The organism is Mycobacterium sp. pR1184, assembly GCF_041287235.1.
Classification (GTDB): Bacteria; Actinomycetota; Actinomycetes; order Mycobacteriales; family Mycobacteriaceae; genus Mycobacterium.
This window is the reverse complement of record NZ_JBGGKR010000002.1, coordinates 1-55,899: the sequence shown is the minus strand read 5'-3', so window position 1 is coordinate 55,899 and position 55,899 is coordinate 1. Positions and strand designations below refer to the sequence as shown.

The window sequence follows — 55,899 nt, the reverse complement described above, 5'->3', positions numbered from 1 at the left end:
CACTCCGACGCGACCGCCATCCACTTGGTCACGTTGCTCGAAGCGCTGCCGGTGCAGGAGACGATGGAAGCCATCGAGGAGCTTGCCGAGATGCAACTGCCCATCGGCAGCGTGATCGTGAACCGCAACATTCCGGCATACCTGGAGCCCCGCGACCTGGCCAAGGCCGCGGAGGGCGACGTCGACGCAGACGCGGTGCGCGCCGGGTTGAAGACGGCAGGAATCGAGCTGGGCGACAATGACTTTGCCGGCCTACTGACCGAAACCATTCAGCACGCGACCCGAATCACGGCGCGGGCCGAGACCGCACAACAGCTCGATGCGTTGAAAGTGCCGCGGCTGGAGTTGCCCGCGATCTCCGACGGTGTCGACCTCGGCAGTCTGTATGAGCTGTCGGAATCGCTTGCACAGCAGGGAGTTCGATGAGTACCGCACCGAAAACCCTTGACATGGCCGAAATTCTGGCCGACCGCGCGAACCGCGTTGTCGTATGCTGCGGCGCCGGCGGCGTAGGCAAGACGACCACCGCGGCGGCGATGGCTTTACGTGCTGCCGAATATGGCCGCACAGTATGCGTTTTGACGATCGACCCGGCCAAACGGTTGGCGCAGGCGTTGGGCGTCAACGACCTTGGTAATACGCCACAGCGGGTGCCGCTGGCGCCCGAGGTCACCGGCGAGCTGCACGCGATGATGCTCGACATGCGCCGCACGTTCGACGAGATGGTGATCCAATACTCCGGAGACGCTCGGGCGCAAACGATTTTGGACAACCAGTTCTACCAGACGGTCGCCACCTCGCTCGCCGGCACGCAGGAGTACATGGCGATGGAGAAGCTTGGTCAGCTGCTGGGTGAGGACCGCTGGGACCTCGTGGTGGTGGACACTCCCCCGTCTCGCAATGCACTCGACTTCCTGGACGCGCCGAAACGCCTTGGCAGCTTCATGGACAGCCGGCTGTGGCGACTACTGCTGGCCCCGGGCCGCGGCATCGGCAAATTGGTCACCGGCGCAATGGGTTTAGCGATGAAGGCCCTCTCGACCGTGCTCGGTTCGCAGATGCTGGGCGACGCGGCGGCTTTCGTGCAGTCGCTGGATGCCACCTTCGGCGGCTTCCGCGAGAAGGCGGACCGCACCTACGCGCTGCTGAAGCGGCGCGGCACCCAGTTCGTGGTGGTGTCGGCGGCCGAACCCGACGCGCTGCGTGAGGCGTCCTTCTTCGTCGACCGGCTGTCGCAAGAGAGCATGCCGCTGGCGGGCCTGATCTTGAACCGCACCCATCCCCTGCTGTGCGCACTGCCGGTGGAGCGGGCCATCGACGGGATCGAGTCGCTGAAGTCGGATGCGGACTCCGATGCCGCGTCGCTGGCCACGGCGGTGCTCAAGATCCATGCCGACCGGGGTCAGACCGCCAAACGCGAGATCCGGCTGCTGTCCCGATTCACCGGGGCCAACCCAAACGTGCCGGTCGTGGGAGTTCCGTCGCTGCCGTTCGACGTGTCGGATCTGGAAGCCCTGCGTGCGCTCGCCGATCAGATCACCGCCGTCGGTGACGATGCGGCCCGCGCGGCGGGCCGCTGAGGAACCGGCGAATCCGAACCCCGTCGGTGACGATGCGGCCCGCGCGGCGGGCCGCTGAGCCTCGCCAACGGAACGCTCGTTTAGGGCGATCCGTCCTGCACAGGGCCGCGATACGGCCAGTTCAATAAGCCGCTGAGCGGCCGCCAAAAATTGGGGAGGGCGACAACTATTGGAGTCAGACCCAGCTGAAACGGCGAATTGCCATCTGGGACAAGCTAGTTCGCGCTGAAGTCGCTATTGAACATGCGCTGAATCCACCGAGCGCTGTAACGGTTTCGTAATAATAAGTTCTGGCCTACCTGTGCGCCGCGACGCTGCGGCGCACCCGCGTCCAAGCGTCAGCTGACGCCGCGGTTCCGGCGCTTGTCGAAGAAATCGGACCACGAAACGACCTCGGGGTGCTGCTTGAGCAGTGCCCGGCGCTGCCGCTCGGTCATGCCACCCCAGACGCCGAACTCGACCTTGTTGTCCAGCGCGTCGGCGCCGCATTCCTGCATCACCGGGCAGTGCCGGCAAATCACCGCGGCCTTACGCTGGGCGGCGCCCCGAACAAACAGTTCGTCGGGGTCAGTGGTCCGGCATAATGCTTGTGACACCCAGGCAATTCGTTCTTCAGCATCAACACTGCGAAGCACCCCCTGCGCCGCGGCAATGTTGGTTCGGCGTGCTGCCGGTCGTGTTCCTGACACGAGCTGTTCCCTTCCTCCCGGTCGCATTACGACCGCCCTCCTCGGGTAGCAGATCAACGTTGCGATCTACACCACACTGTGCTGATCGGTGTTACCTGAATCTCACCGTCTGTATAAGTTAGGTGGTCAGGAGCCAATTGCGCAACAGTCTGATAACGCTTTTTTTGGGACGGGCGTGCCGTCTTGTCCTTGAGCGTAAGCGGGAACATGAGATTGGGTACCCGTTTTGGGTAGCTGATATGTAACGCGATGGAGAACATCGCTTCCCGATTGACAGCAAAGCTGCAGGTCACACCTTCTGGATCCGCTGTGCGGATCAGCGGCGCGTCGCGCGACAAACGGCGGTTACTGTAGTACGCATGTCAGACCGCCCCCCGGCAGCTCTCACGATTCTTAAGCTGGCTGGCTGCTGTCTGCTGGCGAGCGTGCTCGCCACGGCGCTGTTGTTTCCGATGGCCGGCGGGCTGGGACTGATGTCCAACCGGGCCTCCGAAGTGGTCGCCAACGGGTCGGCCCAGCTGCTCGAGGGGCAGGTGCCCGCCGTCTCGACGATGGTCGACGCAAAGGGCAACACCATCGCCTGGCTGTACGAGCAACGCCGGTTTGAGGTGCCCACCGACAAGATCGCCAACACGATGAAGCTGGCGATCGTCTCGATCGAGGACAAGCGATTCGCCGAACACAACGGGGTGGACTGGAAGGGCACGCTGACCGGGCTGGCGGGCTATGCGTCCGGCGACGTCGACACCCGAGGCGGTTCGACGATCGAGCAGCAGTACATCAAGAACTACCAACTGTTGGTGACCGCGAAGACCGACGCCGAAAAGCGCGCTGCCGTCGAAACCACCCCGGCCCGCAAGCTGCGCGAGATCCGGATGGCGCTCACGCTTGACAAGACCTTCACCAAGCCGGAGATCCTGACCCGCTACCTGAACCTCGTCTCCTTCGGTAACGGCTCGTTCGGGGTGCAGGACGCGGCGCAGACCTATTTCGGGATCAATGCGTCGGATCTGAACTGGCAGCAGGCGGCGCTGCTGGCCGGCATGGTCCAGTCGACCAGCACGCTGAACCCCTACACCAACCCCGACGGTGCCCTGGCCCGGCGGAACCTGGTGCTCGACACGATGATCGAGAACCTGCCGCAGGAGACCGACGCGCTGCGCGCCGCCAAGGCGACGCCGCTGGGCATCTTGCCGCAGCCCAACGAGCTGCCGCGCGGTTGCATCGCCGCCGGCGACCGTGCCTTCTTCTGTGACTACGTCCAGGAATACCTGTCGCGAGCCGGCATCAGTAAGGAACAGGTGGCCAGGGGCGGCTACCTGATCCGCACGACGCTGGATCCCGACGTGCAGATCCCGGTCAAGAGCGCCATCGACAAGTTCGCCAGCCCGACCCTGCCCGGCATCTCGAGCGTGATGAGCGTGATCAGGCCGGGTAAGGATTCGCACAAGGTGATGGCCATGGCCAGCAACCGCACCTACGGTCTCGACGTCGACGCCGGCCAGACGATGCGCCCGCAGCCGTTCTCGCTCGTCGGCGACGGCGCGGGATCGGTGTTCAAGATCTTCACCACCGCCGCCGCGCTGGACATGGGCATGGGCATTAACGCCACGCTCGACGTGCCGCCGCGGTTCCAGCAGAAGGGCCTGGGTAGCGGTGGTGCCAAGGGCTGCCCCAAGGACACCTGGTGTGTGGTCAACGCCGGTAACTACCGGGGCTCGATGAACGTCACCGAGGCGCTGGCCACCTCGCCCAACACCGCATTCGCCAAGCTGATCTCGCAGGTGGGGGTGACGCGCACGGTCGACATGGCGGTCAAGCTCGGGCTGCGGTCCTACGCCGACCCCGGCACGGCCCGCGACTACAACCCCGACAGCAACGAAAGCCTGGCCGATTTCGTCAAACGACAGAACATCGGATCGTTCACCCTCGGTCCGATCGAAGTGAACGCCCTGGAGCTGTCGAACGTCGCCGCCACGCTGGCCTCCGGCGGCGTGTGGTGCCCGCCCAACCCGATCGACAAGCTGATCGACCGCAACGGCAATGAAGTCGCCGTGACGACCCAGACCTGCGACCAGGTGGTGCCCGAAGGGCTGGCCAACACCCTGGCCAATGCCATGAGCAAGGATGCGACGGGCGGCGGTACCGCGGCCGGTTCGGCCGGCGCCGCGGGCTGGGACCTGCCGGTGTCGGGTAAGACCGGCACCACCGAGGCCCACCGCTCCTCCGGGTTCGTCGGGTTCACCAGCCGCTACGCCGCGGCCAACTACATCTACGACGACTCCACCTCGCCGACGGATCTGTGCTCGGCGCCGTTGCGCCACTGCGGCGAGGGCGACCTGTACGGCGGTAACGAGCCCGCGCGCACCTGGTTCACCGCGATGAAGCCGATCGCGCTGAGCTTCGGCGACATCAAGTTGCCGCCGACGGATCCGCGCTACGTCGAGGGCTCCCCCGGCTCCCGGGTGCCGAGCGTGGCCGGCATGGACGTCGACGCCGCGCGCTCGCGCCTCAAGGAGGCCGGCTTCCAGGTCGCCGATCAGACCAATTCGGTCAACAGCACCGCGAAGCTGGGCGAGGTGGTCGGGACGTCGCCGTCGGGCAACACGATCCCCGGCTCGGTCGTCACCATTCAGGTCAGTAACGGCATCCCGCCGGCTCCGCCTCCGCCGCCGGACGGAGCGCCGCTGCCGGTCGGCTCGCAGGTCGTGGAGATCCCGGGTCTGCCGCCGATCACCATTCCGCTGCTGGCGCCGCCGCCACCGCCCGGACAGCCGCCTCCATAGCCGCGCAAGACGCTCCTGAGTCCGCAACCGGCAGTAGGCTGCGTGCATGGCTGATGTTTTGCCCGCTCTGATCCGCACCGGCGCCGTCGCGCTCGGTTCGACGGTCGCCGGCATCGGTTACGCCGCGGTCGTCGAACGCAACGCCTTCGTCCTGCGCGAGATAACCATGCCCGTCTTGTCGCCGGGTTCCACACCGCTACGCGTCCTGCATATCAGCGACCTGCACATGATGCCCAACCAGCGCCGCAAGCAGGCGTGGCTGCGCGAGCTGTCCGGCTGGGAGCCCGACTTGGTCGTCAACACCGGCGATAACCTGGCCCACCCCAAAGCGGTCCCCGCGGTCATCCAGGCGCTGGGCGACCTGCTGTCGCGCCCGGGTGTCTTCGTTTTCGGCAGCAACGACTACTTCGGGCCGCGGCTGAAGAACCCGCTGAACTACCTGACCAACCCGGCCCACCGGATCAAGGGCGAACCGCTGCCCTGGCAGGATCTGCGGGCGGCGTTCACCGAGCGCGGCTGGCTTGACCTCACCCACACGCGCCGCGAGTTCGAGGTGGCCGGCCTGCACCTGGCCGCGGCGGGCGTGGACGACCCGCACATCGACCGCGACCGCTACGAGACGATCGCGGGCCCGGCCAGCCCGGCCGCGAATCTGCGGCTGGGCCTGGTGCACTCCCCCGAGCCGCGCGTACTGGATCGCTTCGCGGCCGACGGCTACCAGCTGGTGATGGCCGGACACACCCACGGCGGTCAGTTGTGCCTGCCGTTCTACGGCGCGCTGGTGACCAACTGCGGCCTGGACCGCACCCGGGCCAAGGGGCCGTCGCGCTGGGGCGCCAACATGCAGCTGCATGTCTCCGCGGGACTGGGGACCTCCCCGTTCGCGCCGGTGCGGTTCTGCTGCCGTCCCGAAGCGACCTTGCTGACATTGATCGCCGCCCCGATGGGTGGACGGGATTCCAGCAGCAACTTGGGCCGCTCGCAGCCCGCGGCATCGCTGCGTTGAACGATCGGACCCAGATCGCGGTCCGCAGTATGTCCCGCGGCTGGACGGACAATGCGATCCGGCTGATCGAGGCCGACGCCCGCCGTAGCGCCGACACCCACCTGTTGCGCTACCCGCTGCCGTCGGCCTGGGGCACGGACGCCGACATCGCGCTGTACCTCAAGGACGAATCGACGCATATCACCGGCAGCCTCAAACACCGGCTGGCGCGCTCGTTGTTTCTGTACGCGCTGTGCAACGGCTGGATCGGCGAGGGCACCACGGTGGTCGAGGCGTCGTCGGGTTCCACAGCGATCTCCGAGGCGTACTTCGCGTCGCTGCTGGGCCTGCCGTTCGTCGCCGTGATGACGGAGAACACCAGCCCCTCCAAGGTGGCTTTGATCGAATCACAAGGCGGCCGTTGCCATTTCGTGCAGCACTCCAGCGAGGTGTACGCCGAGGCGCAACGGGTCGCCCGGGAGACCGGCGGCCATTACATGGACCAGTTCACCCACGCCGAGCGGGCCACCGACTGGCGCGGCAACAACAACATCGCCGAGTCGATTTTCGCGCAGATGCGCGACGAGAAGTACCCGATCCCGGAGTGGATCGTCGTCGGCGCGGGCACCGGCGGAACCAGCGCGACGATCGGGCGCTACCTGCGCTACCGCCGGCACGCCACCGGGCTGTGTGTCGTCGACCCGGAGAACTCCGCGTTCTTCCCCGCCTACGCCGAACAGCGCTACGACCTCGTGACGGAGACGTCGTCGCGGATCGAGGGGATCGGGCGGCCGCGGGTCGAGCCATCGTTTCTGCCCGACGTGGTGGACCGGATGGTCGCCGTGCCCGACGCGGGGTCGATCGCCGCCGCCCGTCACGTCAGCGCCGTGCTGGGACGGCGGGTGGGGCCGTCGACGGGGACCAACCTGTGGGGCGCCTTCGGGCTGCTGGCCGAGATGTTCGCTGCGGGCCGCAGCGGCTCGGTGGTGACGCTGATCGCCGACAGCGGCGACCGCTACGCCGACACGTATTTCAGCGACGAATGGGTCGCCGCGCAGGGGCTCGATCTTGTTGGGCCCGCCGCGGCGCTGGTCGAATTCGAACGCAACAGCAGCTGGACGTAGCTCTCGCGGGGGGCCTGCTGCCAGCGGTTTGGGCAGTCGGCGGGCCGGTGCGATAGGCTGTCGTGGCTTCAAGCGGGGTGTGGCGCAGCTTGGTAGCGCGCTTCGTTCGGGACGAAGAGGCCGTGGGTTCAAATCCCGCCACCCCGACCAGTTTTGCGGCTGGCAATTCCTAAGCGTTAACTCAGCGACTCCTCTGTACCTTCGGGCGCCATGAGCCAGATGCTGCGTTCCCTGACCCTCCGCACACCCCGCCGGATGCTCAGCAAGGTCCCTGAGGTCACCGTGTGGTTCTGGATCATCAAGATCCTGTGCACCACCGTCGGCGAGAGTTTCGCCGACTGGATCAGCACCACGGTCGGCATGGGCCTGAGCGTGACGGCGCTGATCTTCACCGTCGCCCTGGGCATCGTCTTGAGTTTCCAGTTGATCCTCGACCGCTACGTGCCAATCGTGTACTGGCTGGCGGTGGTGGTGCTGAGCATCGCGGGCACTCTCTACACCGACCTGCTGACCGACAAGCTGCACGTGCCGCTGGCGGTCAGCACGGCGGTGTTCGCGGCGACATTGGCCGTCGTTTTCGGGGTTTGGTATGCCCGGGAGCGCACGCTGTCGATCCACAGCATCGTCACGACGCCGCGCGAGCTGTTCTATTGGCTGGCCGTGCTGGTTACCTTCGCCCTGGGTACTGCCGTCGGCGACTGGACGCTGCAGCTCACCGGCTGGGGGCCGGGCACCTCAGTGCTGCTGCCGGCCGCGCTGATCGCCTCGATAGCGCTCGGCTGGCGGATGGGCGCCAACCCGGTGCTGTCCTTCTGGCTGGCCTACATCCTGACCCGCCCGCTGGGCGCTAACCTCGGCGACTGGCTGGCCTCCTCGCCGGCCAACCACGGTCTGGGATGGGGGACCGCGATCACCAGCGCGATCTTCCTGGCCACGATCCTGGCCACAGTCGGGTACCTCATGGTCAGCCGCAGCGACGTCATCGATCACGAAACCCCCACCCGCGCAACGACTGTCACGACCACCGCGACGCGGGAGCGGCTGATGCTGGGTTACTACACAGCCGCGGCGGTCGCTACCGGCGCACTGTTGCTCTGGAGCAGCCATGGCCACGAAGGCGCTGAAACCGAGGAGGAATCGGACTCGGTCACCACTTCCACGATCACCGCCCCCGCGCAGCCCGGGCAGCCAGCCTCGGCCTTCCCGGCGGCCGAGGTCGCCAAATTCCGATCCATCACGCAGGACACGCTGTCGAAGTTGCAGGCCGGCGATCAGGCCGGCGCCAAGGCCCGGATCAAAGACCTGGAAACCGCATGGGATGACGACGAGTCCAAGCTCAAGCCGATCGACCAAAACGCGTGGCACACCCTCGATAAGCAGATCGATGGCGCACTGGCCGCCGTCCGGGCCCCGATGCCCAACCCGGCCACCGAGAAGCAGCGCGTGACCGCATTGTTGGGCGCGCTGCAGTAGTACGGTCCGTGCTGATGGCACATTCAGGCCGAACGCCGACACTGCTACACCCGCGCGCGTGGAGCATCTCGGCGCGCTCGGCGTTGGTGTCGGCGACGGTCATCCTGGTGGCGCTCATCATGGCCGGCGCGATCCTGCTGTTGGTGTTGTACTTCGCGCTGATCTCGGCCGCTGACGACGCGGCGGCGAGTCGGCTGCGCGACATCGTCAAGACCCTGCAATCCGAAACCACCCCCGACCTCGATCCACCCCTGCTGGCCACCGACCAACGCATCGTCGCCGTCCAAATCTTCAACGGCGCAGAGCATTCGGTGGCTTCGTCGAGTTCCACCCCCGAGCCGCCGATGATGACGCTCAACGCGATCGGAAGCACCCCGCGGATCGGAATCACCGGCGCGGCAGTGCGGATGCACGACGTCCGGGTGGCCGCGCAGTCACTCGAGACGCCCACGGGACGTTACGTCGTACTCGTCGGGGCCGGCACCGACGACGTGGAAGCCACCGTCTCCACCGTGGCGATCGGGCTGGCCGCGGCCGCGCCGTTGGTCATCGCGGCGGCGAGCGTAGCCACCTACGTTCTGGTGCGACGGTCGCTGCGTTCGGTGGAAGCGATTCGCTCCCGGGTTGCCGATATCAGCGCCTCCGACCTCTCCGAGCGGGTGCCGGTACCACCGCAACGCGACGAGATCTTCACGCTGGCAACGACAATGAATCAGATGCTGTCCCGACTTGAATCCAGCCAAGCCGTCCAGCGCCGGTTCATCGCCGATGCCTCCCATGAACTGCGCAGCCCGCTGTCCACGGTGATCTCGGCACTCGAGGTCGGCGTCGCCCACCCCGAGCTGCTCGACGATCGGCTCGCCGCAGACACGCTGCTGCCGGAAGCGCATCGGATGCAGGCGCTGGTGGAGGACCTGCTGCTGCTGGCCCGCGCCGACGAACGCGGGCTGGCGCTGCGCCGCACCGACACCGACCTCGACGACCTGGCCCTCGCCGAGGTCACCCGGCTGCGGCGCGAGACGACGCTGCACGTGCATGCCGAACTCGCTCCGACTCGGCTGGTCGGCGACGCGAGCGCCCTGGCGCGCGTGCTGCGCAACCTGTTCGACAACGCGGCGCGCCATGCGACTTCGCGCGTGGAGGTGACGGTGCGCCCCGATGACGGTCGAGCCTGGCTGACCGTGGCCGATGACGGTCCCGGGATCGCACCGGCCGATCGGCGACGGGTGTTCGAGCGGTTCGTCCGCCTGGACAACGATCGCTCCCGCAGTGGCGGCGGCACCGGACTGGGACTGGCCATCGTGTTCGAAATCGTTGCCGCGCACGGCGGTAGCGTGCGTATCGACGACCGCGCCGGTGGCGGCACCGCGGTGGTCGTTCAGCTCCCGCTGGTCGCCGCGACGCCGGCGTCCTCGCCGGCCTCCAGCCGGTAGCCGACCCCACGCACCGTCGCAATTGTGTTGGTGCCGAACGGGAAATCGATCTTGCGCCGCACATAGAAGACATAGACCTCGACGAGGTTGTCGTCACCGGAGAAGTGCGGATCCCAGACGTTGTGCAGGATGTCGGTCTTGCTCACCACGGTGCCCTTGTTGCGCATCAGGTAGTGCAGCAGCCCGTACTCGCGCGGTGTCAGCGCGATCGTGTCTTCGTTGCGGCGCACGATGCGCCGCGCCGGGTCCAGCGACAACGTGCCCGCGGTCAACACCACCGGGCGGTGCGGGGCGCCGCGACGAACCAATGCTCGCAGCCGCGCGACCAGCACGATGAATGAGAACGGTTTGGTCAGATAGTCATCGGCACCCAGGTCGAACGCGTCCGCCTGCTCGTAGTCGCCGTCTTTAGCGGACAGCATCAACACCGGTGTCCACACCTGGGCGGCGCGCATGCGGCGCACCACCTCGTAGCCGCTGAGCCCGGGCAGCATGATGTCCAAAATGATGGCGTCGAAACGGTGCTCGGTGGCTTCCCACAACCCGTCGTTACCGTTGTCGGCGGTCGTCACCACACATCCCTCGGCGCGCAAGCCCATCGTCAGCGTCGCCGCCAGCCGTGGCTCGTCCTCGACGACCAGCACCTTCACCCGCACGACTCCTTCTTTAGCGGCGCGATCCGTCAGACCCCTGGCAATCATCTTGCGCCTGTTCGTCAAGGCCACGGTGGCACGGGAACGCTGAGAGAGCGCTTAGTACGTTCTGATCGTCCGGCGCACAGCTGACCCATACACAGTCTCAGCGTCCTCTCAACTCGGCTCGGCAAGTATGAAGACAGACGGTCCGCACATCGACAGGTGATCACCCATGAGCGAGATGACGAAGGATGCGTTGAGCAAGGTACCGGCGGTGACCCTTGGCTTTTGGGTCATCAAGGTGCTGGCGACGACGCTGGGCGAGACGGGCGGCGATACCGTCACGATGACGCTGGATTGGGGATATCTGGCGGGCGTAGCCCTGTTCGGCGGCACGCTGATCGCGCTGGTCGTCGCACAGATTCTGGCCAAGCGCTTCCACGCGGTCCTGTACTGGCTCACGATCGTGGCCTCGACGACCTTCGGCACCGTGCTGGCCGACTTCGCCGACCGCTCGCTCGGGATCGGTTACGCGGGCGGCTCGCTCCTGCTGCTTATTCTCTTGCTGGCCACCCTGGGGCTCTGGCACTGGTCGCAGGGAACGGTGTCGGTGAACACCGTCTCGACGCCGAAAGTCGAAGCCTTCTACTGGGCCACCATCACCTTTTCCCAGACCCTGGGCACCGCCCTCGGCGATTGGCTTGCCGACGACGGGGGCCTCGGGTACGAGGGCGGTGCGCTGGTGTTCGGCGTCGCGTTGCTCGTGGTCGCGGGCCTGTATTTCTGGACGAGCATCTCGCGCGTCACCTTGTTCTGGGTCGCTTTCATCCTGACTCGGCCGCTCGGCGCGACGGTCGGCGATTTCCTCGACAAGCCCGTCGACCACGGCGGCCTGAACCTGAGCCGCCCGCTGGCTTCCGCGGTTCTGGCGGTCGTCATCATCGTCCTGATCATCGTGCTGCCGCAGCGGCCGGGCCGGCATCCCGGCGTGGAATCGGTGCAGGCGGAGCCGGACCTCACGGCTGATTAGTTCCCGCCGCCGCTGCCGAGGAGTTCCGGGCAGTAAGCACTAGCCGCGGCGTGGGCGAACCGAGCGGCTTTGGCCATGGTGAAGGCTGGGTTGAGATCTTTGATGTCGCGGACGATATCGAGCTGCGAGGTCCCGGAATTGGCCAAGTCGCAGACCTTTTGGCCCGCCTTGATCGCGCGGTCCGGGCTCGGATAGGTGATGCCCGCGTTAGTGAGCGCGGCGAGAAACGCGTCGTCGGTGGCATCGGCGTGGGCCGGTGCGGCCAGGCCGACCACGGCGACGACGCTTGCCAGGAGCGGGATGGCTTTCATCGATCCCCTAACCCGCGGCCGGTGGGCGCCCGATGACGCGGGGGCGGAACCCGTAGATGGGGTCGGCGAATTCGTCTTCGTGTGGACCGGGAATGCCGGCCAGCGGCACCCCCGGCATACCCACTGCCCCAACCTCTTCCATCACCATCGGGGTGGCGGCGCCGAAGCCGTGGTAGGCCCCGGCCCCGATCCGGGTCGTGGTGGCAACCGTGCTGACCGTCGCCCCGGTGCCGGCCCAACTCAGTGGGGTCGACAGGGCTCCCACCAGGTTGGCCTCGCCGAGGGCCGCCGATGCCGCCGCGCCGGGCAGGCTCGTCGTTGCCGACATAGCGGCGGCGCCGCCCAGGCCGGCCGCCAGATCCTCCAGCCCCGACGTAGTTGCGCCCACCGCACCCAGGCCGCCGATCGTCACCGCCGAATCGATGAATGATGTCGGGTTCAGGATCCCGTTGGTGGTGAAGGCGTTCGACAGGCCCGACACGGAGGGATTGTTGAGGAAAGCCCCAATCAGGTTCTGGTTGGAGTTGCTGAAGAGGTTCATGATGCCGGCCAGGCCCTCGGTGGACGTATTCGAATTAGGCGAAAGGCCAAGCCAATCCCAGATATTGGTTGCCTGAGCCACCGCCGGGGCCGCCAGGGCATTGTTGACCGCGTCGGCCTGCAGGGCCGTCGCGCCCGCGGTGGTGTCGGACTGCGGTTGGCTGAACGGCGTCAGCTCGCTGGCCGCGCGCGACGCGCTGGTGTAGCTGGTCATGGCCGAGGCATCCTGTGCCCACATCTGGCCGTACTGGGCTTCGGTGGCCGCGATCGCCCCCGTGTTCTGGCCGAAGATGTTGCCTGCCACCAGATTTGCTTGGAGTGTGCGATTGGACGCGACGACCGGCGGTGGCACCGTCGCGGCAAACGCCGCCTCATAGGCGGCGGCGGCCGCGTTGGCCTGAGCGCCGGCCTGCTCGGCGGCCGCTGCGGTGGCGCTCATCCACTCCAGATACGGCTGCAGGGCGGCCGCCATCTTCTCCGAAGCCGGGCCCAGCCAGCCCTCACTGACCAATGAGCCGACGATCGCATCGTAACTGGTTGCTGCCGAACGCAATTCAGCGGCTATCGCGTTCCATGCCGCCGCGGCGGCCAACAGTGATCCGGCCCCGGGGCCGGCGTACATCTTCGCCGAGTTGACTTCCGGCGGTAGCGCCCCGAAATTCAGCATGACATTTCTCCTGAAGTCTCTTAGCCGGCCGCCGGCGGACGCGGGATGACCACGGGGCGAATCCCGTACCTGGGAATGGAGCGGCGTAACCTGCGGCCGTTACCGGCCAGCGGTCCCGCGACGCCGCCCGGCCCGCCCGCCGCGGACGACCCGGTGTCACTCACCCCCGTGACCGGCGCCGCCGCTTGAGCGGGGGTGATGTTGGCGGCGGAGACCCAGCTCTGTGGCACCGACATCGACCCGACCAGATGTGCGTTGCCAACCCCGGCCGATGCGCCGGACAAGCCGCCCAACGGGACAGTGTTGGATGCCAAGGCGGCAGTTCCGGCGCCTTCCGCGCCGAAGCCGAACTCCTCCAGACCCGACATGATCGTGGCGCTCGACCCCATGGCACCCACACCCACCGCCGATGCCAGGATGGTTTGCGGGTTGAACGGACCGCCGCCAAGTGAACCGGTGACGACCGAGTTGCTGAAAAAGGTGCTCCCCAGAAAGCTTCCGAGCGCGCTGTTGTTCGACCCGTCCAACAGACCGGTCAGGTAATCGGTCAAGGATCCTTGGGGTGCTGCGGCAGCGGCCGCCGCGTTGACCGCTTGGGAGACGGCCTCATTTTGTCCCGCCCCCGCGTCGGGGGCGGTGTTCGCCTGCGGCAAGGTGAACGGCGTCAGCTGTACCGCGGAGATCGTCGCCATGGCGTAGCCATTCATCGCTGCGGCATCCTGGGCCCACATCTCGACGTACTGGGCTTCGGTCGCCGCGATCGCCGGTGTGTTTTGACCGACGATGTTGCTGGCCACCAGGTTTGCCAGCAGCGTGCGGTTGGCCGCCACGACCGGCGGAGGCACGGTCATCGCGAACGCGGCCTCGAATGCGGTCGCGGCCGCGTTCGCGTGCATGCCGGTCTGCTCGGCCTGCGCGGCGGTGCTGTTGAGCCACGCTATGTAGGGCGCGGCCGCGGCGAACATCGACGTCGATGACGGGCCGTGCCAGCCTGCACTGGTCAGGTCTCCGATCACCGAACCGTAACCGGTTGCCGCCAAACGCATTTCGGCTGCCAGCGCGTACCAGGCAGCGGCGGCTGACAGCAACGGTCCCGATCCTGGTCCGGAATACATTCTTGACGAATTGACTTCGGGCGGTAACGCCGCAAAATCCAGCATCTTTGCCCTCGGCCCCTAATGCGCCGCGGCGGCGTAGGACGGGCCCGGGAAAGACCGCACACCGGTCACGGCGCGCTGGTCGGATTGGATATTGGGTTTCATCAGCGGTCTCCGTACTAGGTGTGGTGGCGCGGGCGGCTTCGCCGACGACTGCTTCACGTGGTGTTCTTGCCGGGAGCCGGGCAGATCTTGGCAAATCGATCCGATCCCGCAGCGAGCGAAATCGTTGTCGACGAGCAGCACTCCCCGAAGTTGCTCACAGCGCTCGACGCTACAAGTTCGTCGCTGAGTCATCGCTGAGGAATTATTGGAATATGGCCTGTATCAGCTGTCGAATCTCGCCTGATCTTCTCCCGCCGTCCATACCGCGATATTTTCGGCATTTGCTCTGCCCACTGCGCGGCAGCCATGGCACCCATCGGTCCGGCTAACGCTGCCGACCCCGTCAGCAGTCGTCACCTCGCCTAGGCCGCAACCCCGCATTAAACTTGGCGCGCATGGCGGCGGTCAGGTCTATCCCCGAGCTGCGCGAGACGAGCGCGCGCGGGACCAACCTGCGCGCTTGCGAGTCGAAGGACCAATCTTCTTACCACCCAACTCTTTTAGAGATCGCACAACGGCAACAGGAGCTCGACGTCTGGGAGGCGCTGCAGGTCGGCGGCTACCGATTCGCCAAACCGGGCACGATCATCAGCTTTCTGATCTCCGCCGTCATGCTGGTTCTCGCGCTCACGCCGATCCCGCCGAATTGGCCATGGAACATCCCGCTGGTCATCGTCGCCATCTTCGGTGCCGTGGCCATGGTGGTCTGTGGCCTGTTGTGGTTCGACACTCCGAAAGCCGGCCCGCGCCCGGAGCCGCTGGCGATCGTGCCGTTCTCACGGGCGGAGAACCTGCACCTGATGAGCACGCAACCCGTCGAGCCGTACCTCGCGACCTGCACCTGCCCCGGGTGTGGCGGCGAGTCCACCCATCTGGTTCGCCAGCCCGTCGAGGACGAGCCGGACTGGTCGACGGCTATTCGGCAGTGCCGCGCCTGCGGGCGCGAGTGGGCGCAGCGTTAGGTTACTCGGCGTAGCTGGTCGAAAAGCTCACGCGCAGAATACGATTCGCGCAGTAATCGCGACTATGCGCAACGTTCCGGCTCGGCCTCACACAGCGGCGTCGCACCGCGGAACCGGTAGCGGTGCGACGAAACCCACCGATAGATGAAGTTCTGCGACGCCCCAACACCGGGGATCCGATAGATCCATAGCGGGATGCGCGTACCCAGCGCCGCCGACAGGGCCGCGTTCATCGCGTGCGCCCCGGCCAAGACCGCTCCGGAAGAATCCACCCACCAAGCGGATTCGAGCATTCGGTCGTCGGTGACGCCGAGTCGGTCGGCCATCCCGGGCGTCTGCATCGGTTCGACGCGCAACATGCCGGTCCGGTCCCACCGAACCAACGCGTTGACCGCCCGGGTGCACACCCCGCACCGGCCGTCAAAAACTAGAACGCCGTGCATCCTTCGAGTGTAGTTCCCGACGCACTAGGCACAATCGGTGCAAATGGCCCGGCCCGAGATTGACAGGACCATCCGGTGCCGGTGCTGGACCAGGAAGCAACTCGTGCAGGTGAATTCGTCGGACCGCTGCGGAATAACCGTCACGGCCAATTCCTCGCCGGACAGATCCGCGCCGGGCAGCTCGAAGAAATGCACATCGTTGGGGTCCTCGTCGACAACCGCCGTGGACGATCCCGACAAGTTCGGATCCAGTTGGCTCAGCTCGGATTCCTGGCTGTCGGCGTCGGTCACGCGACGTGCGTCGTAATCGCTTGCGGTCTTCATGGGCATACCCTTTCCTGCAAAGTGGCGGGATGACGCACGTCCGATGTACTCCCCCGTGGCACAGTCGTTACCCCATTCCGCAGCACCCCACACTGTGGCAAATCTAAGAAAATTGCCCGAACGGCAATTCGGTGTGTGCAGACTGCCGAGCGAACGCGATCAGCTGCTCGGCGGGGGCGCGTGGTGCGGGCATGGTCAACCGGGTGGTCCATCCCCACTCCTTGCGAATCGTGTTGCGGATTACCGCTATTCACGTCGAGTGGACGCATATGGTTCACAGTCGGACGCCCAGAGCGCCGCGCCTACACGTTCCGGGCGGTTAAAAGACCGTGTCAGGCGACCCCCAGGCGGGTATGCCGCAGCGATGAATGCTCCCGCTGTCCTGTTCGACGTGGACGGAACCCTGGTCGATTCCACCTATCTGCACGTCTATGCCTGGCAACGCGCCTTCGACGCCGAGGACCTCGCGGTCGCAGCGTGGAAGATCCACCGAGGCATCGGCATGGACGGCTCGACGCTGGTGCGCACCCTGTCCGACGATGCCCCGGCGGACGTGCAAGAACGGCTCAGCGATGGGCACAGCCGCTACTACCGGGAGATATCGGGGCTGCTCGCACCATTGCCCGGTGCGCGAGAATTGCTGCACCGGGTCGCCGATCTGGGCCTGCAGGTCGTACTGGCCAGCTCGGCGCCCGAGGACGAACTCGAGACGCTGCGCAAGGTGCTCGACTGCGACGACGTGATCTCAGCATCGACGTCGTCCCGCGACGTCGACACTGCCAAACCCGAGCCGGGCATCGTGCAGGTGGCGCTGGACCGGGCTGGGGTCACCGCCGAACAGGCGGTGTTCGTCGGCGACGCCGTCTGGGACGCCCACGCCGCCAAGGCAGCCGGAGTTCCATGTATCGGCGTGCTCAGCGGCGGCGTCTCCGCTGCCGAACTGCAGGCGGCCGGCGCATCACCGATCTTCGACGACCCGCGGGACCTGCTCGATCACTTGGACTCCACCCGCGTCGCGGCGCTCGCGCGCAGCCGCTGAGCTACAGACTGCGGGTGCGCAGCGACAGCGGCAGCGCCCACCAGAAGAAGGTGAACAGCGTGAGCGCACACGCTCCCGCGATCACTCCCGCGGCGGTCCCCGCGACCGCCACAAAGATAATGACCGTCACCCCGGTCAGCGCCAGTCCCAGCAGGGCCAGCCCGGCGAACGCGCACCGGTGCGCGGCCGACACCAGCACCTGCAGGCGATGCCGCCGGAACAGCAGCCGGTGGATGCCGACCGGGGCGATCAGCAGCACCGTCGCCCCCACCGAACATCCCACTGTCACCAGATAGGCGATCCGCATTCGTTGATCGAGCACGTCGAATCGCTGCTGAAACGGGAGGGTCAGGAGGAACCCGGTGAGCAACTGCACGCCGGTCTGAACCACCCGCAGTTCTTGCAACAGGCTGTTCCAGTTGCGGTCCAGCCGCTCGATTTCGGTCTCACCGCGCTTATTGCGGTCCCACCGCTGGTCGTCTTCCGGGTGGTCGACATCCATGGAGGCGAACGTCAGCGGTTGAGTTTGCCGTCTCGCACGCCGGTCAACGCGTCGTCGAGCGTCGGATACAGGGGGAACGTCTTGTCCAGACCAGTCAGGTGGATCGGACGCCGGGTCGCCGGACCGCGCGCGACCACGCCGAACTCGGCCGACTTGCCGAGTTTCTCGTAGGTCGCCGCCAGGATCTTCAGCCCGACCGAACCGAGGAACTCCACCGCGGACAGGTCGATGACCAGCGCCGTCGGCCCTTCAGCAACGACCGCACCGATGGCTTGCTCCAGGGCCGGAGCGGTGACCAAATCGATTTCACCGCTGACACTGACCACGGACACCCCATCGTGGTCCGCAACCAACGTGGTAATCGAATCAGGAGCTGACAATGGCGATCCTTCGTCTGGGCCTTAAGTGTGGTGCAAGCCTAACCTGCCGTGCGAACTGCGAGAAGAAGAAGACCTCAACACCTGCCCCGCGTCAAACCAGGCTAGTCTCCCCATAGAACCTGCGCACTGCGGAGCGCGACGCGGCACACGGGAGGCCAGATGTCAGATTCCAGCAGCACCGGCACCACCGCAAGTGTCTCCAGCGAAGGTCTGCTTCCCCAGCTAGTGCAGCACCTGCGGCAAAATCGCACGGTTCTGCGCGAGGAGTGGGCCCGACGAATCACCGAGGCCGAACTGCTCACCGCGATGACGCCGGAGGAACTCTTCTCCGAAGCGACCGCCGTCTACGACAACTACGTCGAGGTGCTCGAAACCGGTAGCGTCGAGGCGCTGCAGGCCTACGCCCGCGACCTGTCCGAGCGCATCATCCCCCGAGGGGTGGAAACCGACGAGGTTCTCGGCATCGTGCTGCTGCTGCGTGACGTGCTGGCGCGCTCGCTGTTCGAGAAGTATCAAACCGAGTTCGAGATGCTCAACCGAGTGCTCGACGCCTATGAACCGGCCGCCAACCGCATCGCCAACACCGTGGGCGTGTCCTTCGTGCAGGAGCGCGAGCGCATCATCCGCCAGCAGCAGGAGGCGATCCGCGAGCTCTCCACGCCGGTGCTGCAGGTGCGCGAGCAGCTGCTGATTCTGCCGATCATCGGTGTGCTGGACAGCCAGCGCGCCCGCCAGGTCACCGAGCAGCTGCTGCGAGCCATCCGCGCCAACCGCGCGAAAGTCGTCGTCATCGACATCACCGGTGTGCCGACCATCGACTCCACGGTGGCCAACCACCTGGTGCAGACGGTCGACGCGTCCGGTCTGATGGGTGCCAGCGTGATCATCACCGGCTTGTCCTCGGAGATCGCCCTGACGCTGGTGACGATCGGCCTGGATCTGTCGAAGATGAACGCCGTCGGTGACCTGCAGGGTGGTATCGAAGAAGCCGAGCGGTTGCTCGGTTACGAAGTCACGCGCACCGGCGAGCTGACCGGGTGAGCACAACTGACACGGGCCCCGGATGCCAGTACCCATCCTGAAGCAGGGCTCGATCCTGATCGCCTCCGTGCAGGCCGCACTGACCGATTCCGACGCTGAACGACTGCGGTACGACCTGATGGAGCGGGTCAGCCAATTCCGCGCCCAGGGCATCATCGTCGATGTCACGGCGATCGACGTGATGGATTCCTTTGCGGCACGTTCACTGCGGACGATCGCCCACATGACCCGGCTGCGCGGCGCCGATACCGTGATCGTGGGTTTGCAGCCCGAGGTGGCCTTTGCGATGGTCCAGCTGGGACTTGCGTTCGACGACATGAACACCGCGTTGGATCTCGAAGAAGGCCTCGCGCTGCTGAATCGCCAACGGGGAGTAGGGAAACCGACGATCGGGCGCGACGGTGGCGGGTGACATTGTCGTCGCTATCAACAATCCCGACGACATCGTCGCAGCCCGCAAAGCCGGTCATCAGCTCGCGCTAGAACTCGGGTTCTCGCTGACCGACGTCACGATGATCGCCACGGCAATCTCCGAAATCGCGCGAAACATCACCAGCTACGCGGGACGCGGCGCGGTGCGAGTCTGGGTGGCCCAGCGCGACGGTCGCCAGGCACTGGTCGTTCGCGCCGAGGACGACGGTCCGGGCATCGCCGACATCGAGCGGGCCATGGAAGACGGTTACTCGACGGGTCGCGGGCTGGGCATGGGCCTGCCCGGGTCGCGCCGTTTGATGGACCGGCTGATCGTCGAATCCGCACTCGGCAAGGGAACGGTCGTCGAAATGTGGAAGTGGGTTCCCGACCGTGCGTGAAAACGGCCGGCTAGGACCTATCGAGTGGGCGAACGCGGGGCGCCCGCTACCCGGCGAGCACACCAGCGGCGACCGAAAAATCGCGGTCGCCATCGACGACGACGCCGCTCTGTTCGGTGTGGTCGACGGCCTGGGCCACGGCCCTGCCGCCGCCAGCGCCGCGATGCGCGCCGTCGACGCGGTCCAGCGGGCGGCCGGCGAACGACTCGAGGTCTTGATCCAGCTGTGCCACCGCGTGTTGGGTGGCACCAGAGGAGTCGCGATGACGTTGGCGCGGGTGGATTTCGAAGCGAAAACGCTCACCTGGACCGGGGTGGGAAATGTCAGCGCCCACCTGGTCTCCAAGGATGTGACCGGCGCACACATCCGGTCCAGTGCACGCCTGGCCGCTGGCATCGTCGGCTATCGCATCCCGGAAATCCGGCCCGCTCAGGTGGTACCACTGCGCGTCGGCGACTTGATCGTGCTGGCCAGCGATGGCATCACCGAAGATCACCTGGACCACATCGACTTCGCCGCGTCGGCCATGGTGATCGCCGACCACATTTTGGGTAAGTACGCCAAGGAGACCGACGACGCCATGGTGCTTGCCGCGCGTCACCGGGGAGCCTCATCATGACCGATACAGCCGATTTTCACACCCAATATCTCGCCGCGCTGCGCAGCTATGTGGACGAGCGCGACGACAACATCCTGGCCATCGCCCACGAGCTCGGACGCCGGGCGTTGCAGGAACAGATCAGCATGCTCGACATCATCGAGAACCACGTCCGGCTGGTCCTGGAGATGTCCGAGGACATCCACGTCGATGCACCGGTCGCGCTGGAATTCCTGCTGCAGACCCTGGCGCCGCTCGACGTCGCGACGCGCGGATTCCTGGACGGCACCAGGCGCTACGCGGAGCAGCGGGCCCGTGCCGACGGGCTCGCCGACCGGGACAAATTCCGTACCGCCCTGGTGAATTCGTTGCAGGAAGGCTTCTTCGTCGCCGATCATGAGGGCTCGATCATCGAGATCAACAACGCCTTCATCGAGATCCTCGGCTATCCCACCGAGGGCTTGCCCTACCGCTGGCCGCACCCATGGCTGGTCGACAAGAAGACGGCGCGAGAACACCAGTCCCGGGTCCGCAGCGAAGGCGGCACCCAGTACGAGACACCGATTCGGCATCGGGACGGGCACCTGGCCTGGGTGATGGTGAGCATCAATGCCGTCAAAGAATCCGAAACCGCTGAAGCGGTCTACGTGGGCACGATTCGCGACGTCACCGCCGAACGGGCCTTCGCGGCCCGTGAGAGTGCGGTCCTGCGCTTGGCCACCGCCGTGGCAATAGCGAAAAGCGTGGCCGAACTGCTGGAGATCACCCTCGACGAATGCCGCACGGCGATCGGCGTCCAGCGGGTGATCGCCGTGACCTGGCCGGGCGGCGACGGCGAACCGACGGTGCAGGTGGCCGGCGAACCCGCCGTGACAACGTGGCGCGGACTGGATCCCTGGTTGCGTGACACCTTTCAGGATGCCCGCCAGCAGCTGCCGCTGACGGCCAAAACCGTTGAGCGGACCAATAAGCCCGGGAAAGCTCAGGGATTGGTCGCGGTGCTCTCCGGCACCGGAGACCTTGCCTTGTGGCTGGAGCTGGGTGCACCGCGCTGGCTCAGCGCGGAGGATCGGCTGTTGGTCACGGTGCTGATCGGTCATCTCAGTCTGGCCATGCAGCATGTGCGCCAATTCGAAAGTGCCCGTGAGACATCGCTGACGCTGCAGCGCGCGATGTTGCCGCCCATCGAGTCGCCGCCGGGATTCGCGATGCGCTACGAGCCCGCCGTCCCGCCGTTGGAGATCGGCGGCGACTGGTACGACGTACTCTCGATCGGCGATCACCGCATCGGCATCGTCGTCGGCGACTGCGTGGGGCGGGGCCTGCCCGCCGCAGCGATCATGGGCCAGTTGCGCAGTTCGGCGCGCGCGCTGTTGATCAACGGCGCCGGCCCCGCAGTGGTGCTCGAGCAACTCGACCTGGCCGCCTCGCTCATTCCGAATGCGTACTGCACCACCGTTTTTCTGGCGATCCTGGACACCGAATCCGGCATCTTGGAGTACAGCAACGCCGGACATATGCCCGCGGTGCTCGCCGGACCGTCAGGCAACACGGTGCTCACCGATGCCCGGTCGGTGCCACTGGCGGTCCTTCGAGACGAACCTCGCCCGCAAGTCTCCCGGCGGCTACCGTCCGGCTCGACGCTGATGGTGTTCACCGACGGATTGGTGGAACGCAAACACGAGGCGCTCGATGACGGAATAACCCGCGCCGCAGACGTTTTGGTGGAGACAAGGACGCTGCCGTTGGACACCGTCGCCGATGCGGTGCTGCGCGAACTGGCGCCGGCGGGCGGATACGACGACGATGTGGCGATGGTGATCTACCGGCACCAGCAAGCACCGCTACGGATAGAAACACACGCTATCGCTGACGAACTGGCCACCATCCGGCATCGGCTGGCCGACTGGCTCAGGGCCGCCGATGTCCCGGACGAACTCATCGACGACATCGTGCTGGTCGTCAACGAGGGATGCACCAACTGCGTCGAGCACGCCTACCGCGGACACGGCCTCGGGACGACGCTGCTCGAGGTCGAGACGGTGGACGGCCAGGTCCGTACCCGCATCACCGACCGCGGTTCCTGGAAACCGCCGGCGATCAACCCGGGCAACAGCGGACGCGGCCTGATCCTGATGCGCGCCATCAGCGACATGATGCAGATCGACAGCAGCCCAACCGGAACCGTCGTCGACATCACCTTCCGGCTACCGGCAGCACCCGCCGGCGACGACGACTGGTCCGGCGGCCGTTAGAAAGGACACCGTTTGCCATGACCCCATCCGTGGTATGTCCCACGACGTGACCCGCGCGACGATCAGCATCGAACCCGCCCTGCCGGCGGCACACGGCCCACTGTCGACGGCCGTGCATCGGGCGCTGGCCGGGCCGTCATCCGCAGACCACCTCGCGCGGATCGGTTCGTCGGTGGGTGATTCGGATCCCTACGGCCTCGACCTGCAGCTGGCCCTGTGCATGTGCTACGAGCTGCACTACCGGGGTTTTGCGGGCGTGGATCCGGGCTGGGAGTGGAATCCCGACCTGCTGCGGCTGCGCGCCGAACTCGAGCGGGCCTTCCTGTCGGGTGTGCGCCGCGATGTCGGCCCGATCGAACCCGACCGGACCGCGACGGCGGAGATGGACGCGATTTCCGTCGAACCCGTCAACGGCACCGGTCCGTCCTACTACCTGCGCGACACCGGGACCTGGCAGCAGATGCGCGAGTACTTCGTGCACCGATCGATGTATCACCTCAAGGAGGGCGATCCGCATGCCTGGGCCATCCCGCGGCTGACGGGCGGCGCCAAGGCGGCATTCGTGGCGATCGAATTCGACGAGTACGGCGCCGGGCAGGGCCACCGACTACACCAACAGCTGTTCGCGGACCTGATGGCGGCGGCGGATCTGGACTCCACCTACCTGGGATACCTGGACGCCGTGCCCGCCGAAGCGCTGACGGTGGTCAACCTGATGTCACTGTTCGGCCTGCACCGCCGGCTGCGCGGCGCGGCGATCGGACATTTCGCCGCCACGGAGATCACGTCGTCGCCGGGATCGCGGCGGATGGCTCAAGCGCTCGAGCGGATGGACGCACCACCGGCGTGCGTCGCGTTCTACCGCGAGCACGTCGAGGCTGACGCCGTGCATGAACAGGTGGTGCGCTTCGACGTGGTGGGTGATCTGGTCGCCCGCGAACCGGAGCTGGACCGCGACATCGTCTTTGGGATGCGGGCCCTCGTGGTGGTCGAGGATCGCCTCGCCGACACCATCCTGACGTCCTGGAAGCAGGACCAGACGTCGTTGCGGCGACCGCTTAATTAGGCCTCAATCAGGCTTGGTGCCAACGCCTTCGACGTGCCGGCAGCGGCGGTGGCTGGTGTCGCACAACGGATATTCGCGGCTGCGCCCACAGGTGCAGATGGCCACCATGAACCGGTCGGATTCGACGACCCGTCCGTCGTCGACTTCGATACGCACCGGCCCCGGTAGCAGGATTGGCCCCTTGGGGACCACACGTACCCGGGTGCCGGTCATCGCTTGTCCGCCCTGATCACCACCAGGTCCTCTTCCCGGCAGCCCCGCGGCACCAGACCGATCTGCTCCAACCAGCGCGCGCGCTGGGTTAGCACGGGCCCGAATGGAATTCGTTCGGCGGCAACCACATCGGCGTTCAGCCCGGTAGAGCGCAAGTAGTCCAGCGAACGGTGCAGGCCGGCTAGGGCCGACTGGACCAAGAGCAGGGATCCGCCGTCGCACAACAAGTCTGATGCCGCCGCGCAAAGCGGGTCCAGCACCCGTCGGCCGTCTTGGCCGGCGTTCCACGCCCATGACGGCCCTACTCCCGGCGAGACCATGTCGATGTCGTCCTCCGGCGGGGTCGGCACGTAGGGCGGGTTGGCCACCACCACCTCGAACGGTGCGCATCGCAGGGCGGCGATCCACGAGCCTTCCCGGACATCGACATCGACACCCGCGCCGACCGCATTGCCCTGGGTGGAACTCACCGCGTGCGGGCAGATATCGAACGCCGTCACACTGGCACAACCCATTTCAGCCGCGGCAATCGCGGCGAACCCACTTCCGGTACACAGGTCCAACACCCGACGACCCGGAATCAGGCCGCTGTATCGCATTGCGCGAACCAGCAATCGGGAATCGGCTTGTGGCTGATACACAGTCGGCTCAACTAGAACGTCAGCGGTAACGGGGTACGTGCTCGTCAACGGCTGGCCTTTCGCAACATCGCCGTGGCGATCACGGCATTTTGTGGGTAATGCCCACAAACAATGTGTTGAAACGCCTGGCCAGACCTAACCCGTTGCCGCGTGAGCGATTTGCTTGATCAGCGTGGAGCAGAACGCCGGCAGGTCCGACGGAGAACGGCTGGTGATCAGGTTGCCGTCGACGACGACCTCCTCGTCGACCACGTCCGCGCCGGCATTGCGCAGGTCGGTGCGGATGCTCGGATACGAGGTGAGTTTGCGCCCGGCGGCCACCCCGGCCTCGACCAACGTCCACGGCCCGTGGCAGATGGCCGCAACCGGCTTTCCCGATCCGACGAAGTCGCGAACGAACGAGACCGCGGTCGCGTCGTTGCGCAGTTTGTCGGGGTTCACGGTGCCGCCCGGCAATACCAGCCCGTCGAACTCCTCCACCGAGGCGTCCGACACCGCCCGGTCGGCCGTGAATCGTCCGGCGGGCTCGAGATCATGTTCGCGCGCCTGGATTTCGCCGGCCTTCAGCGAGAGGACCTCGACGTGCGCGCCGGCTTGTTTGAGGGCCGCGCGTGGCTGCTCGAGTTCGACCTTCTCCACTCCGTCGGCCGCCAGTATTGCGATCGTCTTGCCTTGCAGTTCGTTTGTCATCGTGTTCTCCTTCACGGTTAGACGGCGTAGGTTGCGCCGTTGCGTGTGGTGCGTAACGCCGTGTAGAGGTCGACCGCTCCGATTCCGGTAAGAGCCACACCGGCAATGGTTCCGCGCCGTCGGCGTCCGCGTTCGCGACGCGCCACTCCCACCGCCAGCAGCGCCAGGTCCAGCACATCGCCCGCGACCCGGGTCCATACCAGCCTGTTGGGGCCGCCCAACAGGGCTGCGCCATGGCCACATTCGCGCACGCCCAGCGCTCGGACGACTCGGCGCGTCAGCCTGGTGTCGTCCACCCCCGCGAGGGCGGCGACCTTTCCGGGCGCCACGATTTCGCTTAGCCCGAGGCCGAAACTTGCTCCGCCGAGGCCGTTCACCAACGCCGTGGTTGTCTTGCCGGATGGATCGGTCATGGGTACCTCCCTTGCCTAATGCCGGCCCGAATACCCTTGCCGGAAAACGTCAAACGCGTGTCTACGACGACGACGCCGCGCGCAGTGCGTTCAGCAAGGGTTCGGCCGCTTCTTTGAGAAAGAGATCTTGTGTCTGCCCGCCGATCTGGATCAGGGCGATATCGGTGAAGCCTGCTTCCCAGTACGGCCGCACGGCGTCCACGATCGCGTCCAGGTCCGGCCCGCACGGAATGGAATCGGCGACGTCTTCGGGTCGCACAAACTGGGTCGCGCCGGCGAAACCGGCCGGGGTCGGCAAGTCGGCGTTGACCGCCCAGCCACCGCCGAACCACCGGAACTGGTCGTGCGCCCGTTCGATCGCGGCGTCGCGGTCGGGGTCCCAGCACACCGGGATCTGGCCGACCACCCGACCGCCCTCGGCTCCATTGGCGGCCTGCCGGGTGGCATGCCAGGAGTCCACCAGATCCTTGTCCGGCTGCACCGCGATCAGGTGGTCGGCGAGTTTGGCGAATTTCTCGACACTGTTTTGGCCGCTCATCGCCACACCGATGCCGACCGGAACGTCGGGCAGATCCCACAGCCGCGCGGAGTCCACCTGAAAGTAGTCGCCGCGCCAGCTCACCAGCCGGCCGCCGAACAGCTCACGAATGATTTTGATGGCTTCGCGAAGCATGTCTTGGCGTCGTTCGACGGTTGGCCAGCCGTTACCCACGACGTGCTCGTTGAGGTTCTCCCCGCTTCCCAGCCCGAGGGTGAACCGCCCGTCGGCGAGTATCTGCACGGTGGCGGCCTGCTGGGCGACGACCGCGGGGTGATACCGCATCGTCGGGCACGTCACGTAGGTGTACAGGTCGACTCGCTCGGTCGCGTGCGCCACCGCGCCCAGCACCGCCCAGGCGTTGGGTGCGTGCCCCTGTGAGGTCAGCCATGGCGAGAAGTGGTCGCTGCAGACCTCGAAATCGAACCCGCGCTGTTCAGCCGAAACTGCGTACCGGACAAGCTCTTTGGGTCCGCTCTGCTCGGTCATCAAGGTATAGCCGAACTTGGTCATAACAGACCGGGTACCCCTGGCCCACGGACGCAAACGACGGCTAGAGCCGGTCCTTGACCGCCGCCGACAACCGGGAGCCGTCGGCCTTGCCGGCCGCGATCGCGGTCGCGGCCTTCATGACCTGTCCCATCTGTTTCATGCTGGGGCGCTCACCGATGGCCTCAGCAACCTGGGCGATGGCGGTGTCGACCACGTCGGCTAACTCCGCCTCGGTGAGCGGCGTGGGCAGATACTCGTCGATGATCCGGGCTTCGGCGTGCTCGTTGGCGGCCAGCTCGCCGCGGCCGTTCTGGGTGTAAATCTCGGCAGCCTCACCACGCTTGCGGGATTCCCGGGCGAATACCTTGAGGATTTCGTCATCGGAGAGTTCTCTGGCCTGCTTGCCGGATACTTCCTCGGTCTGGATAGCGGCCAGCAACATGCGCAGGGTCGCGGTCCGCAACTTATCCTGGGTCTTCATCGCCCCGGTGAGGTCCGCCCGAAGCCGGGCTTTGAGTTCCGCCATGCTCAGAGACGCTACGCGCCCAGACTGCGCAGGCCAGCGGGGGCGGGACCGGACAACGGGCAAGATTGAGAAAAGCCCCGACCGCCGACAGGATGGAGCCCATGACGAACGACGACGGCTGCTGGACACGGTGAGCTCGCTACCGCCTGGCTATCCGGCCGGCCCGCCACCTGCAGGGCCCACACCCGACGCCTTTCCACCGGCATACGGCACCCCGCCCGCCCACGGCGGTCCACCGCCCGGATATGGCGCGCAGCCTGCCTACGGGCCACCGCCTGGCTACGGTCCCCCGCCCGGCTACGGAACCCCAGCGGGGTACGGCCCACCGCCTGGTTACGGCCCACCCCCCGGCTACGGTCCACCGCCTGGTTACGGTCCACCGCCTGGTTACGGCCCACCGCCTGGTTACGGCCCACCGCCTGGCTTCGGTCCCCCGTCCGGCTATGGCGCGCTGCCCGGCTACGGGCCGCAGTACGGCTCACCCCAGCTGGTCCCGGGAGCGATCAAACCCGGAATCATCCCGCTGCGACCGCTGACCCTCAGTGACATCTTCAACGGCGCGGTCGGCTACATCCGCACCAACCCGAAGGCCACGCTGGGATTGACCGCCATCGTCGTCGTGGTCATGCAGATCATTTCGCTGATCGCGACCGTGGGGCCGTTCGCCGCGTTCGGCGGGATCAGCAGCGATCGATCGGCAGAAATGAACTGGGGAGTGGTCGGCGCGTGGTTCGGCTCGATGGGTGTCGGCGTGCTGGTCACCTGGCTGGGCAGCATGCTGCTGTCCGGAATGCTCACCGTCATCGTCGGGCGGGCGGTATTCGGATCGTCGATCACGATCGGCGAGACGTGGGCCAAGATCCGTGGGCGGCTGCTCCCGTTGCTCGGCCTGGCGCTGCTGGAATTCGCCGTGGTGGCCGCCCTGTTCGGGCTGGCCGCCGTGATCATCGCGTTGATCGCGGCGATCGGCAACGGGGCCGCGGCCGTGCTGATCGGTATCCCGATGTTCTTCGCCCTGATCGCGTTGATGATGTACCTGTACATGGTCGTGCTGTTCGCGCCGGTGCTGATCGTGCTGGAGCGGCTGCCGGTCCTCAGTGCAATCACCAGATCCTTTGCGCTGCTTCGCAATGGCTTCTGGCGGGTGCTGGGTATCCGGGTGCTGACGTTCATTGTGGCGGGGGTCGTCTCCGGGGCGATCAGCGCGCCTTTCAGCATCGTCGGGCAGGTGATGCTGGCCGGAATGCCGTCCACCGGGATCCTGTTGCTGGGCACCGTAATCACGTCGATCGGATCGGCGATCGGCCAGATCATCACGGCGCCGTTCAACGCCGGCGTCATCGTGCTGCTCTACACCGACCGCCGCATCCGCGCCGAGGCATTCGATCTGGTCCTGCAATCCGGTGCGGCGAGCGGACCGTACGCTGCTGCCTCGACCGACAACCTCTGGCTGACCCGGCCCATGACGGGCTGAGCGAGGACGACAGTGCCTTCTATCGACATCGACCGTGATGCCGCACACCAGGCCGCGGCCGACGAGCTCAGCAAGCCGATCTATACCAAGGCGTCGGCGACCCAGCAGCTCATGGACTGGATCAACGAGTTGCTGTACCGGCTGTTACAGAAGACCTCCTCGCTACCCGGCGGCTGGTTGACCACCGCGGTGCTACTGACCCTGCTGGCCATCGCCATCGTGGTGGCCATCCACACCGCGCGACGGACCATGCGCAGCAGGCGCCGCGGCGACTACCAACTATTCGAAACCGCTCAGCTGACAGCGGCCCAGCATCGTGAGACAGCGCAACGCTATGCAGCGGAAGGGAATTGGACGGCAGCCATTCGCCACCGGTTGCGGGCCATCGCGCGCCAACTCGAAGAGACCGGGGTGCTGAACCCGGCGCCCGGGCGCACCGCCAACGAGCTGGCCCGAGACGCCGGCGAGGCGCTGCCGCATCTGACCGGCGAATTGTCGCAAGCGGCAACGGCGTTCAACGACGTCACGTACGGGGAGGTGCCGGGGACTCAGTCCGCGTATCAGATGATCGCTGACCTCGACGACCATTTGCGGATGCGGGCACCGGCCACCCCAGCCACCGCCGGGCACTACACCCCGGTCGAATCATGGGCTCAGGTGCGGTGATGGCCACCACTGCTTCCCAACCCGCCATCGCGAGCAGCGGCCGATGGCGATCGTGGCGCGGCGTCGTCCTCACATTGGTTGTGCTGGCGGCCATCGCCTGGCTCGGCGCCTACCTGACCGCACCGCGACCGGGTGCCCGTCTGGACGCGGAGTCCACCGGAACCGACGGCGCCCATGCGTTGGTCACCCTGCTGCGCGACGGCGGTGTCGACGTCGTGGTGGCCGACGACCTCGCCGACGTCGAACACGCGGCCCGTCCCGACACGCAAATCCTGTTGGCGCAGAGCCAGTATCTGTCCGAAGACATGCTGGAGCGGCTGGCCAAGACACCCGGCGATCTGCTCCTGGTCGAACCGACGGCGCGAACCCGCGAGGCTCTGCTGCCCGGCGTGCGCATCTCGGGTGCCAGTTCCTTTGACAGCAACCCGGACTGCACGCTGCGCGAGGCCACTCGAGCCGGATCGGTTCGTTTCGGACCGGCCGACACATTCGACGTCAAAGACACCCGGGTGATCACCCGCTGCTACGACGGTGTTCTGATTCGTTTCCGGGACAACGGGCGAACCGTCACCGCGGTCGGAAGCAGCGAATTCATGACCAACCAGGCCCTGACACAGGCGGGCAACGCCGCGCTGGCGATGAATCTCGCGGGCGACCGGCCTCGCTTGATCTGGTACGCGCCTCACCACATCGAAGGTGAAACAAATTCCGCCACATCGATTTTCGACCTGATTCCCGATAACGTCAACTGGATCGTCTGGCAATTGTGGGTCGTCGTGCTGCTGGTCGCACTGTGGAAGGCCCGCCGGCCCGGTCCACTGGTGGCCGAGGACCTGCCCGTCGTGGTGCGCGCCTCGGAGACCGTGGAGGGCCGCGGCCGGCTGTACCGATCCCGTCGGGCACGCGATCGCGCCGCCGCCGCCCTGCGCACCGCGGCACTGCAGCGGCTGCTGCCCCGGCTCGGCCTGGGTACCGGCGCACCGGCGCAGGCGGTGGTGATGACCGTCGCCCAACGCACCGGGATCGACGCGGGATTTGTCTCCTACCACCTGTTCGGCCCGCCGCCGGGCACCGACAACGACTTGCTCCAACTCTCCCGTGCGCTCGACGAAATCGAAAGGCAGGTCACCCACTCGTGACACAGTCCCCCTCGGCCCCACAAGCCGCCACCGCACAATCCCCACTTGCGGACTCGGCGCGCGACGCGCTGCTGGCGTTGCGCGGCGAACTCGCCAAGGCCGTCGTCGGACAGGAGGGAGTGATCAGTGGCCTGGTGATCGCGCTGTTGTGTCGCGGGCACGTGCTGCTGGAAGGTGTTCCGGGAGTGGCGAAGACACTGCTCGTGCGGGCGCTGTCCGCGGCCTTGCAACTGGAGTTCAAGCGAGTGCAGTTCACTCCCGACCTGATGCCCGGCGATGTCACCGGATCTTTGGTGTATGACGCGCGCACCGCCGAGTTCGCGTTCCGGCCCGGCCCGGTGTTCACCAATCTGCTGCTGGCAGATGAGATCAACCGCACCCCGCCCAAGACGCAGGCCGCGCTGCTCGAGGCCATGGAGGAACGGCAGGTCAGCGTGGACGGCGAAGCACGGCCGCTGCCAGACCCTTTCATCGTCGCCGCCACCCAGAACCCGATCGAATACGAGGGCACGTATCAGTTGCCGGAAGCGCAGCTGGACCGTTTCCTGCTCAAGCTGAATGTGGCGCTGCCGTCTCGTGATTCCGAAATCGCCATCCTCGGCCGGCACGCGCACGGCTTCGATCCCCGCGATCTGTCCGCGATCAAGCCTGTCGCAGGTCCCGCCGAGCTGGCGGCGGGACGGCAAGCGGTGCAACAGGTTCTGATCGCCGATGAGGTATTGGGATACATCGTCGACATCGTCGGAGCAACCCGCTCCTCCCCCGCCTTGCAACTCGGGGTGTCACCACGTGGCGGCACCGCCCTGCTGGGCACCGCGCGCTCCTGGGCATGGTTGTCCGGCCGAAACTACGTCACTCCCGACGACGTGAAGGCGATGGCCCGCCCGACGCTGCGGCACCGGGTGATGCTTCGTCCCGAAGCCGAACTCGAGGGCGCAACGCCTGACGGAGTGCTCGACGGCATCCTGGCATCGGTTCCGGTGCCACGCTAGTGATTCTGACCGGGCGCACCGGCCTGGTGGCGCTGATCTGCAGCATTCCGATCGCGCTCTCTCCTTGGCCGGCAAAGGTTTTCGAGGTGCTGCTGACGGCGCTGGCGCTGGCCGTGGTTGTCGACATCGCGCTCGCCGCGAGTACCCGCAAACTGCGTTATGTCCGTTCGCCGAACTGTTCGGTACGGCTTGGTCAACCGGTGGACATGAACCTGGAGATCCACAACGACGGCTCCCGCCGTTTCCGCGGCCAGATCCGCGATGCCTGGCCACCCAGCGCGCGCGCCGAACCGCGCATTCACGCGGTCAAGATCGCCGCCGGGCAATGTCAGCATGTCCAGACACACCTGCGACCGGTCCGCCGGGGCGACCAGCGCGCGGCGGCGGTCACCGCCCGGTCGATCGGGCCGCTGGGATTGGCCGGACGGCAGAGTTCGCAGCCGGTGCCCGGTCAGGTCCGGGTGCTGCCGCCGTTCCTGTCGCGCAAGCACCTGCCGTCGCGGCTGGCCAAACTGCGTGAGATCGACGGACTGCTGCCAACGCTGATCCGTGGCCAGGGAACCGAATTCGACTCGCTACGTGAGTACGTCGTCGGCGACGACGTGCGGTCCATCGACTGGCGCGCCTCGGCACGGCGCGCCGACGTCATGGTCCGCACCTGGCGGCCCGAACGCGACCGGCGGGTGGTGATCGTGCTGGACACCGGGCGCATGGCGGCGGGCCGCGTCGGCGTCGACCCGACCGCGTCCGACCCCGCGGGCTGGCCGCGGCTGGACTGGTCGATGGACGCCGCCCTGTTGCTGGCGGCGCTCGCATCGCGGGCCGGCGATCATGTCGACTTCCTCGCTCATGACCGGTTGACTCGGGCCGGGGTGTTCGGTGCATCGCGCACCGAGTTGCTCGCCCAGCTGGTCGAGGCGATGGCCCCGCTGCAGCCCACACTCGTCGAATCCGATTGGCGTGCAATGGTTGCCGCGATCATACGGCGTACCCGGCGGCGATCGCTGGTGGTGCTGCTGACCGACCTCAACGCCACCGCCCTGGACGAGGGACTGATGCCGGTGCTACCGCAGCTGTCGTCCAAGCACCATCTGCTCATCGCGGCGGTCTCCGATCCCCGGGTGGACCAGATGGCGACCGGGCGTTCGGATGCGGCTGCGGTCTACGATGCTGCGGCCGCCGAACGGTCCCGCAACGACCGGCGTGCGATCGCGACACGACTGCGCCAAAGCGGGGTGGAAGTCGTCGACGCGCCACCCGACGAATTGGCGCCCGCGCTGGCCGACCGTTACTTGGCGATGAAAGCGACCGGGCGGCTGTAAGTTTCAGCGGGTGGGAACCACGTCGGGCGCGTCGTCGATGTCGCCGGTCTCCCCGGCCTGCACCGCGCGGCGCCCGAAGTAGATGACGTAGGTCAAAAACGCCGCCTCGGCGAGGACCCCGATAGCGATACGAATAAACGTCGGCAAGGGTGACGGCGTCACCATGGCTTCGATCAACCCCGACACCAGCAGTACGCCGACGAGCCCAATCGCTACCGACACGACAGCCCGGCCCTGCTCGGCGAGCACCTGTCCGCGGGGCCGATCTCCGGGCGATATCACCGACCACCCCAGGCGCATCCCCGCTGCCCCGGACAGGAACACCGCGGTCAGCTCCAGCAGGCCGTGCGGGAGCAGCAAACCCAACAGGATGCCGCCCTTGCCGGCTTGAAACATCAGCGCTGCGATCAAACCCAGGTTGGCGGCATTTTGGAACAGCACGAACGGAATCGGCAGGCCCAGCAACACCGAAAACGCGATGCACTGGGCAGAGACCCAGGAGTTGTTCACCCAGACATGCAGGGCGAACGCCGCGGCAGGGTGCTCACTGTAATACTCGGCGATGTCGTGGTTGACCAAATGGTCGATGTCGCTGGGTGTTCCGACCGTGGCCTGCACATCGGGATTGTTCGCCACCCAGACCGCGATGATCACCACGACACCGAAAAAGGCGACCGCGGTGGCCAGCCACCACCGCCAGGCGCGGTATGCGGTCACCGGGAAGGACACCGTCCAGAACCTGGTGAACGTGCTGGTCAGTGGCGCATGGGCACCGGTGACGGCGGAACGGGCCCGCGCGATCAGGCTGGACAGTCGGCCGATCATCAACGAATCCGAGGACGCCGAGCGCAGCATCGACAGATGGGTGGACACTCGCTGGTACAACTCGACGAGTTCGTCGACCTCCGCGCCCGTCAGCGACCTGCGCCGCTTGATCAACTGGTCAAGCCGGTCCCAGGTGGGGCGATGGGTCAGCACGAATGCGTCGACGTCCACCTTGGCAGCCTAATCGGTTTCTCGGGGTCACCGACTACGGCAGGTCGCCCCCGGCGGCCTGTACCGTTCGGTGTTATGTCGGAGGTGGTGACCGGGGACGCCGTGGTGCTGGACGTGCAGATCGCCCAGCTGCCGGTGCGAGCCCTGAGCGCGCTGATCGACATCACGGTGATCTTCCTCTTGTACGTCGTCGGGCTGATGCTCTGGGCGGCGACGCTGACGCAATTCGACGGCGCGCTCAGCGGGGCCATCCTGATCATCTTCACGGTGCTGGTGATGGTCGGCTATCCGATGGCATTCGAAACGGCCACCCGGGGGCGCTCGGTAGGCAAGATCATCATGGGCTTGCGCGTGGTGTCCGACGACGGCGGCCCAGAACGCTTCCGGCAGGCCCTTTTTCGCGCGCTGGCATCGGTGGTGGAGATTTGGATGCTCGCCGGGAGCCCGGCCGTGATCTGCAGCATTTTCTCGTCGAAGGCCAAGCGCGTCGGGGACATCTTCGCCGGCACGGTCGTGGTCAGTGAACGCGGGCCACGATTGGGGCCGCCCCCGATGATGCCTCCGTCGCTGGCGTGGTGGGCGTCGTCGCTGCAGTTGTCGAATCTCGATGCCGGCCAGGCCGAAGTCGCACGCCAATTCCTTTCCCGCGCACACCAACTCGATCCCGCGCTACGCATGCAGATGTCGTATCGAGTCGCCGGCGACGTGGTCTCGCGGATCGCGCCGCCGCCGCCGCCCGGCACTGCGCCCGAGCAGATACTGGCCGCCGTCCTGGCCGAACGCCACCGCCGCGAACTGGCACGGTTGCGCACCGCAATGCCCCCGGGGCCCTGGACTGCCGGGCCGCAGTTCCACGCTCCGCCCGGGTGGCCCGCCGCACCGCCGGCAGCGATGCCGCAGCCGGCACCGGTCCCGTGGTCACCGCCGGCAGCACCGCAGCCGAGGCCGCCGCAGCAGGAACAGCAAACGGACGGCTTCGCGCCACCGCGCTAGTCACCTCGCGACGGCGGCCGCCATCAGTGCCACATCGGCGACCAATAACGCCCAGCCGAACAGCGGCACCGCAATGCCGCCGCGGCGTTTGGCCGTGAAAAACGTGATCAGGATGACGACGAAGGCCACCAGCGGCGCCCCGTAAAAGGCCAAGCCGAAATCAATCCCGCCGCCCATGCTCGGGCAGCTGTGCCCGGTGCATCCGTCGGTGCTCATCACGGCGCCGAGCGCGAAGAGCATGACGATCGCGGCGGCGGGCACCGTCGTCAACGCCAAACCCCAGTTCACCCACGGCCACACGGGCCGGTCCTGGCCGCCGTCGTGGCGCTCCGGCGCCGTGTGGTGCGTGTCGCTGAACGTCATGTTGGAGTTCTCTGCGTTCATCCCGCAGTCCGTACCCGTCGCCCACCCGGGGCAAACGAAACCAGGGCGAGCAACCATTGACGCAGCTCAGAGCCACAGAATGCCGATTCGAACAAGGCGCCGCCCAAAAATCGCCGTTGCATCGCGATCGTTTGCGATATATCGTGATATTCCGAGGCGCACAGACAGTGCGCTACCCGAGAACAATGAGGACTACAACCATGAGCAACCCATTTACTCCCCCCCAGGGACCATTCGCCGGTCACCCCGGCACCGGATTCGGCTTCGCCCCCGGACACGGGCACGGCCGCGAACAACGGCGCGCGCTGCACGGCGCCCGCCGTCAGGCCCGACGCGAATTCTTCGAAAGCGTTCGCGACCAAGCCGGCGATCAAGGCTTCGGTCCGGGCTTCGGCCCGGGATTCGGCCCTGGCTTTGGCCCTGGCTTCGGCCCCGGGTTCGGTTTCGGCCCCGGCGGACGACGCGGCGGCTGGCGTCGTGGCGGCCACAACCGCGGCAAACGCGGTGACGTGCGGGCAGCCATCCTGACACTGCTCGCCGAGCGGCCGATGCACGGCTACGAGATGATCCAGCAGATCGCCGAACGCAGCAATGGAATCTGGAAGCCCAGCCCCGGCTCGGTGTACCCGACGCTGCAACTGCTCGACGACGAGGGCCTGATCACCGCGAGCCAAACCGACGGCAGCAAGAAGCTTTTCGAGCTGACCGACGAAGGGCGCACGGCCGCCGAGAAGGTCGAGACCCCGCCGTGGGACGAGATCGCCGAAGGCGCCGACCCCGGCCAGATGAACCTGCGCTCGGCCATCGGCCAGCTGTTCGGGGCGGTCGCGCAATCCGCGCACACCGCCACCGCCGAGCAGCAGCAGCGCATCATCGAGATTCTGAACAATGCGCGCCGCGAGGTGTACGGCATCCTCGGCGAGGACTGACCGCTCTACTGGGAAATGCCCGTCGGCCATGTGCCGGCGGGCATTTCGCTACGAGACGTCTACCCAATCCAGCGTGCGCTGCACCGCTTTACGCCAACCCGCGTACCCCTGCGCGCGCTGGTCGTCGTCCCAGGCCGGCGTCCACCGCTTGTCTTCCTGCCAGTTGGCCCGCAGGTCGGACGGATCGGCCCAGAATCCGACCGCCAACCCGGCCGCATAGGCCGCGCCCAGCGCGGTGGTCTCGGCGACCACCGGGCGCACCACGTCCACGCCCAGCACGTCGGCCTGGATCTGCATGCACAGTTCGTTGCCGGTGATGCCGCCGTCGACCTTGAGCACCTCAAGGCGCACACCGGAATCCGCGGCCATCGCGTCCACCACGTCGCGGCTCTGGTAGCAGATCGCCTCCAGCGTCGCGCGGGCCAGATGGGCATTGGTGTTGTATCGCGACAGCCCGACGATCGCGCCCCGCGCGTCGGATCGCCAGTACGGGGCGAACAACCCGGAAAACGCGGGGACGAAATACACCCCGCCGTTGTCGGGAACCTCGCGGGCCAGCCATTCGCTTTGCGCGGCACCGCTGATGATGCCGAGCTGGTCGCGCAGCCACTGCACCGCCGAGCCGGTGACCGCGATCGAGCCCTCCAGCGCGTAGACGGGTTTGGCGTCCCCGAACTGGTAACAGACCGTGGTCAGCAGCCCGTTGTCGGAGCGCACGATGGTCTCGCCGGTATTGAGCAGCAGGAAATTGCCGGTGCCGTAGGTGTTTTTCGCCTCTCCCGCGGCCAGACACACCTGTCCGACCATCGCGGCATGCTGGTCACCCAGCACGCCGGTGATCGGCACCTCGGCGGCGAGCGGCCCATCTGCGCACGTGAGGCCGTAGGGCTGGGTGGGCGACGACGAGGCGATCGCCGGCAGCATCGCGCGCGGAATCGAGAAGAACGACAACAACTCGTCGTCCCAGTCCAGCGTTTCCAGGTCCATCAGCATGGTCCGGCTGGCATTGGTCACGTCGGTGACGTGCACCCCGCCCCGCACACCGCCGGTCAGATTCCACAACACCCAGGTGTCCGGGGTGCCGAACAGGGCGTCACCGTTTTCTGCCGCCGCGCGCACGCCGTCGACATTCTCCAGGATCCACTGCAGCTTCCCGCCGGAGAAATAGGTGGCCGGCGGCAGGCCGGCCTTGCGGCGGATCACGTCGCCACGCCCGTCACGCTCCAGCGCCGACGCGATCCGGTCGGTTCGGGTGTCCTGCCAGACGATCGCGTTGTAATACGGCCGGCCGGTACGCCGATTCCACACCAGAGTCGTCTCGCGTTGGTTTGTAATTCCCAGCGCGGCAATGTCTTTCGTCGAGAACTTCGAGGTATTGAGCACCGACATCAATACCGAGGAGGTACGCTCCCAGATCTCGATCGGATTGTGCTCGACCCAGCCGGCCTGCGGCAGGATCTGCTCGTGCTCGAGCTGATGACGTGCGACCTCGGCGCCGTCGTGATCGAAAATCATGCAGCGAGTACTGGTGGTGCCTTGATCGATAGCTGCGACGAACTCGGCCACCTGTCTCCTTCGTCGTGAACTGCGACACGTTCCTGCCATCGTCCATGATGGTGGACCCGCCCACCAGATCTGCAGCTAACCGACCCGATTCGCGATGAGCGGGAGCACCCGCGGCGGCGCAATCCGTCGCTGAGGAGTCCGGTGGCCCTTGCGCTACCGCCGGTAACCCTGTTCCATCGGCGATGTGGGCGAAGAGGTCAAGCGCACCACGTACGACCGCGCACATGCGCGGGAGTACCGGCGCAAGGTGCAGCTGTGTCTGGACGTCTTCGAGACGATGCTCGCCCAGTCACGGTTCGACTCCGACCGTCCGCTGACCGGCATGGAGATCGAGTGCAATCTCGTCGATGCCGACTATCAGCCCGCCATGGCGAATCGGCCGGTGCTCGATGCCATCGCAGATCCCGCCTACCAGAAGGAATTAGGCGCCTACAACATCGAATTCAACGTGCCTCCCCGCCCGCTGCCGGGACACACCGGATTGGACCTGGAGGCAGAAGTCCGGGCCAGCCTCAACGACGCGCAGACCAAGGCCGGTGCGGAGGACACCCGCATCGTGATGATCGGCATCCTGCCGACGCTGATGCCCGAGCATCTGTCGCGCGAGGGCTGGATGAGCGATTCGACGCGGTACGCCGCGCTCAACGACTCGATCTTCAATGCGCGCGGTGAGGACATTCCGATACATATCTCCGGTCCGGAGCCGCTGAGTTGGGAATCGGTGACCATCGCGCCCGAATCCGCTTGCACCAGCATGCAATTGCACTTGCAGGTGGCTCCCGAGGACTTCGCCCCGAACTGGAACGCGGCGCAGGTGATGGCCGGCCCGCAGCTGGCGCTCGGCGCCAACTCGCCCTATTTCTTCGGTCATCAGCTGTGGTCGGAGACCCGTATCGAGGTGTTCTCGCAGTCCACCGACACCCGGCCCGAGGAACTCAAGACTCAAGGGGTTCGGCCGCGAGTGTGGTTCGGCGAGCGCTGGATCAGCTCGATCCTCGAGCTGTTCAAAGAGAACATCCGTTACTTTCCGTCCCTGCTGCCCGAGTTGTCCGACGAGGATCCGGCCGCCGAGCTGGCCGCGGGCCGCATCCCCAGGCTTCCCGAACTTCGCCTGCACAACGGCACCGTGTACCGGTGGAACCGGCCGGTGTACGACGTGGTCGACGGGCGCCCACACCTGCGGCTGGAGAATCGGGTGTTGCCGGCCGGGCCCACCGTCATCGACATGCTGGCCAACTCCGCGTTCTTCTACGGCACGCTGCGCACCTTGTCCGAGGAGGAGAACCCGCTCTGGACGAAGATGAGTTTCGCTGCGGCGCATCACAATTTCCTCGAATCGGCCCGCCACGGGATCGACACCGTGCTGCATTGGCCCGGGCTGGGTGAGGTGGCAGCGCCCAAGTTAATACTCGACACGCTGCTACCGATCGCCGACGAAGGACTGCGCCGGTGGGGGGTGGACGCCGAGGTGCGTGATCGTTTCCTTGGTGTCGTCGAGGGCCGGGCCAAGGCCGGCCGCAACGGGGCCAGCTGGCAGGTGGCAACGGTGCGCGCGCTGCAGGACTCCGGCATGACGCGGCGCGCGGCGCTGGCCGAGATGCTGCGCCGGTATTGCGACCACATGCACGCCAACGAACCGGTCCACACCTGGCCCTGCTAGCCGCGGGTAGCTTGGATTCATGGCACGCGACGAGGTAATGGACTGGGACAGCGCCTATCGGGAACAGGGTGAATTCGTGGGGCCGCCGCCATGGAATATCGGCGAGCCACAGCCTGAATTGGCCGCATTGATCGCGGCCGGGAAGTTCCACAGCGACGTGCTGGATGCCGGTTGCGGCGTCGCCGAGCTGTCATTGGCGCTGGCCGCCCAGGGCTACACGGTGGTGGGCATCGACCTCACGCCTACTGCTGTCGCGGCGGCCACCAAGGCCGCCGAGGAACGTGGGTTACGCACCGCCAGCTTCGTCCAGGCCGACATCACCTCGTTCGCCGACTACCCGCCCGGCTCGCAGGGCCGGTTCGCGACGATCGCCGACAGCACGCTGTTTCACTCGCTGCCGGTCGAGGACCGCGACGACTACCTGCGGTCGGTGCACCGCGCGGCCGCTGCGGGCGCCAACTATTACGTGCTGGTGTTCGCCAAGGGGGCCTTCCCTGCCGAGATGAACGAGAAGCCCAACGAGGTGGACGAGCACGAGTTGCGCGCCGCGGTGAGCAAGTATTGGGAAATCGACGAGATTCGGCCCGCCTACATTCACGCGAACATTCACGACATGCCCGACGCGCCGTTCCAGTTCCCGCCGCATGACCGCGACGAAAAGGGACGGATGAAGCTTCCCGCTTATCTGCTAAGGGCGCACAAGGCAGGCTGATTCAGGTCACGGCCCCATAATGGCCAGGCCCCAGTCCAGGTGGCCCTGCCACACGCTGGCGATCCGCCCGCCCTGCACCGCGGGTTCGGATCACCGATCGGACCGCCGGCAGCACGAATCGCCGTGACGGTGGCGTCCAGGTCGGGCGACCAGAGCGCGAGCCCGATCAGCGCCGGCTCCCCGCCCGTCGCAACCACCTCGATGAAGCCTTCGCCGACGCGGTAGAACGCCATCTCGGGACCGTGGGCACCCCGCGGGTGAAACCGTCGACGCGGCGGCGCACCGAGCACCGCGGTGAGAGCGGTGATGGCGGCATCCAATTCGCGCACCGTGTAGACGATGTGGTCAACGTGAGTGACACCGCAGGGGTGCACCGCGCCGGTCACCGGCGGGTGGACCGCCGTCGGCACCCCGAGGGCGTCGGGCGGCGCGCAGATTTCGTCGAACCCCCAGCCTCGCTCGACCGTCAGCGCACAGCCCACCCGTCCGATGCGGATCGTGTTGTCGTCGACAACGAATCCCAATGCAGTCCAAGAATTTTCGTCACCGGGTACGCCGAGCCAGGTCATAGTGGACATCGCCGTCTGCGTTACGTCGCGGTCGCGGCGGTCGCGGCGATCAGCGCTTCGGCGAAGGTTTCCAGATCGTCGGCGGTGGTGTCGGTGTGCGGCGAGATCCGCAACCGCGGCGCGGTCATCTCCAGTGGCGCCCGCTGCACACCGGCATAGGTGGTCAGAATTCGTCGCTCGGCGAGCAGCCATTCCCGCACCGCTTGCGGGTCGGCGCCGTCGACCGGCGCCAAAGTAGTGATGGCGCTTGGCTCTTCGACCTCCTCGACCACCGCCCACCCTGGCACGTCGGCCAGCGTCGCCCGGCTGATGCCGCCGAGTTCGGCCAGGCGCGCGCGCACCGCATCGAGGCCGAACGCCAGATACTCGCCCAGCGCGACCGAAAAGCCGACTCGCGCACCAATATTGGCTTCGCCGAACTCGAGCTGCTGGGCCACCGAGAACGACCCGGACCACTCGGGTGCGGCCAGTCGGGGATGGAGCCGCTGCATCAGGTCGGGCTCCACCGCTAGCAAGCCCACCCCTCGCGGACCCGCGATCCATTTGCGCGACGAGGAGTAGGTGACGTCGGCGCCGACCGCGCAGTCGACCTGGCCCAGCGCCTGGGCGGCGTCGACGACCAGCGGCAGCCCCAACTCGCGGCACAATTTCGCGATCATCGAAATCGGTTGCACGACACCGCTATGGCTGGCGACCGGGGTCAGGTGGACGAAATCGGGCGGGTCGTCGTCGAGGACGTAAGCCGCGTCGTCGAGTGCGAGCCGGCCATCCTCGAGGACCGGCAACAACTGGCGGTCGAATCCATGGGCGGCCATCACGGCGAGGTTGGGACCGTATTCACCCGGCAGACAGGCCAGCCTGCGCCGCTCGGCAGGCCAACTGCCCAGCAGCAGATCCAGCGCGTGTAGCGATCCCGTGGTGTAGACCACGTCGGCGTCGGTCATCCCGGCCAGCGCGGCGAACGCGGCACGCCCGGCGTCCAGCGACGGCGCCGCGGCCTGCGCCGCGACATATCCACCGACCTCCGCCTCGTGGCGGGCATGCTGCGCGGCGGCGTCGATGGCCGCGTAGCTCTGGCGCGAACAGGCGGCACTGTCCAGGTGTAAACCGGCTACCGGCGGGCGGGCCTCCCGCCATCGGTCGGCCAGCGATCCGCCATCGCTCACTTGACTGCTAACGACAACCCGAAATCGCCTGCCGCGTCGGTCCACCACCGGACGCGACGCAGTCCCGCGCCGGCCAATTCGGCGCTCACGCCACCCGGGTGGAACTTGCTCGATACCTCGGTCAGCATCTCCTCGCCGGCGGCGAACTCGACGGTCAGGTCGAGGGCGCCGACCCGGACCGTCTGCGGCCGCTCGGTCCGCAGCCACATTTCGATGCGCTCCTCGTCGGCGTTCCAGCGCGCCACGTGACGGAAGGCCTCGACGTCGAAATCGGCGTCGAGTTCGCGGTTGACGACCGCGAGCACATTGCGATTGAACCGGGCCGTCACTCCGGCGGAGTCGTCATAGGCGCGCAACAACCGACCGATGTCCTTGACCAGGTCGGTGCCCAGCAGCAGGGTGTCGCCGGGTTGCATCACGTCGGCGAGGGACCTGAGGAATTCCGCACGCGGCCCGGGCGTGAGGTTGCCGATCGTCGACCCGAGAAACACGAACAGGCGCCGACCGCCGCTCGGAATCTCGCCGAGGTGCTCCTCGAAATCGCCGCAGACCGCTTTGATTTCGACGCCCGCGTACTCTTGCTGGATGGCGGCCGCCGCGGTCGACAAGATCGTCGAGTCGACGTCGAAGGGTACGAAACGGCGCAGCGATCCGCGGCCGTGCAGCGCGTCCAGCAGCAGGCGAGTCTTCTCCGAGGTGCCGCTGCCGAGTTCGACCAGGGTGTCGGCCGCGCTGGCCGCGGCGATCTCGGCGGCCCGGCCGCGCAGGATCTCCGCCTCGGCCCGAGTCGGGTAGTACTCCGGCAGGCGGGTGATCTGGTCGAAAAGATCACTGCCCACCGCATCGTAGAACCACTTGGGCGGCAAGCTCTTCGGCGTGCGCTGCAGACCGTCGAGTGCGTCGCGGCGCAATGCGTGGTACGCCGAGTCGGCGGCGAGATGGTTGGACAACGTCAGTGTCATCAAAATCCTTTCGGCTCGTCCAGCGGGGTCATCGTTACGCCTTTAGCGCTCACTTCGACAAGGTGGTGGTCGGGTACGTCCTCCCATTCGGAGTCGTCGTCGTAGGGCTCGCTGGCCAGTACCACGCCGTCGGCGCGGCGCAGAATGGACAGGGTGTCGCCCCAGGCGGTAGCCAGCAGGCGAGATCCGTTGCCGGCCAACACGTTAAGGCGAGCGTTGGGATCGAGAGTCCCGATCTGCGCGATCGTCGCGCCTAGCGCCTCGAGCCCCAGCGAGAATATGGTGGCCGCCAACATCGCACTGTCACAAACGGATTCGGCCGTCTTGGTCAGCGGCAGGACATCGCGATCGACGACGCCGTTGTGCGACAGCAGCCACTGTCCGTCGGTGAAGGGTGCCGTCGCGCTGACGTCCAGCGGCATGCCGACGGTCGCCGAGCGCACCGCGGCCACCACGCAACCGCTGCGCAGTGCGGGCGCGACCGACTCCAGCGACGTGTCGCCCCACAGCGGCGCGGTGCTGCGCCAGCGCCGCGGCACACCCCCTTCTGAAGAACGATCGAAAAACCCGACGCCCCAACCGTCGGCGTTCATCAGGCCGTGCTTCTGCCGGCGCGGGGAATACGACTGCACACGCAGGCCGAAAGGCGGATCCAGAATCAGCGAGGAAACGCTGACGTCGGCGCCCAGCCAGCCGAGGTGACGACACATCAGGCGTAGTCCCCCGCGTCGGGCACATCCCATGCCAGCCGTACTCCGGCGAAGATCTGACGACGGATCGGGTGGTCCCAGTTGCGGAAACTGGGCCGCAGGATGGCGGATTCGACGGCCCAGGATCCGCCGCGCAGGATCCGGTAGTCGCCGTCGAAGAACGGCTCGGAGTAGCGGTCGTAGATCATCGGGACGAAACCGGGCCACGGCCGCAACGGTGAACTGGTCCACTCCCAGACGTCACCCAGCATCTGCTCGACGCCGTAGGCCGACGCGCCGGCGGGGTACGCGCCGACCGGGGCCGGCCGCAGCGCGGTGCCGCCCAGGTTGGCGAACTCCGGCGACGGGTCCTGCGCTCCCCAGGGGTAGCGACGCCGGGACTCGGTGACGGGGTCCCACGCGCAGGCCTTCTCCCATTCCATTTCGGTGGGCAGTCGCGCGCCCGCCCAGGCCGCGTATGCCTCGGCCTCGAAGTAGGTGACGTGCTGCACGGGTTCGTCGGCCGGGATGTCTTCGATGTAGCCGAAGCGGGTGCGGCCGTCGGTCCCCCAAAATTGCGGCGCGCTGAGCCCCGCGCCGCAGCGGTGCTGCCAGCCGCGGTCGGACCACCAGCGGCGGTCCCGGTAGCCGCCGTCGTCGATGAACTGTTGCCATTCGCCGTTGGTCACCGGGACCCGGCCGATGCGGAACGTCGGTAAATCGACGGTGTGGGCGGGACGCTCGTTGTCCAACGAGAACGGTTCGCTGGTGGCGTCGACGCCCAGCACGAATGGGCCACCGGGCACCAGCACCGACGTCCCGGCCAGGCCCGCCCTTCCGGCGGGCAAGTTGGCGGGGTCGTCCAGCAGTGCGGCGCCGGTGCGCAGGTTCAACGCCTGCAGCATCGTTTCGTCGTGCTGGTTCTCGTGGCTGACCACCATCGCGTAGACGAAGGCCGCGCGGTCTCCGGCGGGGTCGTCAGGCAGCGCGTCCAGCGCATCCAGAGCTGCGGAACGCACTGTGCGGCAATAAGATCGGGCTTGGTCTGGAGATAGAAGCGGCAAATCGACGCGACTGGCGCGGGAGTGTTCGAAGGCGTCGTAGAGACGTTCGACCGACGGATCCAGCATTCCCGGGCGACTCGGGTCACCGCCGCGCAACAGCCACAGTTCCTCCTGCTGACCGATGTGCGCGAGGTCCCACACCAGCGGGCTCATCAACGGGTCGTACTGACGACGCAATTCGGCGTCGTCGAAATCGACCAGCCGCAACGTACGCGTGCGCGCCCGCTCCAGATCGTCGGCGATCCGTTCCCGGCATGACGATCGCAAGCGCGGCGCTGGGGGCACCTCCCGCTTGCGGGGGACCGGGCGTTGCGGGTCGGAATCATCGGGGAAAGTCACAAGCCCCCTTGCGCCAACTGCGACACGGTGGCCGCGATGCCGTGGTCGATCACTTGGTCGGAGAAGTCGTCGCCGGGACATCGGCCCCGCTCGACGGCGCCGATCAACCGTTCCATCGCGTCGGTGAGCTCGGGCGGCGCCTTGGCGGCCGCGATCGCCACACAGGAGGTGGCGGCCTGGTGCAGACGCCGGTCACTCAGGCCGACCCGAGCCGCGTTGTCCCACGCGGTGGCCACGGGTTCGACCGCCACGGCGGCGGCGTCGGCCGCGACCGGGTCGTCGAGCAGCGCGGCCAGCGTGAACGCGATCGCGGGCCAGTGGGCGTCCGGTGCGCTGTCGAGGTAGCGGATTTCCAGCCATTGCCTGGGACGCACCGGCGGGAACAACGTGGTCAGGTGGTAGTCGAGATCGGCGAGGGTGGGCCGCCGGTCGCAGAGCCGCGCCGAGCCGTCCGCCCAATCGGCGAAGGACACGTAGTGGGTGAGCGGGACGGTCTCCGGGTTGTGCACCATCATCACCGGCGCCTTGAGCGCGTAGCGCGCCCAGTCGGTGCCGGGGTCATCACCGCTGGCGCCCAGGATGGGCCCGCAGCGCGCGGAGTCCATCTGCCCCCACACCCACTGCCGGGTGGACACCCATCCGGAGAAGTCGCCGCCGAGCATCGGGGAGTTGGCGGCGATCGCGATCATCGTGGGCCCCAGCGCATGCGCCAGCCGAACCCGCGCCGCCCAGCCCGCCTGCGGCCCGGCGTCCAGATTGATTTGGACCGAGGCCGTCGACGTCATCATCGCCGCACCCGCCTCGGCCGAGTTACTGGCGGCGAAGAACTCTTCCATCGCCCGATAACGCGCGCCCGGGTTGACGCGCGCGGGTGCCCGCAGCGGATCGGCACCCAGAAAGACCAGTCCCAGCCCGGCATTGGCGAAGGCCTTGCGCAGCACTGCCTGGTCGTTGCTCATCGCTTCGATGGCGCTGACGATGCCGTCCTCGGGCGGTCCGGACAGTTCGACCGCGCCCCCGGGCTCCACGGTCACCGCACTGCCGGCGGGCAGTGGCGGTAGCTGGTCGATGACCTCGGTGATCTCGTCCCAGCCCGGCCGTCGATAGGGATCGACCGGGTCGACGCAATGCGCTTCCAACTCCAGACCGACGCGCCCCAGCGGGCCGTCGATCAAACAACCATCGGCGATGTACTGGGCGGCTTCCTCGGAACTGGTCAACTCGGAGTCGGCCGGGCGGGCGGCATCTAGCTGCGAGGCCGCGGCGGTGACAGCGGCGAGCGTCATATCACGATCCCTCCGGGCCCGACCACGCCGGAACATCACCGGGCCGAGCGCCACGTTGGGCAGCTATCCGAACGATAGCCGCCGTCTCTTCATCTTCCAGATCGCCCCGACATATTCCCGTCCCCGCAGGTTCTCGCCGCACGGCTTACACGCATACCCAAATTCACCGATTATTGCCCCAGCGCGTTTTGCATCGCCCCGGCCAGCACGTTGACCGCGGGTCCCGCGTTGCCAGACTGGCAAACCTTCGCCTGCAGCAACACGTTTTCACGCAGCCGGGTTTGATTGAAGCAGCGACGATCGGTGCCCGCTTCTTGCTTGGTCCAGTTCGCGTCGGTCGCGGTGGCCGGCGCACCGGCAAATGACCACACCTGCGTCTGCCCGTTATCCAGGTGCATCGTGGTGGTCTGGCCCGAGCAGCCCCCGGTGCGGTCCACCAGCCGGTGGAAGGCCCGGTCCGCGGCATCGTTGGTGGCGAAGACGCCGACGGCCTGCTTGACCAGATGGGTTTGATCGGTGGCCGACGTCTGCGACGTGGCCGCGTTGAAGGACGCCAGGTCGGGGTCGTTGTACACGTCGGGCAGTCCGATGTCGGCCCAGTTGTTGCAGTCGGCCAGGTCGACGAAGAAGCCCTGGACCGGCGCGGTGAACACCGCCTCCCACCCCATCGGCCCGCCGACGATGTTGCCCACCGAACCTTTGCCCAGGACCGCATACGACACCACCCCGGGATCGGATGGATGGGCCGCCGCGATGGGCACGCCCGCAGCCGCCCCCCAGCCCAGACCGACGCTTACCGCCACAGCGGAGATCCGCATCATGAATCTCGATCATGCCAGGGCGACGGCCCGTGGCGAACAGGGCGCCTGATCGCGAACGTCGAGTTGTTGCGGCAAACGCGAAAACTCGAAGCCAGAACTATTGCGCCCGAACGCCCTCCTCGACCTTTTTGCCGAGATCGGGGTCGACGTTGCGCCAGTACTCGAAGACCCGGGATAGCACCGGTTCTTTCACACCCTTGGATACGTGCCCAATGATGTTGTGGGCCAAGCGGTCTCGTGCTTCGTCATCGAGGACCTCACGCACCATGGTGCCGGCCTGTCCGAAGTCGTCGTCCTCGGGCCGCAGTGTGTAGGCGGCGCGGATCATCTCGCCGTCCGCCTGCCAGCGCACCTCGGCGGCGCGCTGCGGGTCCGCATGCGGGCCGCCGTAGGAGTTGGGCGCATATACCGGATCCGACACGTTCTTGATCCGCATCGCGCCGTCTTTGGAGTAGCTGTTGACCTCCACCTTCGGTTCGTTGACCGGGATCTGCCGGTAGTTGGCCCCCAACCGGGCGCGATGCGCGTCGGAGTAGGAGAAGCCGCGGGCCTGCAGCATCTTGTCCGGGCTGAGACCGGTGCCGGGCACGGTGTTGTTCGGCTCGAACGCGGCCTGCTCGATCTCGGTGTGGTAGTCGGTGACGTTGCGGTTCAACGTCATCTTGCCGACGTCGATCAGCGGGTAGTCGCCGTGCGGCCATACCTTCGTGAGGTCGAACGGGTTGAACCGGTAGGTCTTGGCCTCCTCGTACGGCATGATCTGCATCTTCAGCGTCCAGCTCGGGAAGTTGCCGCTCTCGATCGATTCGTAGAGGTCCCGCTGGTGGTAATCGCCGTCCTCACCGGCCAATTGGTCGGCGTCCTCTTGGGTCAGGAACTCGATGCCCTGATCGGTGATGAAGTGATACTTCACCCAGAAGATTTCGCCGCCGGCGTTGATCCAGCTGTAGGTGTGGCTGCTGTAACCGTTCATATTGCGCCACGTCTTGGGGATTCCCCGGTCGCCCATCAGCCAGGTCACCTGGTGTGCCGATTCCGGCGACAGGCTCCAAAAGTCCCATTGCATGTTGTGGTCACGCAAATTCGTTGCCTGCATTCGCTTTTGGGAACGAATGAAGTGCTGGAACTTCATCGGGTCGCGCATGAAGAACACGGGCGTGTTGTTGCCGACCATGTCGAAATTGCCCTCGGTCGTGTAGAACTTCAACGCGAAGCCGCGCGGGTCGCGCCAGGTGTCTGGGCTGCCGCGTTCGCCGGCCACGGTCGAAAACCTGGCCAGCATCTCGGTTTTGGTGCCGGGCTGGAACACCGCGGCCCGGGTGTACTGGCTGACGTCGTTGGTCACCTCGAAATGACCGAAGGCGCCGCCACCCTTGGCGTGCGGTTGACGCTCCGGGATGCGTTCCCGATTGAACTGCGCCATCTGCTCGATCAGGTAGTGGTCCTGCAGCAGGATCGGACCGTCGGGACCGACCGTCAACGACTGGTCGTCACTAGGCGCGGCAATGCCCGCATCGGTCGTGGTGAAGCGCTCCGTCATCTCGCCATCTCCTCGCTAACTGGACTAAATCCGAGGGCCGTGCGACGTGTACCCATCCAGTGTGAACCCGAATCGGTGGCAAGCGGGTTCAGGGCATGAAACGGCCCGGCATTCCATCGTGGGACGCCGGGCCGTTTGCGATCGGTGCTAGGGACGCGGTGCTGGTGCGGGCACACTGGTCGCGGGAGCGGGCGCGGCCGGAGCACTTGGGCCGGCGCCGGGGCCGCCGGGAGCACCCGGGCCGTATCCCGGAGGCGGACCGTACTGGTAGGGGGGCATCATCCCCGGGCCACCCGGTCCGCCGTACTGCCACGGTCCCGGGCCGCCGGGCTTCCACATCTGGCCGTGGTGATGGCGGCAGTGGTGGTTGTGATAACCGAAGATCATGGCGCCCGAGAAGAAGACGACCGACAAGATGAAGACGATCCCCGCCACGATCACCACCCACGCCGCGGCCGTATAGACCTTGGGTGGCTTGACTAGATGCGGCGGTGGGGGCGCAGCCGTGTCGACGGCCGCCGGCTGTATCCCGCGTTCAGGTGTTTCACTCATGCCTTGAATACTGCCCCTGAATGCAACTGCTGCAACAGATTCCGTCGACAAAGTTGCTGTGAATTAATCCGAATGCGATCTGGCAGCGGGAGGCGGCGAAACCACTGGTAGCCCGGCGCTCTGGTGAGCGCCGGGCTAGTGCGTGTGAATTAGTGGCCCCCCGGAGTCCTCCTATTACCCCGTGAGCATCTGAATGGTTGAGGTGTGGGCTACGGCGTGCGAGACGGCGCGACCGAGGACGGCACCTGGCTGGGTCCCGGAGCACCCGGAGTCACGGCCGCGGGTCCACCCGGCTGCTGGTTCGCACCGGGCCAACCCGGACCGCCGGGGCCACCCGGACCTCCGAATCGGTGGGGATGCACCATCGCGTGGTGCTTGTGGTGGTGGCCGTGGCCGTGGTGCCCGGTCGACTTACCGAGCAGGAAGCCGGTGAAGAAGATGACCGCGATGATGAACACGGTCCCGGCGGCGATGGCGACGTAAGCCGCTGCCTGGAAGACCCTGGGGGTCCGGTGGACGACGACCGGCTCGGCCGGCGCCGGCGCAGTTGCGGTCGAGGACCGCACGGTGGGGGTTTCAGATGTTTCACTCATGAGACAAATGATGCGGGGGTAAACAATGGTTCTGGCTATGCGCTACTTATGTAGCAGCTGTGAGCCGAAACCCCTGCTCAGCGGGTGAAACGGCCAGCATTGCGCCCCAGCTCGACGCCGAAAAGACGGACCGACTGGGCACGCACAGCCTCGTCGGCACCGACTGGGGGAACGGCCGAGCAAGCAGACTCGCAAAGGTCCCGGAGCTGGGCCACGCGTATTGCCGAAAAGCCGGCGGGGCGTCGGCCGATCGTTAGCCGAGTACCTTCCCGGCAGGCGAGCTGTGACTAGATCTTGAACCCACCGGCCGCAGCGACATTTCGGGCGCACGACGGTTTCGCGCCGCGTAATCACCCGGTCATTGAGTATTTACGCGAGCGTTATTAGACACGCGTTAGGGTCCTAGCAAACCGGCACCCTCGACTCGAGCCACGGGATACGACATGGATTTTGGTTTGCTGCCGCCGGAGATCAACTCGGGGTTGATGTACACCGGTCCGGGCTCCGGGCCGATGCTCGCGGCCGCGGCGAGCTGGGACGCGGTCGCCGCCCAGTTGGAATCCGCCGCCAGCGGCTGCTCGGCGGAGATCTCCAGTCTGACCGTCCGGTGGCTGGGCGCATCCTCGATGCGGATGGTCGCCGCGGCCACCCGTCAGGTGGTGTGGTTGCAAGCCACCGCCGCCCAAGCCGCACAGACGGCCACCCAGGCCTATTCGGCCGCGGCCGCCTACGAGGCGGCCTACGCGCTGACCGTCCCGCCGCCGGTGATCGCGGCCAACCGGATGCAGCTGATGGTGCTGGTTGCGACCAACTTCTTCGGGCAGAACACCCCGGCGATCGCGGCCACCGAAGCCCAGTACACGCAGATGTGGGTCCAAGACGCCACCGCGATGTATGGCTACGCCGTGGATGCCGAGGCCGCCAGCACACTGCACGCGTTCGACGAGCCGTCGCAAACCACCAACCCGAACGGGCAGGCGGATCAGGCCAACGCCGTCGCCCGGTCCGCCGGTGACGCCGGCAGCGCCCGCGCCCAATCCGCCGTGCAGCTCGCCTCGTCGGCGGGCGACACCGACCCGCCATTGCCCGCCGGCAGCAGCGGCCCCGTCGCACCCGGGGGCGCGACCGTAGATGTCGGCGTCACGGTCACCGTCACCAACGGCTACCCCGTCACCGTTACCGCCGGCGGCCGGCTCGACGTACTCCAAACCGTGACCGTCATCGTCGCCAACGGAACAACCCGAACGTTGATCCCGGGCAGCTACCGCTTCGACGGAGCGATTGGCAGCATCTTGAGCGGCACCTTTACCGTCCTGCAGCCCGAAGCCGGATCCACCGGCACGTTCACCGTTTCTGCCGGCGGCGTCACCGCCGTCGGGTCGGGTGTCAACGTCACCCTAAATGCCGCCGGGCTGGTTACCGCGATCAACAGCGGCGCCGTCATCACCGGCCCCGTCACCGTCACGCCAGTGGCCCCGGTCGCCTCCGGCTCGTCCGGCGCGGTGGCGGCAGCACCCGTGGCCGCCGCACCCGGTCTGGCGGGCACCGCGGGAATCCAACCCCAGGTGGATGTTGGTGCGCTGATGCAATGGGGCCCAGGCATTTCCGGTGACCTGGCCGCCGGCCTGGCGGAGGCGGCCGGCTGAGGGCCTAGTCCGGCTTGAACGGGTTCACCGCGAACTGGATCACCCGATACGGCGCGGACACCCGAGCGCGAGTGTCCCACTGGCTGACGAAGATTCGCAGCTCGTCGAGCGTGGAACCGGGCGAAATGTAGCCGCCATACGGTTGGGCGAGCCGGTTGTCGGTCGGCGGCGGCAGGCTCTCCGCCGGCTCGGGCCACTCGTCGTGCTGCACCACCGTGGTCACCGGCGCCTCGCCCAGCGATGTCGGGTCGTTGGCCACCCGGACCTCCATGTTGCCGTTGCTGGCGTTGAAGTAGGACAGCACTGCTTTGCCGTCGATCTGCCGGATGGACATCTCCCCCACTTGGTCGGGCCACAGCGGCGTCGGCGCCTTGTTCCAGCCGCCACCGGACCCGGCCGCCCAGCCCTGCCATCGCGACCGGTCCGTAAAGTTCTGCGGCGCAACCCGATACAGCACCACCGACTGACTGCGGGTAAAGCTGTTGGCCACGATATACACCCAGCCGCTCGGCGAATCACCGGTCGGGATCGGGTCGTAATATCCGCTGATTTGGGTCTGGGAACCACCCTGATAGGAAGCGTCGCGCTTCGACCCGGCTACTGTCTGCCATCCCCCGCGCGCCGCTTCGGCCACCACCAGCCGGGAGTTCTGCGGTTTGAGATCCTTTGTCGTGGTGACCATTAGGTAGTTGCGCCGGTTGATCTGCACGACCCCGGCGGGCAGTTGCGAGTCCCCCGAGGGCGTGGGGTCGGCCAGCAGCGGCTTGGTGGTTCCGGTGACGCCGGTGTAGCGCACCCCGGCGGGGTCGTCGACCGACGACGTGTCGACATGCAGCGCGATCGGCGCGTACCAGCCGCCAAACCCCACACCCTGCCCGGCGAAGCTATCTCCGCAGACCTGCAGCAGTTCGGTCGGGAACTCCAGGAATTCGCAGAGATCGGTGGCACCGATGCCGTAATCGCCTGTAGGAGTGCCGGTTCCGGCCGTCGGCCCCATTCGTAACACCTGGCCGGGCGCCAGCGGCTGCACGATCGGCTGCGGAACAGGCGCCGGAGGATCCGCGTGGGCGATCGAAACAGCTTGCGGCCCAAGTAAACACAGCGCGGTGAGCAGCGAGACCCGCGCGCCGCTCACCCGCGGGTCACAGCTGCGCGGCGAGCAGCTCGGCGATCTGAATGGTGTTGAGCGCAGCCCCCTTGCGCAGGTTGTCCCCCGAGACGAACAGCGCCAGGCCACGCCCGTCGGGCACCCCGGGGTCGTGGCGAATTCGGCCCACCAACGAGTCGTCGACGCCGGCGGCGTCCAGAGCCGTCGGCACGTCGACCACTTTCACCCCCGGGGCGGCGCTGAGTAATTCTCGGGCCCGCTCCGGTGAGATGGGCCGGGCGAACTCGGCGTTGATCGACAGGGAGTGGCCGGTGAACACCGGAACCCGCACGCAGGTCCCGCTCACCAGCAGATCGGGAATACCGAGAATCTTGCGGCTCTCGTGCCGCAGCTTCTGGTCCTCGTCGGTCTCCCCGGAGCCGTCGTCCACCAACGAACCGGCCAGCGGCAGCACGTTGAAGGCGATCGGCGCGACATAGGTCTTGGGCGCCGGGAACTGCAGCGCACGACCGTCGTGCACCAGTTGCTCGGCGTCGTCGATCACCGCGCGTGCCTGCGTCGCCAACTCCTCGACACCGGCCAACCCGCTGCCGGATACCGCCTGATAACTCGACACCACCAGGCGCCGCAACCCAGCTTCCTCGTGCAGCGGCATCAGCACCGGCATCGCGGCCATCGTGGTGCAGTTCGGGTTGGCGATGATGCCCTTCGGCCGGTTGGCGGCATCGCGCGCGAAGTTCACCTCGGAGACCACCAACGGCACCTCGGGGTCCTTGCGCCAGGCCGACGAGTTGTCGATCACGGTGACCCCGGCCGCGGCGAACCGCGGGGCCTGCACCAACGACATCGTCTTGCCGGCCGAGAACAGCGCGATGTCCAGGCCACTCGGATCCGCCGTCGCGGCGTCTTCGACCTCGATTTCCTGGCCGCGGAATTCCAGCTTGCGGCCCTGCGAGCGGGCAGACGCGAAGAACCGCACCGTGCTCGCCGGGAAGTCGCGCTCGTCCAGCAGATTGCGCATCACCTGGCCCACCTGACCGGTGGCACCCACTACCCCGATGGAAACCATCTATCGACCCGTCCCCGCATACACCGTGGCCTCCTCCTCGCCGCCGAGGCCGAACGCCTCGTGCAACGCCACGACGGCCTTATCTAGTTCGGTGTCGCGGCACAGCACCGAGATCCGGATCTCGGAGGTGGAGATCAGTTCGATGTTGACGCCCACCTCGGCCAGCGCCTCACAGAAGGTCGCGGTCACGCCGGGATGGCTGCGCATACCCGCACCGATCAGCGACACCTTGCCGATGTGGTCGTCGTAAAGCAGCTGGGTGAAGCCGATTTCGTCCTTGAGGGCGTCCAGCTTGGCCACCGCGGTGGGCCCGCTGTCGCGCGAGCAGGTGAACGTGATGTCGGTCTTGCCGTCCTCGACCTTGGACACGTTTTGCAACACCATGTCGATGTTCACGTCGGCCTCGGCGACGGCCCGGAAGACGCGCGCGGCATACCCGGGGATGTCCGGGATACCGACGACCGTCACCTTGGCCTCGCTACGGTCGTGAGCGACGCCGGTGAGAAGGGGGCTTTCCATGGATATGTCCTTGATCGATCCGACAACGACAGTGCCTAGCTTGTCCGAGTACGACGACCTGACGTGCACCGGAAGGTTGTAGCGACGGGCGTACTCCACGCAGCGCAGCATCAGCACCTTGGCGCCGCAGGCGGCCATCTCGAGCATTTCCTCGAAGGTCACGGTGTCGAGCTTGCGCGCGTTGGGCACGATGCGAGGGTCGGCACTGAAGATGCCGTCCACGTCGGTGTAAATCTCGCAGACGTCGGCGTGCAGTGCCGCGGCCAGCGCCACGGCCGTGGTGTCGGAGCCGCCGCGACCCAGCGTGGTCACATCGCGACTGTCCTGGCTGACCCCCTGGAAACCGGCGACCAACACGACATCGCCCTGCTCGAGCGCGGACTGCAACCGCGTCGGTGTGACGTCGATGATCTTCGCGTTGCCGTGCGTGCCGGTGGTGATCACCCCGGCCTGCGACCCGGTGAACGAGCGGGCGCGGGCCCCGAGCGATTCGACCGCCATGGCCACCAGCGCGTTGGAAATCCGCTCGCCGGCGGTCAACAGCATGTCCAGTTCGCGGGCCGGCGGCACCGGACACACCTGCTGGGCCAGATCCAGCAGGTCATCGGTGGTATCGCCCATCGCCGAGACCACGACGACGACGTCGTTGCCCTGCTTTTTGGTCTCGACGATGCGTTCCGCGACGCGACGGATCCGGTCGGCGTCGGCCACCGAGGATCCGCCGTACTTTTGTACGACGAGCGCCACTGTTTCTCTCTGCCCTTCCACACCCACAGACGTGGTTCAAGTTCACAACAGGATACGTGGCGGCGCATCTTGTTTTTTGACCCGCTGGCGGGTGCCGCAGCCTGCGGTTTTGGGTTCGATTGCGCGTGGTTTTCGCCTGGGCGCCGATCGCGGTAGAGTTCACAGCGTGCAGCGGGTGCTCCTTCTCGGACGCCGCGACGGGGTCTGATCCAGACCGGCTTCCCGTCGCGGGTGTTCGCGATGCGCCGGTCTGAAGTCCCTTCTGACATCCCCGGAGCAACTACCGTGACCAACTTTTCTGAGCCCGCCAGCCCGGACTCCTACACTTCAGTCCGCACCGTCCAAAAGCCCGCGGGCCCGACTCGACCCGGCCAGCCCGCGTGGAATCCGCAACGCGGCACGTCGATGCCGGTCAACCGATACCGCCCCTTCGCCGACGAAGTGGAGCCCATCCGGCTCGCCGACCGCACCTGGCCGGACCGCGTCACCAGCCAGGCACCGCTGTGGTGCGCGGTGGATCTGCGTGACGGCAACCAGGCACTGATCGACCCGATGAGCCCGGCCCGCAAACGCCGCATGTTCGACCTGCTGGTTGCTATGGGCTACAAGGAGATTGAAGTCGGATTCCCGTCGGCCAGCCAGACCGACTTCGACTTCGTGCGCGAAATCATCACCGACGGCGCCATTCCGGACGACGTCACCATCCAGGTGCTGACGCAATGCCGCCCGGAACTGATCGAGCGCACCTTCGAGGCCTGCCGGGGTGTACACCGGGCGATCGTGCACTTCTACAACTCGACGTCAATCCTGCAGCGCCGCGTGGTATTTCGCGCCGACCGGGCCGCGGTACAGGGCATCGCCACCGACGGTGCGCGCAAGTGCGTCGAAGAGGCGGCCAAATACCCGGACACGCAATGGCGCTTCGAATATTCGCCGGAGTCTTACA

Annotated in this window: 57 protein-coding genes, 1 tRNA gene and 1 pseudogene (1 of these 59 only partly in view); 28 read left to right on the top strand and 31 right to left on the bottom strand. The window is 66.7% G+C overall.

What is annotated here, in order from left to right; all coding sequences use genetic code 11:
• Both ACAG21_RS03405 and ACAG21_RS03400 read left to right on the top strand, forming a co-directional pair.
• Positions 1-426 carry the end of an ArsA-related P-loop ATPase gene (locus tag ACAG21_RS03405; RefSeq protein ID WP_370494603.1) on the top strand. It extends 597 nt beyond the left edge of the window, so only the last 426 of its 1,023 coding nucleotides appear in the window; its start codon lies off the left edge, out of view; its stop codon occupies positions 424-426.
• Positions 423-1,580, top strand: a complete 1,158-nt coding sequence (locus ACAG21_RS03400; RefSeq protein WP_370494602.1) for an ArsA family ATPase — start codon at positions 423-425, stop codon at positions 1,578-1,580. The genes ACAG21_RS03405 and ACAG21_RS03400 overlap by 4 nt, the downstream gene beginning before the upstream one ends.
• Positions 1,581-1,918: 338 nt before the next feature.
• On the opposite strand, the gene ACAG21_RS03395 is transcribed toward ACAG21_RS03400, so the two are convergent.
• Positions 1,919-2,269 (bottom strand): WhiB family transcriptional regulator, encoded by a 351-nt coding sequence (locus ACAG21_RS03395; RefSeq protein ID WP_025736346.1) that lies wholly within the window; start codon positions 2,267-2,269, stop codon positions 1,919-1,921.
• 359 nt (positions 2,270-2,628) lie between these two features.
• On the opposite strand from ACAG21_RS03395, the gene ponA2 reads away from it, so the two are divergent.
• The 6 genes from ponA2 to ACAG21_RS03365 all read left to right on the top strand — a co-directional run bounded on the left by ponA2 (position 2,629) and on the right by ACAG21_RS03365 (position 10,070).
• Complete coding sequence (gene ponA2, locus ACAG21_RS03390) at positions 2,629-5,055, top strand: transglycosylase/D,D-transpeptidase PonA2 (protein ID WP_370494601.1); 2,427 nt, start codon at positions 2,629-2,631, stop codon at positions 5,053-5,055.
• 46 nt (positions 5,056-5,101) lie between these two features.
• Entirely contained in the window at positions 5,102-6,061 is a 960-nt protein-coding gene (locus tag ACAG21_RS03385) for a metallophosphoesterase (RefSeq protein ID WP_370494600.1), read from the top strand.
• A 29-nt stretch (positions 6,062-6,090) separates the two neighbouring features.
• The gene (locus tag ACAG21_RS03380; protein WP_370495022.1) at positions 6,091-7,164 is read left to right on the top strand and encodes a PLP-dependent cysteine synthase family protein; all 1,074 of its coding nucleotides are present in this window, start codon (positions 6,091-6,093) and stop codon (positions 7,162-7,164) included.
• Positions 7,165-7,237: 73 nt separating this feature from the next.
• Positions 7,238-7,314 (top strand) — tRNA-Pro (locus ACAG21_RS03375).
• A 60-nt stretch (positions 7,315-7,374) separates the two neighbouring features.
• Positions 7,375-8,637, top strand: a complete 1,263-nt coding sequence (locus tag ACAG21_RS03370) for a hypothetical protein (protein WP_370494599.1) — start codon at positions 7,375-7,377, stop codon at positions 8,635-8,637.
• 14 nt (positions 8,638-8,651) lie between these two features.
• Positions 8,652-10,070 carry a sensor histidine kinase gene (locus tag ACAG21_RS03365; RefSeq protein ID WP_370494598.1) on the top strand — a complete coding sequence of 473 codons (1,419 nt, stop codon included), beginning with the start codon at positions 8,652-8,654 and terminating at the stop codon, positions 10,068-10,070.
• Here the strand turns inward: ACAG21_RS03365 and ACAG21_RS03360 are convergent.
• Positions 10,016-10,720 carry a response regulator transcription factor gene (locus ACAG21_RS03360; RefSeq protein ID WP_370494597.1) on the bottom strand — a complete coding sequence of 235 codons (705 nt, stop codon included), beginning with the start codon at positions 10,718-10,720 and terminating at the stop codon, positions 10,016-10,018. The genes ACAG21_RS03365 and ACAG21_RS03360 overlap by 55 nt on opposite strands.
• A 217-nt stretch (positions 10,721-10,937) precedes the next feature.
• Here ACAG21_RS03360 and ACAG21_RS03355 point away from each other — a divergent pair, with 217 nt between their 5' ends.
• Positions 10,938-11,735, top strand: coding sequence for a hypothetical protein (locus ACAG21_RS03355; protein ID WP_370494596.1), 798 nt, complete (start codon positions 10,938-10,940; stop codon positions 11,733-11,735).
• On the opposite strand, the gene ACAG21_RS03350 is transcribed toward ACAG21_RS03355, so the two are convergent.
• Genes ACAG21_RS03350 through ACAG21_RS03340 form a run of 3 tightly spaced genes read right to left on the bottom strand, consistent with a single transcriptional unit; the run spans position 11,732 to position 14,341 of the window.
• Positions 11,732-12,046, bottom strand: a complete 315-nt coding sequence (locus ACAG21_RS03350; protein WP_370494595.1) for a DUF732 domain-containing protein — start codon at positions 12,044-12,046, stop codon at positions 11,732-11,734. The two genes, ACAG21_RS03355 and ACAG21_RS03350, sit on opposite strands and share 4 nt — an antisense overlap.
• A 7-nt stretch (positions 12,047-12,053) precedes the next feature.
• Positions 12,054-13,253: a PPE family protein gene (locus ACAG21_RS03345; protein WP_370494594.1), complete on the bottom strand. Its 1,200-nt coding sequence runs from the start codon at positions 13,251-13,253 to the stop codon at positions 12,054-12,056.
• A gap of 20 nt (positions 13,254-13,273) precedes the next feature.
• Positions 13,274-14,341: a PPE family protein gene (locus ACAG21_RS03340; protein WP_370494593.1), complete on the bottom strand. Its 1,068-nt coding sequence runs from the start codon at positions 14,339-14,341 to the stop codon at positions 13,274-13,276.
• A gap of 569 nt (positions 14,342-14,910) precedes the next feature.
• Here ACAG21_RS03340 and ACAG21_RS03335 point away from each other — a divergent pair.
• Positions 14,911-15,477: a hypothetical protein gene (locus tag ACAG21_RS03335; protein WP_370494592.1), complete on the top strand. Its 567-nt coding sequence runs from the start codon at positions 14,911-14,913 to the stop codon at positions 15,475-15,477.
• A 62-nt stretch (positions 15,478-15,539) separates the two neighbouring features.
• Here ACAG21_RS03335 and ACAG21_RS03330 read toward each other — a convergent pair whose 3' ends face one another.
• Complete coding sequence (locus tag ACAG21_RS03330; RefSeq protein ID WP_370494591.1) at positions 15,540-15,920, bottom strand: thiol-disulfide oxidoreductase DCC family protein; 381 nt, start codon at positions 15,918-15,920, stop codon at positions 15,540-15,542.
• 24 nt (positions 15,921-15,944) lie between these two features.
• Positions 15,945-16,244, bottom strand: coding sequence for a DUF4193 domain-containing protein (locus tag ACAG21_RS03325; protein ID WP_370494590.1), 300 nt, complete (start codon positions 16,242-16,244; stop codon positions 15,945-15,947).
• Positions 16,245-16,608: 364 nt separating this feature from the next.
• Here ACAG21_RS03325 and ACAG21_RS03320 point away from each other — a divergent pair, with 364 nt between their 5' ends.
• On the top strand, positions 16,609-17,283 hold the full coding sequence (locus ACAG21_RS03320) for an HAD family hydrolase (RefSeq protein ID WP_370494589.1): 675 nt from the start codon (positions 16,609-16,611) through the stop codon (positions 17,281-17,283).
• A 1-nt stretch (position 17,284) separates the two neighbouring features.
• Here the strand turns inward: ACAG21_RS03320 and ACAG21_RS03315 are convergent, their stop codons facing one another.
• Positions 17,285-17,785, bottom strand: a complete 501-nt coding sequence (locus ACAG21_RS03315) for a DUF6328 family protein (RefSeq protein ID WP_370494588.1) — start codon at positions 17,783-17,785, stop codon at positions 17,285-17,287.
• An 11-nt stretch (positions 17,786-17,796) separates the two neighbouring features.
• On the bottom strand, positions 17,797-18,165 hold the full coding sequence (locus tag ACAG21_RS03310) for an STAS domain-containing protein (RefSeq protein ID WP_139826909.1): 369 nt from the start codon (positions 18,163-18,165) through the stop codon (positions 17,797-17,799).
• A 159-nt stretch (positions 18,166-18,324) separates the two neighbouring features.
• Here ACAG21_RS03310 and ACAG21_RS03305 point away from each other — a divergent pair, with 159 nt between their 5' ends.
• Genes ACAG21_RS03305 through ACAG21_RS03280 form a run of 6 tightly spaced genes read left to right on the top strand, consistent with a single transcriptional unit; the run spans position 18,325 to position 23,937 of the window.
• Positions 18,325-19,206, top strand: a complete 882-nt coding sequence (locus ACAG21_RS03305; RefSeq protein ID WP_090607561.1) for an STAS domain-containing protein — start codon at positions 18,325-18,327, stop codon at positions 19,204-19,206.
• 22 nt (positions 19,207-19,228) lie between these two features.
• Positions 19,229-19,618, top strand: coding sequence for an STAS domain-containing protein (locus ACAG21_RS03300; RefSeq protein ID WP_342927258.1), 390 nt, complete (start codon positions 19,229-19,231; stop codon positions 19,616-19,618).
• The gene (locus tag ACAG21_RS03295) at positions 19,608-20,018 is read left to right on the top strand and encodes an anti-sigma regulatory factor (protein WP_370494587.1); all 411 of its coding nucleotides are present in this window, start codon (positions 19,608-19,610) and stop codon (positions 20,016-20,018) included. The genes ACAG21_RS03300 and ACAG21_RS03295 overlap by 11 nt, the downstream gene beginning before the upstream one ends.
• Complete coding sequence (locus ACAG21_RS03290) at positions 20,011-20,637, top strand: SpoIIE family protein phosphatase (RefSeq protein ID WP_370494586.1); 627 nt, start codon at positions 20,011-20,013, stop codon at positions 20,635-20,637. Before ACAG21_RS03295 ends, ACAG21_RS03290 begins: the two co-directional genes overlap by 8 nt.
• Positions 20,634-22,871 (top strand): SpoIIE family protein phosphatase, encoded by a 2,238-nt coding sequence (locus ACAG21_RS03285; protein WP_370494585.1) that lies wholly within the window; start codon positions 20,634-20,636, stop codon positions 22,869-22,871. Before ACAG21_RS03290 ends, ACAG21_RS03285 begins: the two co-directional genes overlap by 4 nt.
• A 34-nt stretch (positions 22,872-22,905) precedes the next feature.
• Positions 22,906-23,937, top strand: a complete 1,032-nt coding sequence (locus tag ACAG21_RS03280) for an iron-containing redox enzyme family protein (RefSeq protein WP_370494584.1) — start codon at positions 22,906-22,908, stop codon at positions 23,935-23,937.
• 3 nt (positions 23,938-23,940) lie between these two features.
• Here ACAG21_RS03280 and ACAG21_RS03275 read toward each other — a convergent pair whose 3' ends face one another.
• The 6 genes from ACAG21_RS03275 to ACAG21_RS03250 all read right to left on the bottom strand — a co-directional run bounded on the left by ACAG21_RS03275 (position 23,941) and on the right by ACAG21_RS03250 (position 27,450).
• Positions 23,941-24,150: a CDGSH iron-sulfur domain-containing protein gene (locus ACAG21_RS03275; RefSeq protein ID WP_090607576.1), complete on the bottom strand. Its 210-nt coding sequence runs from the start codon at positions 24,148-24,150 to the stop codon at positions 23,941-23,943.
• On the bottom strand, positions 24,147-24,839 hold the full coding sequence (locus tag ACAG21_RS03270) for a HemK2/MTQ2 family protein methyltransferase (RefSeq protein WP_370494583.1): 693 nt from the start codon (positions 24,837-24,839) through the stop codon (positions 24,147-24,149). The genes ACAG21_RS03275 and ACAG21_RS03270 overlap by 4 nt, the downstream gene beginning before the upstream one ends.
• An 87-nt stretch (positions 24,840-24,926) precedes the next feature.
• A complete protein-coding gene (locus ACAG21_RS03265; RefSeq protein WP_370494582.1) occupies positions 24,927-25,481 on the bottom strand; it encodes a type 1 glutamine amidotransferase domain-containing protein in 555 nt (184 codons plus the stop codon).
• Between the two features lie 17 nt (positions 25,482-25,498).
• The gene (locus tag ACAG21_RS03260; RefSeq protein WP_370494581.1) at positions 25,499-25,894 is read right to left on the bottom strand and encodes a malate dehydrogenase; all 396 of its coding nucleotides are present in this window, start codon (positions 25,892-25,894) and stop codon (positions 25,499-25,501) included.
• 61 nt (positions 25,895-25,955) lie between these two features.
• Positions 25,956-26,945 carry an LLM class F420-dependent oxidoreductase gene (locus tag ACAG21_RS03255; RefSeq protein ID WP_370494580.1) on the bottom strand — a complete coding sequence of 330 codons (990 nt, stop codon included), beginning with the start codon at positions 26,943-26,945 and terminating at the stop codon, positions 25,956-25,958.
• A gap of 40 nt (positions 26,946-26,985) precedes the next feature.
• The gene (locus ACAG21_RS03250) at positions 26,986-27,450 is read right to left on the bottom strand and encodes a GatB/YqeY domain-containing protein (RefSeq protein WP_370494579.1); all 465 of its coding nucleotides are present in this window, start codon (positions 27,448-27,450) and stop codon (positions 26,986-26,988) included.
• Here ACAG21_RS03250 and ACAG21_RS03245 point away from each other — a divergent pair.
• The 5 genes from ACAG21_RS03245 to ACAG21_RS03225 are packed head-to-tail and all read left to right on the top strand — an operon-like array spanning position 27,449 to position 33,043.
• Positions 27,449-28,924 carry a hypothetical protein gene (locus ACAG21_RS03245; protein WP_370494578.1) on the top strand — a complete coding sequence of 492 codons (1,476 nt, stop codon included), beginning with the start codon at positions 27,449-27,451 and terminating at the stop codon, positions 28,922-28,924. The two genes, ACAG21_RS03250 and ACAG21_RS03245, sit on opposite strands and share 2 nt — an antisense overlap.
• Positions 28,925-28,936: 12 nt before the next feature.
• A complete protein-coding gene (locus ACAG21_RS03240; protein ID WP_370494577.1) occupies positions 28,937-29,590 on the top strand; it encodes a DUF4129 domain-containing protein in 654 nt (217 codons plus the stop codon).
• The gene (locus ACAG21_RS03235) at positions 29,590-30,729 is read left to right on the top strand and encodes a DUF4350 domain-containing protein (RefSeq protein WP_370494576.1); all 1,140 of its coding nucleotides are present in this window, start codon (positions 29,590-29,592) and stop codon (positions 30,727-30,729) included. The genes ACAG21_RS03240 and ACAG21_RS03235 overlap by 1 nt, the downstream gene beginning before the upstream one ends.
• Positions 30,726-31,721 carry an AAA family ATPase gene (locus tag ACAG21_RS03230; protein WP_370494575.1) on the top strand — a complete coding sequence of 332 codons (996 nt, stop codon included), beginning with the start codon at positions 30,726-30,728 and terminating at the stop codon, positions 31,719-31,721. Before ACAG21_RS03235 ends, ACAG21_RS03230 begins: the two co-directional genes overlap by 4 nt.
• Positions 31,721-33,043, top strand: coding sequence for a DUF58 domain-containing protein (locus ACAG21_RS03225; RefSeq protein ID WP_370494574.1), 1,323 nt, complete (start codon positions 31,721-31,723; stop codon positions 33,041-33,043). Before ACAG21_RS03230 ends, ACAG21_RS03225 begins: the two co-directional genes overlap by 1 nt.
• Positions 33,044-33,046: 3 nt before the next feature.
• Here the strand turns inward: ACAG21_RS03225 and ACAG21_RS03220 are convergent, their stop codons facing one another.
• Complete coding sequence (locus ACAG21_RS03220; RefSeq protein WP_370494573.1) at positions 33,047-34,039, bottom strand: stage II sporulation protein M; 993 nt, start codon at positions 34,037-34,039, stop codon at positions 33,047-33,049.
• A 75-nt stretch (positions 34,040-34,114) separates the two neighbouring features.
• Here ACAG21_RS03220 and ACAG21_RS03215 point away from each other — a divergent pair, with 75 nt between their 5' ends.
• Positions 34,115-35,032, top strand: coding sequence for an RDD family protein (locus tag ACAG21_RS03215; RefSeq protein ID WP_370494572.1), 918 nt, complete (start codon positions 34,115-34,117; stop codon positions 35,030-35,032).
• On the opposite strand, the gene ACAG21_RS03210 is transcribed toward ACAG21_RS03215, so the two are convergent.
• Positions 35,033-35,395, bottom strand: coding sequence for a hypothetical protein (locus ACAG21_RS03210; RefSeq protein WP_370495021.1), 363 nt, complete (start codon positions 35,393-35,395; stop codon positions 35,033-35,035).
• A gap of 221 nt (positions 35,396-35,616) precedes the next feature.
• Here ACAG21_RS03210 and ACAG21_RS03205 point away from each other — a divergent pair, with 221 nt between their 5' ends.
• Positions 35,617-36,345, top strand: a complete 729-nt coding sequence (locus ACAG21_RS03205) for a PadR family transcriptional regulator (RefSeq protein ID WP_370494571.1) — start codon at positions 35,617-35,619, stop codon at positions 36,343-36,345.
• Between the two features lie 48 nt (positions 36,346-36,393).
• Here ACAG21_RS03205 and glpK read toward each other — a convergent pair whose 3' ends face one another.
• A complete protein-coding gene (gene glpK, locus ACAG21_RS03200; protein WP_370494570.1) occupies positions 36,394-37,950 on the bottom strand; it encodes a glycerol kinase GlpK in 1,557 nt (518 codons plus the stop codon).
• Between the two features lie 145 nt (positions 37,951-38,095).
• Between glpK and ACAG21_RS03195 the strand changes: the two genes are divergently transcribed.
• A complete protein-coding gene (locus tag ACAG21_RS03195; RefSeq protein ID WP_370494569.1) occupies positions 38,096-39,571 on the top strand; it encodes a glutamate--cysteine ligase in 1,476 nt (491 codons plus the stop codon).
• A gap of 19 nt (positions 39,572-39,590) precedes the next feature.
• A complete protein-coding gene (locus tag ACAG21_RS03190) occupies positions 39,591-40,283 on the top strand; it encodes a class I SAM-dependent methyltransferase (protein WP_370494568.1) in 693 nt (230 codons plus the stop codon).
• Here the strand turns inward: ACAG21_RS03190 and ACAG21_RS03185 are convergent.
• From ACAG21_RS03185 to ACAG21_RS03140, 10 genes are all read right to left on the bottom strand, one after another.
• Complete coding sequence (locus tag ACAG21_RS03185) at positions 40,253-40,861, bottom strand: VOC family protein (RefSeq protein WP_370494567.1); 609 nt, start codon at positions 40,859-40,861, stop codon at positions 40,253-40,255. The two genes, ACAG21_RS03190 and ACAG21_RS03185, sit on opposite strands and share 31 nt — an antisense overlap.
• Before the next feature lie 11 nt (positions 40,862-40,872).
• Positions 40,873-42,018 carry an ergothioneine biosynthesis PLP-dependent enzyme EgtE gene (gene egtE / locus ACAG21_RS03180; RefSeq protein WP_370494566.1) on the bottom strand — a complete coding sequence of 382 codons (1,146 nt, stop codon included), beginning with the start codon at positions 42,016-42,018 and terminating at the stop codon, positions 40,873-40,875.
• Complete coding sequence (gene egtD / locus ACAG21_RS03175; protein ID WP_370494565.1) at positions 42,015-42,980, bottom strand: L-histidine N(alpha)-methyltransferase; 966 nt, start codon at positions 42,978-42,980, stop codon at positions 42,015-42,017. The genes egtE and egtD overlap by 4 nt, the downstream gene beginning before the upstream one ends.
• Entirely contained in the window at positions 42,980-43,690 is a 711-nt protein-coding gene (gene egtC / locus ACAG21_RS03170; protein ID WP_370494564.1) for an ergothioneine biosynthesis protein EgtC, read from the bottom strand. Before egtC ends, egtD begins: the two co-directional genes overlap by 1 nt.
• Entirely contained in the window at positions 43,690-44,976 is a 1,287-nt protein-coding gene (gene egtB, locus ACAG21_RS03165) for an ergothioneine biosynthesis protein EgtB (protein ID WP_370495020.1), read from the bottom strand. The genes egtC and egtB overlap by 1 nt, the downstream gene beginning before the upstream one ends.
• Before the next feature lie 92 nt (positions 44,977-45,068).
• The gene (egtA, locus tag ACAG21_RS03160; RefSeq protein WP_370494563.1) at positions 45,069-46,358 is read right to left on the bottom strand and encodes an ergothioneine biosynthesis glutamate--cysteine ligase EgtA; all 1,290 of its coding nucleotides are present in this window, start codon (positions 46,356-46,358) and stop codon (positions 45,069-45,071) included.
• A 170-nt stretch (positions 46,359-46,528) separates the two neighbouring features.
• A complete protein-coding gene (locus ACAG21_RS03155) occupies positions 46,529-47,176 on the bottom strand; it encodes a sensor domain-containing protein (RefSeq protein WP_370495019.1) in 648 nt (215 codons plus the stop codon).
• A gap of 100 nt (positions 47,177-47,276) precedes the next feature.
• The gene (locus ACAG21_RS03150; protein WP_370494562.1) at positions 47,277-48,719 is read right to left on the bottom strand and encodes a catalase; all 1,443 of its coding nucleotides are present in this window, start codon (positions 48,717-48,719) and stop codon (positions 47,277-47,279) included.
• A 147-nt stretch (positions 48,720-48,866) separates the two neighbouring features.
• Positions 48,867-49,271, bottom strand: a complete 405-nt coding sequence (locus tag ACAG21_RS03145) for a hypothetical protein (protein ID WP_370494561.1) — start codon at positions 49,269-49,271, stop codon at positions 48,867-48,869.
• Positions 49,272-49,480: 209 nt separating this feature from the next.
• On the bottom strand, positions 49,481-49,864 hold the full coding sequence (locus tag ACAG21_RS03140) for a hypothetical protein (protein ID WP_370494560.1): 384 nt from the start codon (positions 49,862-49,864) through the stop codon (positions 49,481-49,483).
• 443 nt (positions 49,865-50,307) lie between these two features.
• Between ACAG21_RS03140 and ACAG21_RS03135 the strand changes: the two genes are divergently transcribed.
• A complete protein-coding gene (locus ACAG21_RS03135; protein ID WP_370494559.1) occupies positions 50,308-51,510 on the top strand; it encodes a PPE family protein in 1,203 nt (400 codons plus the stop codon).
• Positions 51,511-51,514: 4 nt separating this feature from the next.
• On the opposite strand, the gene ACAG21_RS03130 is transcribed toward ACAG21_RS03135, so the two are convergent.
• The 3 genes from ACAG21_RS03130 to ACAG21_RS03120 are packed head-to-tail and all read right to left on the bottom strand — an operon-like array spanning position 51,515 to position 54,953.
• Positions 51,515-52,645, bottom strand: a complete 1,131-nt coding sequence (locus tag ACAG21_RS03130) for a DUF4185 domain-containing protein (RefSeq protein ID WP_370494558.1) — start codon at positions 52,643-52,645, stop codon at positions 51,515-51,517.
• 7 nt (positions 52,646-52,652) lie between these two features.
• On the bottom strand, positions 52,653-53,687 hold the full coding sequence (locus tag ACAG21_RS03125; RefSeq protein ID WP_370494557.1) for an aspartate-semialdehyde dehydrogenase: 1,035 nt from the start codon (positions 53,685-53,687) through the stop codon (positions 52,653-52,655).
• The gene (locus ACAG21_RS03120) at positions 53,688-54,953 is read right to left on the bottom strand and encodes an aspartate kinase (protein ID WP_096290444.1); all 1,266 of its coding nucleotides are present in this window, start codon (positions 54,951-54,953) and stop codon (positions 53,688-53,690) included.
• Positions 54,954-55,193: 240 nt separating this feature from the next.
• Between ACAG21_RS03120 and ACAG21_RS03115 the strand changes: the two are divergent.
• Positions 55,194-55,899 (top strand): annotated as a pseudogene (locus ACAG21_RS03115) (2-isopropylmalate synthase); the annotation flags it as partial.

Coding starts and splice junctions, on each gene's coding strand:
- ACAG21_RS03335 (WP_370494592.1), top strand. CDS start 14,911: ATGGCGGCGGTCAGGTCTATCCCCGAGCTGCGCGAGACGAGCGCGCGC.
- glpK (WP_370494570.1), bottom strand. CDS start 37,950: ATGGCAGGAACGTGTCGCAGTTCACGACGAAGGAGACAGGTGGCCGAG.
- ACAG21_RS03350 (WP_370494595.1), bottom strand. CDS start 12,046: ATGAAAGCCATCCCGCTCCTGGCAAGCGTCGTCGCCGTGGTCGGCCTG.
- egtA (WP_370494563.1), bottom strand. CDS start 46,358: ATGACGCTCGCCGCTGTCACCGCCGCGGCCTCGCAGCTAGATGCCGCC.
- ACAG21_RS03400 (WP_370494602.1), top strand. CDS start 423: ATGAGTACCGCACCGAAAACCCTTGACATGGCCGAAATTCTGGCCGAC.
- ACAG21_RS03190 (WP_370494568.1), top strand. CDS start 39,591: ATGGCACGCGACGAGGTAATGGACTGGGACAGCGCCTATCGGGAACAG.
- ACAG21_RS03385 (WP_370494600.1), top strand. CDS start 5,102: ATGGCTGATGTTTTGCCCGCTCTGATCCGCACCGGCGCCGTCGCGCTC.
- ACAG21_RS03260 (WP_370494581.1), bottom strand. CDS start 25,894: ATGACCGATCCATCCGGCAAGACAACCACGGCGTTGGTGAACGGCCTC.
- ACAG21_RS03150 (WP_370494562.1), bottom strand. CDS start 48,719: ATGACGGAGCGCTTCACCACGACCGATGCGGGCATTGCCGCGCCTAGT.
- ACAG21_RS03365 (WP_370494598.1), top strand. CDS start 8,652: ATGGCACATTCAGGCCGAACGCCGACACTGCTACACCCGCGCGCGTGG.
- ACAG21_RS03145 (WP_370494561.1), bottom strand. CDS start 49,271: ATGAGTGAAACACCTGAACGCGGGATACAGCCGGCGGCCGTCGACACG.
- ACAG21_RS03325 (WP_370494590.1), bottom strand. CDS start 16,244: ATGAAGACCGCAAGCGATTACGACGCACGTCGCGTGACCGACGCCGAC.
- ACAG21_RS03255 (WP_370494580.1), bottom strand. CDS start 26,945: ATGACCAAGTTCGGCTATACCTTGATGACCGAGCAGAGCGGACCCAAA.
- egtD (WP_370494565.1), bottom strand. CDS start 42,980: ATGACACTGACGTTGTCCAACCATCTCGCCGCCGACTCGGCGTACCAC.
- ACAG21_RS03330 (WP_370494591.1), bottom strand. CDS start 15,920: ATGCACGGCGTTCTAGTTTTTGACGGCCGGTGCGGGGTGTGCACCCGG.
- ACAG21_RS03285 (WP_370494585.1), top strand. CDS start 20,634: ATGACCGATACAGCCGATTTTCACACCCAATATCTCGCCGCGCTGCGC.
- ACAG21_RS03205 (WP_370494571.1), top strand. CDS start 35,617: ATGAGCAACCCATTTACTCCCCCCCAGGGACCATTCGCCGGTCACCCC.
- ACAG21_RS03155 (WP_370495019.1), bottom strand. CDS start 47,176: ATGCGGATCTCCGCTGTGGCGGTAAGCGTCGGTCTGGGCTGGGGGGCG.
- ACAG21_RS03125 (WP_370494557.1), bottom strand. CDS start 53,687: ATGGTTTCCATCGGGGTAGTGGGTGCCACCGGTCAGGTGGGCCAGGTG.
- ACAG21_RS03300 (WP_342927258.1), top strand. CDS start 19,229: ATGCCAGTACCCATCCTGAAGCAGGGCTCGATCCTGATCGCCTCCGTG.
- ACAG21_RS03380 (WP_370495022.1), top strand. CDS start 6,091: ATGTCCCGCGGCTGGACGGACAATGCGATCCGGCTGATCGAGGCCGAC.
- ACAG21_RS03135 (WP_370494559.1), top strand. CDS start 50,308: ATGGATTTTGGTTTGCTGCCGCCGGAGATCAACTCGGGGTTGATGTAC.
- ACAG21_RS03245 (WP_370494578.1), top strand. CDS start 27,449: ATGCTCAGAGACGCTACGCGCCCAGACTGCGCAGGCCAGCGGGGGCGG.
- ACAG21_RS03345 (WP_370494594.1), bottom strand. CDS start 13,253: ATGCTGAATTTCGGGGCGCTACCGCCGGAAGTCAACTCGGCGAAGATG.
- ACAG21_RS03275 (WP_090607576.1), bottom strand. CDS start 24,150: ATGACCGGCACCCGGGTACGTGTGGTCCCCAAGGGGCCAATCCTGCTA.
- ponA2 (WP_370494601.1), top strand. CDS start 2,629: ATGTCAGACCGCCCCCCGGCAGCTCTCACGATTCTTAAGCTGGCTGGC.
- ACAG21_RS03210 (WP_370495021.1), bottom strand. CDS start 35,395: ATGACGTTCAGCGACACGCACCACACGGCGCCGGAGCGCCACGACGGC.
- ACAG21_RS03215 (WP_370494572.1), top strand. CDS start 34,115: ATGTCGGAGGTGGTGACCGGGGACGCCGTGGTGCTGGACGTGCAGATC.
- egtC (WP_370494564.1), bottom strand. CDS start 43,690: ATGTGTCGTCACCTCGGCTGGCTGGGCGCCGACGTCAGCGTTTCCTCG.
- ACAG21_RS03140 (WP_370494560.1), bottom strand. CDS start 49,864: ATGAGTGAAACATCTGAAACCCCCACCGTGCGGTCCTCGACCGCAACT.
- ACAG21_RS03315 (WP_370494588.1), bottom strand. CDS start 17,785: ATGGATGTCGACCACCCGGAAGACGACCAGCGGTGGGACCGCAATAAG.
- ACAG21_RS03320 (WP_370494589.1), top strand. CDS start 16,609: ATGAATGCTCCCGCTGTCCTGTTCGACGTGGACGGAACCCTGGTCGAT.
- ACAG21_RS03280 (WP_370494584.1), top strand. CDS start 22,906: ATGTCCCACGACGTGACCCGCGCGACGATCAGCATCGAACCCGCCCTG.
- ACAG21_RS03355 (WP_370494596.1), top strand. CDS start 10,938: ATGAGCGAGATGACGAAGGATGCGTTGAGCAAGGTACCGGCGGTGACC.
- ACAG21_RS03235 (WP_370494576.1), top strand. CDS start 29,590: ATGGCCACCACTGCTTCCCAACCCGCCATCGCGAGCAGCGGCCGATGG.
- ACAG21_RS03265 (WP_370494582.1), bottom strand. CDS start 25,481: ATGACAAACGAACTGCAAGGCAAGACGATCGCAATACTGGCGGCCGAC.
- ACAG21_RS03250 (WP_370494579.1), bottom strand. CDS start 27,450: ATGGCGGAACTCAAAGCCCGGCTTCGGGCGGACCTCACCGGGGCGATG.
- ACAG21_RS03185 (WP_370494567.1), bottom strand. CDS start 40,861: ATGTCCACTATGACCTGGCTCGGCGTACCCGGTGACGAAAATTCTTGG.
- ACAG21_RS03370 (WP_370494599.1), top strand. CDS start 7,375: ATGAGCCAGATGCTGCGTTCCCTGACCCTCCGCACACCCCGCCGGATG.
- ACAG21_RS03305 (WP_090607561.1), top strand. CDS start 18,325: ATGTCAGATTCCAGCAGCACCGGCACCACCGCAAGTGTCTCCAGCGAA.